Source organism: Rhizobium sp. PP-F2F-G48 (assembly GCF_004342335.1).
GTDB lineage: Bacteria > Pseudomonadota > Alphaproteobacteria > Rhizobiales > Rhizobiaceae > Ferranicluibacter.
Genome location: NZ_SLVH01000001.1, coordinates 170,282 through 226,976 on the forward strand (window position 1 = coordinate 170,282; position 56,695 = coordinate 226,976).

Annotated in this window: 52 protein-coding genes (1 of these 52 only partly in view); 32 read left to right on the top strand and 20 right to left on the bottom strand. The window is 64.5% G+C overall.

Annotated features, from left to right (window positions below; genetic code table 11):
• The 7 genes from C8J36_RS00780 to C8J36_RS00810 form a co-directional block, all read right to left on the bottom strand.
• Positions 1-1,049: the 5' portion of a glycosyltransferase family 4 protein gene (locus C8J36_RS00780; protein WP_132531576.1), read on the bottom strand. The gene continues 196 nt to the left of window position 1, outside the view; only the first 1,049 of its 1,245 coding nucleotides appear in the window; it begins with the start codon at positions 1,047-1,049; its stop codon lies beyond the left edge, outside the window.
• Positions 1,050-1,055: 6 nt separating this feature from the next.
• Entirely contained in the window at positions 1,056-2,264 is a 1,209-nt protein-coding gene (locus C8J36_RS00785) for a glycosyltransferase family protein (protein WP_062591899.1), read from the bottom strand.
• A gap of 45 nt (positions 2,265-2,309) precedes the next feature.
• On the bottom strand, positions 2,310-3,530 hold the full coding sequence (locus C8J36_RS00790; protein ID WP_062591900.1) for an ABC transporter permease: 1,221 nt from the start codon (positions 3,528-3,530) through the stop codon (positions 2,310-2,312).
• Complete coding sequence (locus tag C8J36_RS00795) at positions 3,527-4,525, bottom strand: ABC transporter permease (RefSeq protein ID WP_132531579.1); 999 nt, start codon at positions 4,523-4,525, stop codon at positions 3,527-3,529. The genes C8J36_RS00790 and C8J36_RS00795 overlap by 4 nt, the downstream gene beginning before the upstream one ends.
• Before the next feature lie 3 nt (positions 4,526-4,528).
• A complete protein-coding gene (locus tag C8J36_RS00800) occupies positions 4,529-6,451 on the bottom strand; it encodes an ABC transporter substrate-binding protein (protein ID WP_132531582.1) in 1,923 nt (640 codons plus the stop codon).
• A complete protein-coding gene (locus C8J36_RS00805) occupies positions 6,448-8,382 on the bottom strand; it encodes an ABC transporter ATP-binding protein (protein WP_132531585.1) in 1,935 nt (644 codons plus the stop codon). Before C8J36_RS00805 ends, C8J36_RS00800 begins: the two co-directional genes overlap by 4 nt.
• Before the next feature lie 208 nt (positions 8,383-8,590).
• The gene (locus C8J36_RS00810) at positions 8,591-9,931 is read right to left on the bottom strand and encodes an adenylate/guanylate cyclase domain-containing protein (RefSeq protein WP_132531588.1); all 1,341 of its coding nucleotides are present in this window, start codon (positions 9,929-9,931) and stop codon (positions 8,591-8,593) included.
• Positions 9,932-10,219: 288 nt separating this feature from the next.
• Here C8J36_RS00810 and C8J36_RS00815 point away from each other — a divergent pair, with 288 nt between their 5' ends.
• Positions 10,220-11,551, top strand: a complete 1,332-nt coding sequence (locus C8J36_RS00815; RefSeq protein ID WP_132531591.1) for a nucleotide sugar dehydrogenase — start codon at positions 10,220-10,222, stop codon at positions 11,549-11,551.
• 32 nt (positions 11,552-11,583) lie between these two features.
• Here C8J36_RS00815 and C8J36_RS00820 read toward each other — a convergent pair whose 3' ends face one another.
• Positions 11,584-12,750, bottom strand: coding sequence for a DUF3095 domain-containing protein (locus tag C8J36_RS00820; RefSeq protein ID WP_132531594.1), 1,167 nt, complete (start codon positions 12,748-12,750; stop codon positions 11,584-11,586).
• A 167-nt stretch (positions 12,751-12,917) separates the two neighbouring features.
• Between C8J36_RS00820 and C8J36_RS00825 the strand changes: the two genes are divergently transcribed.
• The gene (locus C8J36_RS00825) at positions 12,918-13,400 is read left to right on the top strand and encodes a class I SAM-dependent methyltransferase (RefSeq protein ID WP_132531597.1); all 483 of its coding nucleotides are present in this window, start codon (positions 12,918-12,920) and stop codon (positions 13,398-13,400) included.
• On the opposite strand, the gene C8J36_RS00830 is transcribed toward C8J36_RS00825, so the two are convergent.
• The gene (locus tag C8J36_RS00830) at positions 13,397-14,284 is read right to left on the bottom strand and encodes an FkbM family methyltransferase (RefSeq protein WP_245506415.1); all 888 of its coding nucleotides are present in this window, start codon (positions 14,282-14,284) and stop codon (positions 13,397-13,399) included. The two genes, C8J36_RS00825 and C8J36_RS00830, sit on opposite strands and share 4 nt — an antisense overlap.
• 246 nt (positions 14,285-14,530) lie before the next feature.
• On the opposite strand from C8J36_RS00830, the gene C8J36_RS00835 reads away from it, so the two are divergent.
• Positions 14,531-14,929 carry a response regulator gene (locus C8J36_RS00835; RefSeq protein WP_132531600.1) on the top strand — a complete coding sequence of 133 codons (399 nt, stop codon included), beginning with the start codon at positions 14,531-14,533 and terminating at the stop codon, positions 14,927-14,929.
• 35 nt (positions 14,930-14,964) lie between these two features.
• Here C8J36_RS00835 and C8J36_RS00840 read toward each other — a convergent pair whose 3' ends face one another.
• Positions 14,965-16,902, bottom strand: coding sequence for a PAS domain-containing protein (locus C8J36_RS00840; protein ID WP_165914912.1), 1,938 nt, complete (start codon positions 16,900-16,902; stop codon positions 14,965-14,967).
• Positions 16,903-17,358: 456 nt separating this feature from the next.
• Between C8J36_RS00840 and C8J36_RS24715 the strand changes: the two genes are divergently transcribed.
• Positions 17,359-17,529 (top strand): hypothetical protein, encoded by a 171-nt coding sequence (locus tag C8J36_RS24715; RefSeq protein WP_165914913.1) that lies wholly within the window; start codon positions 17,359-17,361, stop codon positions 17,527-17,529.
• A gap of 79 nt (positions 17,530-17,608) precedes the next feature.
• Here C8J36_RS24715 and C8J36_RS00845 read toward each other — a convergent pair whose 3' ends face one another.
• Positions 17,609-18,787, bottom strand: coding sequence for an aminotransferase (locus C8J36_RS00845; protein ID WP_132531606.1), 1,179 nt, complete (start codon positions 18,785-18,787; stop codon positions 17,609-17,611).
• A 281-nt stretch (positions 18,788-19,068) separates the two neighbouring features.
• Here C8J36_RS00845 and C8J36_RS00850 point away from each other — a divergent pair, with 281 nt between their 5' ends.
• Positions 19,069-19,608, top strand: a complete 540-nt coding sequence (locus C8J36_RS00850) for a DUF3833 family protein (protein WP_165914914.1) — start codon at positions 19,069-19,071, stop codon at positions 19,606-19,608.
• Between the two features lie 20 nt (positions 19,609-19,628).
• On the opposite strand, the gene C8J36_RS00855 is transcribed toward C8J36_RS00850, so the two are convergent.
• Together C8J36_RS00855 and C8J36_RS00860 are read right to left on the bottom strand one after the other, a co-directional pair.
• Positions 19,629-21,242 carry a VOC family protein gene (locus tag C8J36_RS00855; RefSeq protein ID WP_132531612.1) on the bottom strand — a complete coding sequence of 538 codons (1,614 nt, stop codon included), beginning with the start codon at positions 21,240-21,242 and terminating at the stop codon, positions 19,629-19,631.
• A 10-nt stretch (positions 21,243-21,252) separates the two neighbouring features.
• Positions 21,253-22,116, bottom strand: coding sequence for an SDR family NAD(P)-dependent oxidoreductase (locus C8J36_RS00860; RefSeq protein ID WP_132531615.1), 864 nt, complete (start codon positions 22,114-22,116; stop codon positions 21,253-21,255).
• Between the two features lie 199 nt (positions 22,117-22,315).
• Here C8J36_RS00860 and C8J36_RS00865 point away from each other — a divergent pair, with 199 nt between their 5' ends.
• Complete coding sequence (locus tag C8J36_RS00865) at positions 22,316-23,071, top strand: Crp/Fnr family transcriptional regulator (protein ID WP_132531618.1); 756 nt, start codon at positions 22,316-22,318, stop codon at positions 23,069-23,071.
• A 20-nt stretch (positions 23,072-23,091) separates the two neighbouring features.
• On the opposite strand, the gene C8J36_RS24720 is transcribed toward C8J36_RS00865, so the two are convergent.
• On the bottom strand, positions 23,092-23,259 hold the full coding sequence (locus tag C8J36_RS24720) for a hypothetical protein (protein WP_165914915.1): 168 nt from the start codon (positions 23,257-23,259) through the stop codon (positions 23,092-23,094).
• A 315-nt stretch (positions 23,260-23,574) separates the two neighbouring features.
• Here C8J36_RS24720 and C8J36_RS00870 point away from each other — a divergent pair, with 315 nt between their 5' ends.
• Complete coding sequence (locus tag C8J36_RS00870; protein WP_281029215.1) at positions 23,575-24,000, top strand: response regulator; 426 nt, start codon at positions 23,575-23,577, stop codon at positions 23,998-24,000.
• On the opposite strand, the gene C8J36_RS00875 is transcribed toward C8J36_RS00870, so the two are convergent.
• Positions 23,984-25,030, bottom strand: a complete 1,047-nt coding sequence (locus C8J36_RS00875; RefSeq protein WP_132531621.1) for a DUF2793 domain-containing protein — start codon at positions 25,028-25,030, stop codon at positions 23,984-23,986. The genes C8J36_RS00870 and C8J36_RS00875 overlap by 17 nt on opposite strands.
• Positions 25,031-25,188: 158 nt before the next feature.
• Complete coding sequence (cysQ, locus tag C8J36_RS00880; protein ID WP_132531624.1) at positions 25,189-25,965, bottom strand: 3'(2'),5'-bisphosphate nucleotidase CysQ; 777 nt, start codon at positions 25,963-25,965, stop codon at positions 25,189-25,191.
• A gap of 475 nt (positions 25,966-26,440) precedes the next feature.
• Between cysQ and C8J36_RS00885 the strand changes: the two genes are divergently transcribed.
• The 6 genes from C8J36_RS00885 (at position 26,441) to C8J36_RS00910 (ending at position 32,004) form a co-directional block, all read left to right on the top strand.
• Positions 26,441-27,343 carry a branched-chain amino acid ABC transporter permease gene (locus tag C8J36_RS00885; RefSeq protein WP_062591930.1) on the top strand — a complete coding sequence of 301 codons (903 nt, stop codon included), beginning with the start codon at positions 26,441-26,443 and terminating at the stop codon, positions 27,341-27,343.
• Between the two features lie 70 nt (positions 27,344-27,413).
• Positions 27,414-28,766 carry a high-affinity branched-chain amino acid ABC transporter permease LivM gene (livM, locus tag C8J36_RS00890; RefSeq protein WP_200943854.1) on the top strand — a complete coding sequence of 451 codons (1,353 nt, stop codon included), beginning with the start codon at positions 27,414-27,416 and terminating at the stop codon, positions 28,764-28,766.
• Positions 28,766-29,674: an ABC transporter ATP-binding protein gene (locus C8J36_RS00895; protein ID WP_132531627.1), complete on the top strand. Its 909-nt coding sequence runs from the start codon at positions 28,766-28,768 to the stop codon at positions 29,672-29,674. Before livM ends, C8J36_RS00895 begins: the two co-directional genes overlap by 1 nt.
• Entirely contained in the window at positions 29,671-30,393 is a 723-nt protein-coding gene (locus tag C8J36_RS00900; RefSeq protein ID WP_132531630.1) for an ABC transporter ATP-binding protein, read from the top strand. The genes C8J36_RS00895 and C8J36_RS00900 overlap by 4 nt, the downstream gene beginning before the upstream one ends.
• Positions 30,394-30,432: 39 nt before the next feature.
• Positions 30,433-30,777, top strand: coding sequence for a DUF6867 family protein (locus tag C8J36_RS00905; protein ID WP_062591938.1), 345 nt, complete (start codon positions 30,433-30,435; stop codon positions 30,775-30,777).
• A gap of 111 nt (positions 30,778-30,888) precedes the next feature.
• Positions 30,889-32,004, top strand: a complete 1,116-nt coding sequence (locus C8J36_RS00910; protein ID WP_062591940.1) for a branched-chain amino acid ABC transporter substrate-binding protein — start codon at positions 30,889-30,891, stop codon at positions 32,002-32,004.
• A 195-nt stretch (positions 32,005-32,199) separates the two neighbouring features.
• On the opposite strand, the gene C8J36_RS00915 is transcribed toward C8J36_RS00910, so the two are convergent.
• Positions 32,200-33,114, bottom strand: a complete 915-nt coding sequence (locus C8J36_RS00915; RefSeq protein WP_132531633.1) for a DNA-binding response regulator — start codon at positions 33,112-33,114, stop codon at positions 32,200-32,202.
• Positions 33,111-36,506, bottom strand: a complete 3,396-nt coding sequence (locus C8J36_RS00920; protein ID WP_132531636.1) for an ATP-binding protein — start codon at positions 36,504-36,506, stop codon at positions 33,111-33,113. Before C8J36_RS00920 ends, C8J36_RS00915 begins: the two co-directional genes overlap by 4 nt.
• A gap of 262 nt (positions 36,507-36,768) precedes the next feature.
• On the opposite strand from C8J36_RS00920, the gene urtA reads away from it, so the two are divergent.
• The 19 genes from urtA to C8J36_RS01015 all read left to right on the top strand — a co-directional run bounded on the left by urtA (position 36,769) and on the right by C8J36_RS01015 (position 51,760).
• Positions 36,769-38,058, top strand: coding sequence for an urea ABC transporter substrate-binding protein (gene urtA / locus C8J36_RS00925; RefSeq protein ID WP_062591944.1), 1,290 nt, complete (start codon positions 36,769-36,771; stop codon positions 38,056-38,058).
• A 355-nt stretch (positions 38,059-38,413) separates the two neighbouring features.
• Positions 38,414-40,021, top strand: coding sequence for an urea ABC transporter permease subunit UrtB (gene urtB, locus C8J36_RS00930; protein ID WP_132531639.1), 1,608 nt, complete (start codon positions 38,414-38,416; stop codon positions 40,019-40,021).
• Positions 40,021-41,199 (top strand): urea ABC transporter permease subunit UrtC, encoded by a 1,179-nt coding sequence (urtC, locus tag C8J36_RS00935; RefSeq protein WP_132531642.1) that lies wholly within the window; start codon positions 40,021-40,023, stop codon positions 41,197-41,199. The genes urtB and urtC overlap by 1 nt, the downstream gene beginning before the upstream one ends.
• Positions 41,200-41,204: 5 nt before the next feature.
• Complete coding sequence (urtD, locus tag C8J36_RS00940; protein ID WP_062591950.1) at positions 41,205-41,957, top strand: urea ABC transporter ATP-binding protein UrtD; 753 nt, start codon at positions 41,205-41,207, stop codon at positions 41,955-41,957.
• Positions 41,958-42,132: 175 nt separating this feature from the next.
• On the top strand, positions 42,133-42,828 hold the full coding sequence (gene urtE / locus C8J36_RS00945) for an urea ABC transporter ATP-binding subunit UrtE (protein ID WP_132531645.1): 696 nt from the start codon (positions 42,133-42,135) through the stop codon (positions 42,826-42,828).
• Between the two features lie 11 nt (positions 42,829-42,839).
• Entirely contained in the window at positions 42,840-43,694 is an 855-nt protein-coding gene (locus tag C8J36_RS00950; protein WP_132531648.1) for an urease accessory protein UreD, read from the top strand.
• 32 nt (positions 43,695-43,726) lie between these two features.
• Entirely contained in the window at positions 43,727-44,029 is a 303-nt protein-coding gene (locus C8J36_RS00955) for an urease subunit gamma (protein WP_062591957.1), read from the top strand.
• 7 nt (positions 44,030-44,036) lie between these two features.
• The gene (locus tag C8J36_RS00960; protein WP_062591959.1) at positions 44,037-44,285 is read left to right on the top strand and encodes a DUF1272 domain-containing protein; all 249 of its coding nucleotides are present in this window, start codon (positions 44,037-44,039) and stop codon (positions 44,283-44,285) included.
• 75 nt (positions 44,286-44,360) lie between these two features.
• Complete coding sequence (locus tag C8J36_RS00965; protein WP_132531651.1) at positions 44,361-44,666, top strand: urease subunit beta; 306 nt, start codon at positions 44,361-44,363, stop codon at positions 44,664-44,666.
• Between the two features lie 46 nt (positions 44,667-44,712).
• The gene (locus C8J36_RS00970; RefSeq protein ID WP_132532942.1) at positions 44,713-45,099 is read left to right on the top strand and encodes a lysozyme inhibitor LprI family protein; all 387 of its coding nucleotides are present in this window, start codon (positions 44,713-44,715) and stop codon (positions 45,097-45,099) included.
• Between the two features lie 139 nt (positions 45,100-45,238).
• Positions 45,239-45,895 carry a Urease operon accessory protein gene (locus tag C8J36_RS00975; RefSeq protein ID WP_132532943.1) on the top strand — a complete coding sequence of 219 codons (657 nt, stop codon included), beginning with the start codon at positions 45,239-45,241 and terminating at the stop codon, positions 45,893-45,895.
• Between the two features lie 9 nt (positions 45,896-45,904).
• Entirely contained in the window at positions 45,905-46,159 is a 255-nt protein-coding gene (locus tag C8J36_RS00980) for a hypothetical protein (RefSeq protein WP_062591966.1), read from the top strand.
• Complete coding sequence (locus C8J36_RS00985; protein WP_165914916.1) at positions 46,146-46,553, top strand: PIN domain-containing protein; 408 nt, start codon at positions 46,146-46,148, stop codon at positions 46,551-46,553. Before C8J36_RS00980 ends, C8J36_RS00985 begins: the two co-directional genes overlap by 14 nt.
• 4 nt (positions 46,554-46,557) lie before the next feature.
• Positions 46,558-48,270 (top strand): urease subunit alpha, encoded by a 1,713-nt coding sequence (gene ureC / locus C8J36_RS00990; RefSeq protein ID WP_062591970.1) that lies wholly within the window; start codon positions 46,558-46,560, stop codon positions 48,268-48,270.
• 76 nt (positions 48,271-48,346) lie between these two features.
• On the top strand, positions 48,347-49,027 hold the full coding sequence (locus C8J36_RS00995) for a TIGR02117 family protein (protein ID WP_132532945.1): 681 nt from the start codon (positions 48,347-48,349) through the stop codon (positions 49,025-49,027).
• An 11-nt stretch (positions 49,028-49,038) separates the two neighbouring features.
• Positions 49,039-49,563, top strand: a complete 525-nt coding sequence (ureE, locus tag C8J36_RS01000) for an urease accessory protein UreE (RefSeq protein ID WP_132531656.1) — start codon at positions 49,039-49,041, stop codon at positions 49,561-49,563.
• Positions 49,564-49,591: 28 nt separating this feature from the next.
• Complete coding sequence (locus C8J36_RS01005; protein ID WP_132532947.1) at positions 49,592-50,272, top strand: urease accessory protein UreF; 681 nt, start codon at positions 49,592-49,594, stop codon at positions 50,270-50,272.
• Positions 50,273-50,404: 132 nt separating this feature from the next.
• Complete coding sequence (gene ureG, locus C8J36_RS01010) at positions 50,405-51,016, top strand: urease accessory protein UreG (protein ID WP_132531659.1); 612 nt, start codon at positions 50,405-50,407, stop codon at positions 51,014-51,016.
• A gap of 105 nt (positions 51,017-51,121) precedes the next feature.
• A complete protein-coding gene (locus C8J36_RS01015; protein WP_132531662.1) occupies positions 51,122-51,760 on the top strand; it encodes a LysE family translocator in 639 nt (212 codons plus the stop codon).
• A gap of 48 nt (positions 51,761-51,808) precedes the next feature.
• On the opposite strand, the gene C8J36_RS01020 is transcribed toward C8J36_RS01015, so the two are convergent.
• Positions 51,809-55,132, bottom strand: a complete 3,324-nt coding sequence (locus C8J36_RS01020) for an efflux RND transporter permease subunit (RefSeq protein WP_132531665.1) — start codon at positions 55,130-55,132, stop codon at positions 51,809-51,811.
• A gap of 13 nt (positions 55,133-55,145) precedes the next feature.
• A complete protein-coding gene (locus C8J36_RS01025) occupies positions 55,146-56,417 on the bottom strand; it encodes an efflux RND transporter periplasmic adaptor subunit (protein WP_245506416.1) in 1,272 nt (423 codons plus the stop codon).
• Positions 56,418-56,695: the final 278 nt, after the last annotated feature.

The window sequence follows — 56,695 nt, forward strand, 5'->3', positions numbered from 1 at the left end:
CCGTTCGACAGGAGTTCGGGCACGCCGGAAATCGTGGTGGAGACGCAGACGAGCTTCTGGCTCGACGCCTCGACGATCACGTTCGGCAGGCCGTCCCGGTCGCCGTCGGCGCCGATGCGGCAGGCGAGCGCGAAGATGTCGGATGCCCGATAGCGGGCGAGCACGTCTTCCTGCGCCATCGCGCCGAGCCAGTCGATGCGGTCGGCGATGCCGAGATCGGTCGCCATGGCCTTCAGCGACTTGGCCAGCGTGCCGCCGCCGATATGCACGAAGCGCCAGGCGAGATTTGCAGGCAGGCGCGCGAGTGCCGTCAACAGGAGGTCGTAGCCCTTCTTTTCCACGGCCCGGCCGACGCTGAGAATGATCAAGGGATCGGCAGGGTCGCTGCCGTCACGCAGAGGGCGCTCCGCATCGAAGGGCGAGAATCGGGCAAGGTCGAGGCCGTGATAGCTCAGATGCACGCTTGTCTTGTCGGTCGCGAGCGTGCGGAGATGCTGGAAGCCGGTTTCGGTGCAGGTCACGGTCCAGCGGTTGGAGGCGAGCTTGTCGGTCAGCTCCCAGTCGGGCGAGGTCCAGATGTCCTTGGCATGGGCCGAGCATGTCCAGGGAATATCGGTCAGGAGGCTCGCATAAGCGGCGACGGAAGCCGGCGTGTGGATGAAATGGGCATGCAGCCAAGCGCCGCCCTCCGGCCATTCCGCGGCAAGCACGGCGGCCTGGCCGAAGCGGCGGACCCTGTTGCGCGAGATGTCGCGGGCAAGGTCGCGTCTGAACGCTGCGAAGGCCTTGCGGAAGCCCGCGCGCCGGGTGGCGGCCCAAAGCCCGCGCAGCACGCGCAACGGTTCGTGATGGAGATATTCCGGCAGATAGAGCACCGGCGCGCGGATCTCGTCGTGAACGGGATGGCGCTTCTTGTCGGTGGGGTGGCGCATCGAGATCAGCGACAATTCGAGCCCCGCCTGTTCGAGGCCGAGCAGTTCCTGCGCGATGAAGGTTTCCGACAGGCGTGGATAGCCCTTCAGGATGACGACGATCTTGCGGCTTTGCATGACGTTTCAGGCCTTCACGACGCTCAGATGGTCGCGGTCCCGCCCATCGAGCATGTCGCCGACGATCCGGGAAATATTGCTCAGCCCATCCAGATGCATGTTGGCGGCGTGATGGGAGGGCGGAGCGCGGTGCGGCAGGGCATGCAGCGCGGCGGCGAGCCGCTTGGGGTCGGCGGCTTCCTGCGGCAGCAGCATATCGACCAGACCGAGTTCGCTGGCGCGGCGGGCGCGGATCAGCTGTTCCTCGCGCGGCACGACGCGCGGAACGATCAGGGCCGGCTTGTCGAAGGAGAGGATCTCGCAATAGGTGTTGTAGCCGCCCATGGCGACGACGCCGCTCGCATTGGCAATCAGTTCCTCCATGCGGTTGTCGAACTCGATCACCTGCAGATGCGGCGTCAGCGCGCATTTGGAGAGCAGCTTGTGGCGCTGCTTTGCCGGCATGTAGGGGCCAAGCACCACGAAGGAAGGATGCGTCAATGTCGGGTCGGCCCGGTAGGCGTCCACGACATCGTGGACGAGGTCCGATCCATCGCCGCCGCCGCCGGTGGTGATCAGGATGTACTCGCCCTTCGGCTTGTGCTCGGAGCTGACGTCGAGCGAGACGCTGCGCTGGAGGAAGCCGACGAAATTCATGCGCGCGCGCACCGACGCCGGCACGTCGAGACCGACGAGCGGATCGTAGAAATCGGGCGGGCCGTAGACCCAGACGGTATCGTAGAACTGTCCGATCTTGCGCATCACGTCGTTGCGCTTCCATTCGGCTTCCAGGAGATGCGGCGCGTCCATGACCTCGCGCAGGCCGAGCACCAGGGCCGTGCCCTGGTGCTTGAGGTAGGAGAGCGTGTCCTCCACCTCGCCGCGAAGGCCCATGGGCTCCTTGTCGACGATGAAGATGTCGGGCTTGAAGGTCTCGGCCGTGTGCCGGATGATCGAACGGCGCATCTTCAACGTCTCGTTCAGATCGATGTGCCGGTCCATCGAGGTGTATTCGCCGTTGCGCAACTTGATCACGCTCGGGATCTTCACGAAATCGACGCGGGCGCGGTAATCATAGGCGCCGGCGATGGTCGCGCCCGAAATGATCAGCACCTGCAGGCCGCGGTAATCCTCGACCAGGGCATGGGCGATCGCCCGGCATCGGCGCAGATGGCCGAGACCGAACGTATCGTGGCTGTACATCAGAATGCGGGCATTTTCGATGCGGCGCGTCATCGGCACGGCTCTTCGTGCTGGGCAAGCTTGATCAGCATTGGAAACTCACTTGTACGGATCAGCCGCATCTCTAAGTCCGTCACCCAGAAAGTTGAAGGCCAGAATGACGAGAATGACCGGGATGGTTGGATAGAGCAACCACGGATAAAAAGCGATGGTGCTGACGCTGCGCGCTTCCGTCAGGAGAATGCCCCAGCTGGTGATCGGCGGACGCAGGCCGAGACCGAGGAAACTCAAAGCGGTTTCGCCGAGAATCATCGCCGGGATCGACATGGTCGCGCTGGCGATCAGGTGCGACATGAAGCCGGGCACGAGGTGGCGGCCGATGATGCGGCTGGTGCGCGCGCCCATCAGCTGTGCCGCGAGCACATAGTCCTCCTCGCGCAGCGCCAGCAGCTTGGAGCGCACCGCACGGGCAAGGCCCGTCCAGTCGAGAAGACCGAGGATCGCGGTGATGCCAAGATAGATGACGAGGGGGCTCCACGTCACCGGCATGATGGCGGCCAGCGCCATCCAGAGCGGAATGCTCGGGATCGATTGCAGCACCTCGATGATCCGCTGGACGATCAGATCGAAGACGCCGCCCTTGTAGCCGGCGAGACCGCCGATGACGATGCCGAGGACGAAGCTCATCGTCACGCCGAGAAGGCCGATCGTCAACGAGATGCGGGCGCCGTAGAGAATGCGCGACAGCACGTCGCGGCCGAGGCGGTCGCTGCCGAGCATGAAGAACTGTCCGCCCTCCGCCGGGCAGACGAGATGCAGCGACGCCGGGACGAGGCCCCAGAAGTCGTAGGCATCGCCGCGGCAGAAGAAGCGCAGCTTTTCGACCCGCTCCGGATCTTCCGTATAGACGCGGCGCAGCGTATCCATGTCGAGGTTCATCGTGCGGCCGTAGACGAACGGGCCGACGAACTGCCCGTCATCGAACAGGTGCACCTGCTGCGGCGGCGCGTGGATGAAATCGACATTTCGGGTGTGCAGGTTATAGGGCGCCAGGAACTCGACGATCGTGATCATCGCGTAGAGCAGAGCGAGGAAGACGAGCGACACGACGGCCACCCGGTGACGCTTGAACTTCCACCACATCAGCTGAAGCTGTGAAGCCTCGTAGACGTGCTTCTGCTTCTGGCTCATCGCTTCCACGGCCATCGGATCGAAGGGCGCGGTGGAGACGAAATGCTTCAGCGGCTGGCCGGGCTCCGGCAGGCAGGCGGGCGGCGTGGCAGGGAAGGGAGCGGTGGACGGCGGATGCGGTGCGTTCACTTCGTGCTGCCCCCCTGGAGCCGGATGCGCGGGTCGAGGAACGCCAGCGCGATGTCGGAGACGAGCACGCCGATGACGGTGAGGAAGGCGAGGAACATCAGGAAGGAGCCGGCCAGATACATGTCCTGGCTCTGCAGCGCCCGGATCAGCATCGGCCCCGTGGTTTCCAGCGACAGCACGATGGCGGTGATTTCGGCGCCCGAAATGATCGCCGGCAGGATCGAGCCGATGTCGGCGATGAAGAAGTTGAGCGCCATGCGCAGCGGGTACTTCACCAGCGCGCGAAAGGGATGAAGCCCCTTGGCCTTCGCCGTCACCACATATTGCTTCTGGAGTTCATCGAGCAGGTTGGCCCGCAGCCGCCGGATCATGCCGGCGGTGCCGGCCGTGCCGATGATGATGACCGGGATCCACAGGTGCTCCAGGATCGACAGGAACTTGTCCCAGCTCATCGGCTGCGAGAGATATTTCTGGTCCATCAAATGCCCGATGGAGGTCCCGAACCACATGTTGGCGAAATACATGAGGATCAGCGCGAACATGAAATTGGGGATCGCAAGACCCAGGAGACCGAGGAAGGTGAGGCCGTAATCGCCCCAGCTATATTGGTGCGTGGCCGAGTAGATGCCGATCGGAAAGGCGATGATCCAGGTGAAGAAGATCGTCACGAACGAGACCATGACCGTCAGCCAGAGGCGATCGCCGACGACGTCGGACACAGGCAGCTGGTACTCGAACGAATAGCCGAAATCGCCCTGCAGCATGCCGGCGACCCAGTGGAAATAGCGCATGACCGGCGGGCGGTCGAAGCCGTATTCGGCCCGCAGCGCCTCGATCTCGGCCATATCGACGCCTTCGCCCTGCGCGCGCATCTCCGAGATATAGCTCTCGAAATAGTCGCCCGGGGGAAGTTCGATGATGGTGAAGACGAGGGCCGAGATGATGACGAGCGTCGGGATCATGACGCCGACGCGCCAGAGAATGTATCGCAGCATCGATCAGCTCACCTTGTCGCCGAGCCAGAACGTATCCGGCATGTAGACCCCGAAGAAGCAGGTCGGATCGAAGCCGTAGAGGCCGTGTTCCGGAACGTTCTGCATGCGCGCCGTGTGCAGGATCGGCTGGAGCGTCGCATTGACCATGCCGATGGAATAGACCTGGTCGGTGTAGATCGACAGCATCTCGTGCCAGATGCGCGTGCGCCCGGCCGTGTCCGCCGAGCGGCGCCACTCTTTCAGGAGGTCCACCAGCTTCTGCGCCTCGGGCAGTTCCGGCGCGTGGCCGAACTGGCCGAGCGAGAGATAGTGCATGCCCCAGACCGGCCATTGCAGCTGGTCGTCCGCGCTCGGCGCCAGCTGGCCCGGGCTCATATCGGCCGTCGGCACGCCATTGGGAAGGCCGAGCCACATGGACATCATGATCTCGCCGCCCATGGTGCGGTTGCGGAAGACTTCGCGCTGCGATGTCTTGATGAAGAGGGGGATGCCGATCTTCGCCCAGTGATCGGTGATGAGTTCGAGCACGTCGGTTTCCAGCGTGCTCTCGCCGGCGGTTTCCACCACAATCTGCGCGACGCGGCCATCCGGCAGCAGGCGCATGCCGTCTTCGTCGCGGTTGGTCAGTCCCGCCGCGTCCAGCAGGAGGTTCGCCTGCGCGGTGTCGTGCTGCGACCAGGCGGCGGCATATTCCGGCTTGAAGAGCGGGCTTTCCGGCAGCACGGTATCGGCGCTTTCCTTGCCGAGACCGTAAAAGGCGACCATGTTGATCTCGCGCCGATCGATCGCCAGCGACAGCGCCCGGCGAACGCGGACATCGCGCAGCAGGCCCTGCCAGACGGGGTCGCCGTAATTGAGGTTGGGCAGCAGCGCCACGCGCGAGCCCTGCACGCGCTTCCACAGCTTGACCTTCACCGGATAGCGCTTCTCGCTGTCCTTGATGAAGGCATAGTCCACGAAGTCGATGTTCTGCGCCTGCAGATCCGCTTCGCCGCCGCCGGTCTTTGCCGCGATGATGCCGGGCGACGACACGTTGAGGACGACGCGGTCGATATAGGGAAGCTGAACCCCGTTCTCGTCGACACGGTGGAAGTAGGGATTGCGATCGAAGAGGAACTGCTCGGCCGGCGATGCGGTCGTGTTCATCCAGGGGTCGAGGGTCGGAAGCTCCGGATTGTCGGGCCGGCTCTGGCGGGACATCTTGATGTGCAGGTCCACCCACTTCTTGACCCGGTACTGCTTCATGAAGGCCTTGAGCTGGTCTTCGGTCTGATACTTCTTGTGGAACTGCTTCATGTAGGCAGCCGGCAGCAGCAGCGTCAGCGGCAGAGCGGAGGCGAGATTCGGCAGGAAATCCGGGTTCGGGGCGTCCCAGCTGTAGCGCACGGTGCGCGCGTCGATGACCTCGAACCGCGGCGGCTTGCCGTCCGCCAGCAGCTCCTGCTGCACGCCGCCCTTGCGCAGGTCCGGGTCGAGGACCACGTCCTCCCAGGTATAGCGGAAGTCTTCGGAGGTTACCGGGCTGCCGTCCGACCAGCGATGGCCTTCGCGAATGCGGAAGGTAAAGACCTTTTCGCCCTCGACCTCGCAGGCTTCCAGGATATCCGGCTGGAAGGCGAGCTTCTCGTCGTAACCGACGAGACGGGCATAGCCATTGATATACATCACGCGGATGTCTTTCTGGCTGCCGATCAGGATGCGGATGGCACCGCTATAGCTGCCGGGCGTCCGGCCGATGGCGCCAAGGTTGATGACGCGCGGCGTTTTCGGAAGCCGCTCGGCCATCGGCGGCAGGGAGCCGGCCGCGATCTTTTCGAGCAGGATCTGCGGCTCCGTGCCCGCCGCCATGGCGTTTTTCGGCAGCATGAGCCGGGGCAGGGCGATGGCGGAGGCGAGGAGGCCGAGCGTTGTGCGGCGCTTGATCACGGCTGAAGCTCCTTCACGTCGGCATTGCGGCTCGCCAGCACCCAGTGACCGTTACCGAGGTCGGCCGGCGCGAGGCCGGTATCGCTTTCGCCGGGGCGGAAGGCGGCGTTCCAGCGAGCCTTGTCGGAGGCGCCGCTCGCGCCGAGCGCGACGAAGTCCAGCGGCCGATCGAGATCCGGGAAGGGGACGGCGGCCAGAAGCGCCTTGGTGTAGGGGTGGACCGGCGCGCGCATCAGCGTTTCGCGCGGCGCCAGTTCCACGATCCGGCCGGCGCACATCACGGCGATGCGGTCCGCCATGTAATCGACGACTGCGAGATTGTGGGAGATGAAGAGGTAGGTAAGGCCGAGTTCCGCCTGCAGGTCCTTGAGGAGGTTGAGGATCTGCGCCTGCACGGACACGTCGAGCGCGGAGACGGGCTCGTCGCAGATCAGCAGCTCCGGCCCGAGCGCGAGCGCGCGCGCAATGCCGATGCGCTGGCGCTGGCCGCCGGAAAAGCTGTGGGGATAGCGGTTCATGTGCCGCTCGCTGAGGCCGATGGCCTTCAAGAGCGCCTTGACCGTCTGCTGCCGGCTCTTCGGATCGCCGCGATGGTGAATTTCCAGCGGTTCGCTCAGAATGTTCTGCACCGTCATGCGCGGCGAGAGCGAGGAGACCGGATCCTGGAAGATCATCTGCATGCGCGTGCGCAGCGTGTCGAGCGAGGAGCCCTGCGCCTTGAGAATGTCGATCGGGCCATCGGCGGCGTTCAGCATGATCGAGCCGGTATCGGGCGACAGCGCCCGCATCAGGATCTTGCTGAGCGTGGTCTTGCCGCATCCGCTTTCGCCGACGAGCCCGAGACATTCTCCGCGGCGAATGTCGAAGCTGACATCGTCGACGGCGCGGTGTTCGTTCTTCTCGCCTTTCTTCCACCAGCCGGTCTTGCGGCTGGTAAAGGTCTTGCCGATGTGGCTAACGGAGAGGAGAACGTCCGCGGTCGGTGCCGGAAGCGTGTCCTCGACCCGCGGCAGCGGACGCTTCGGCGCGCTTTCGCCTTTGCGCCGGACGATCAGGCTCTCGACGTTGACAGGCACGTCGCGCAGCGCCTTCAGCCGCTCGCCGGGCTTCATGTCGAAATGCGGCACGGCGGCCATCAGCCCCTGCAGGTAGGGGTGGGACGGGTTGCGGAAGATATCCTCGACGGAGCCGGCTTCCATGATCTCGCCGTGATAGATCACGACGACCTCGTCGGCCATGTTGGCGACGACGCCGAGATCGTGGGTGATCAGCAGCACGGCCATGCCGAAGGTTGCCTGCAGGTCCTTGAGCAGTTGCAGGATCTGCGCCTGGATGGTGACGTCGAGCGCCGTCGTCGGCTCGTCCGCGATCAGCAGCGACGGCCGGCAGATCAGCGCCATGGCGATCATCGCGCGCTGGCGCATGCCGCCGGAGAGCTCAAAGGGATACATGCCGAAGGCGCGCTTCGGATCGGGGAAGCCGACGAGCCGCAGCATTTCCTCGGTCTGCGTCCGCTGCCCGGCCTTGTCGACGTCCCGGTGGATGCGCAGGCTTTCGCTGATCTGGTCGCCGATGGTGTGCAGCGGCGAGAGCGACGTCATCGGCTCCTGAAAGATCATGCCGATGCGATTGCCGCGGAAGGCACGCATATCCGCACCGTCGGGCGCAAGTGCCGCGAGATCGACCACGCCGCCCGGCGCGGTGTCATCCTTGAAGAGAATCTTGCCGCCGATTTCGGCCGACTTCGGCAGGATGCCCATGATGGCCTGGCTGATCACCGATTTGCCGGAGCCGGATTCGCCCACCAGCGCTGTGACCTTGCCTGGCAGCACGCGCAGGCTTGCCTTGCGCACTGCATCGATCCGACCGCCGAACATGGCGAAAGAAACGCTCAGGTCTTCGATCCGCAACAGGTCTCCGCCTGATGTCATGCCTGCCATTCCCCACTTATTCTCTCCATCCGGTGCGGATGGTGGCCGGCTTTTCGCCAAAACCTTGAAGGGAAGACTATCGCAGGCATTTCGGCCTGTCCATGACCGCTCTGCAAAGCGCAAGGTCACGCCTTCCCGGCGTCGGCTGCGGGTCTAGCGTCATGATGTATCGGTTATTTGAAGATCTGCTCCCGCGAGCAGACAATTGCTACTGCAGCAGTTTGTTCCAGATATCGCGCTGTGGCATGTTGCGGTTGCGGTAGAGCAGCATGACCTGCTCCGCCTCGGAGCTGCTTTCCTGCGTGCGGTGGCGGATGGCTTCCGCCTGGTCGATCTTCAGGAGCTTTTCGCTCGGCACGAGAACCGTGAGTTTCTGGCGGACGCCGCGCAGTTTTTCCTCGCCGAGCGTTTCCCATTCGCCGCCGGCATAGGCGGTGAAGGCCTGGCTTGCGACGATATGGGTCGAGTGCTTTTTCGTCAGGCCCTGCAGGCGGGAAACCTCGTTGACGGCGGTGCCGAAGGCGGAGAACGTCAGGCGATCGCGCAGGCCGACATTGCCGAACATGACGTTGCCGATATGCAGGCCGATGCCGTAGCCGACCTCGCTCAGCCCGTTTTCCCGGCGCTCCCGGTTCATGTCCGCCATGCGGGCGGTCGCCTGTCGCACGGCCTCCATAGCGGCAAGGGCTGCGGCCTGGGACGGCTCGCGATGGCGGCCGCAGGGATAGACCGCGAGGAAACCATCGCCGAGGAAGCTGAGGATTTCGCCGCCGCCGCGATTGAACGGGGTCGCGATGGCGTCGAAGAACTGGTTCAGCGTGTCGATATAGGCCTGGCGGCCCTCGCGTTCGGCCAGCACGGTCGACTGGCGCATGTCCGCCATGACGAGCACAGCGCGGATGGTTTCGCCATCGCCGCGACGGATCTGGCCGGAGAGCACGCGCTTGCCGGCGTTTTCCCCCAGATAGGTCGTGAGCATATTGTCGGCGAGCTTGCCGAGCACCGCCATCTTGGCGGCAACGGCGAGACTGCTCTGCAGACGCAGCATGGCCTCGATCAGCTGGTCGGAAAAGCCTTCCGGCGCATCCGTGGTCCAAGACCCGACCATGCCCTGGCCGTGGCTCTCGCTGAACGACTGGACGAAGGCAAAATAGTCGGTCGCGCCATCGCGCTTCAGCTCCTCGAAGATCGGGAACTCGATCGACGTTTCCGGCGTGATGCGGCGGCGGAGATGGTCGAGGTCATGGGAAAACAGGTAATAATAGGGGCTGCGCAGGAAGCGTTCCGCATCCGTCTCGCTCTGTCCGGCGCGAAAGCCCTCGACGGTGACGCCCTTGCCGCGCTGCCAGGTAAAGCCGAGCGCGTCGTAGAGCGGGTGGAGCATGGCAAAGCTCAGATGCACGCGCGAGAGCGGCACGCCGGCCGCCGCGAGCCGTTCGCAGAAGCCGGTGACCAGCGTTTCGAGCGAGCCGCCATTCAGCGCCGTCTGCTTGAGCCACAAAGACACGCGATCGAGCAGATGCGTGGAAACCTGCTGTGTCTGGGTCATGGCAATCTTCCCGCTGTCTGGTCCGAACGATCGATGCGGGGCAATGTCCCCCGGCACCGCAAGCGCTGGATGGAAATATAATCACGGAGAATGGCAGAAACCAGAATGACCCGCGAGAAAAGTTGACGAAACCGGTCGGCTTGGATCTTGACCATCGGTGCCGAAGCTGTCGCAGCCCGCCCCGGCCTTGATGGCTGGCCTTCAGACCCGACCTTGACAGCGGCATCCCAAGTCCGCATCTGCCATGGCTCCGGCGTGCGCGGCACGTCCCAACCGGCAAGGCAACCGATGAGCATGTCCCCCCACGCGGTCCTTTTGTCGCGGATCGCCGATCGCACGGCGCATGCGGGCGTCATCGGTCTCGGCTATGTCGGCCTGCCGCTGGCGATCGCCATTGCCCGAAAGGGTTTCACCGTGACGGGTTTCGACATCGATCCCGGCAAGATCGTCGCCATCGAGGCGGGCCGGTCCTATATCGAGGCGGTCGGCGACGCGGTGCTTGCGGCGGAACGGGACGCCGGCCGGTTTTCCGCAACCGTCGATTTCGACGGTCTGGCGGCCTGCGACGTCATCGTCATCTGCGTGCCGACGCCGCTGACGCGGCACCGCGATCCCGACCTGACCTATATCGTCAAGACCTGTGAGGACATTGCCCGGCGGCTGCGGCCGGGGCAACTCGTGGTGCTGGAATCCACCACCTATCCCGGCACGACGACGGATGTCGTGCGGCCGATCCTGGCGGCCACCGGGCTCGATATCGGGGGCGAGGTGTTCCTCGGCTTTTCGCCCGAGCGGGAAGATCCCGGCAATCGCGATTTCTCGACCACCAGCATTCCGAAGATCGTTGCCGGCGACGGCGATGCGGCGGCCGAGGTGATGGAAGCCTTCTATTCGGCCGTGGTGGAGCGTGTCGTGCCCGTTTCGACGACCGCGACGGCCGAGGCGGTGAAGCTGACGGAGAATATCTTTCGCGCCGTCAATATCGCGCTCGTCAACGAGTTGAAAACCGTGTTCGAGGCCATGGGCATCGACGTCTGGGAGGTGATCGACGCAGCGAAGACCAAGCCTTTCGGCTATATGCCGTTCTATCCGGGGCCCGGCCTCGGCGGGCACTGCATCCCGATCGACCCGTTCTATCTGACCTGGAAATCTCGCGAATATGAAATGCCGACCCGGTTCATCGAACTCGCGGGCGAGATCAATTCGGCCATGCCCAAGCACATCGTCGGTCGGCTGGCCGAGGCGCTGGACGTCCATCTCGGCAAGGCGCTCAGCCGCTCGCGCGTTCTGGTGCTTGGCCTTGCCTACAAGAAGAACGTGCCTGACATCCGCGAAAGTCCGTCGCTCAAACTGATCGAGCTGATCGAGGAGCGCGGCGGGCGTGCCGCCTTCCATGATCCGCATGTGGACGAGATCCCGAAGACACGCGAATATCTCGCGCTGAAGGGCCGGCGCTCCGTGCCGCTGAGCGAACTTGCCGATTTCGATGCCGTGCTGGTCGCCACGGATCACGACGATGTAGATTATGCGCTGGTCGCGCGGCAGGCGCCGCTCGTCATCGATACCCGCAACGTCTTTGCCCGCCGCGGCATTGCGGGTGGCCTGATCATCAAAGCCTGATCGAAAAGGCCTGATCGTAAAGGCCTGGTCGCTCAGGCTGCGGGCGCTGCCTGCATCGGTGCCTTCAGGTGGCTTGCCGCCATGGCATAGCCGCCATTGGCGCCATCGATGAAGTGCATATGATCGCGGCTGAGCGCCGTGGGGACGATGCAGGTCATCAGCGCCTCGTCCTGGCGATGCAGCCCATAGCGGCAGACGCCGTCCGCCGCGGCGCGCTCCAGCCGGGCCTCGATGCTGGCAAGCCGCCCTGAATCGATGTCGATCGTCATTTTCAGACCATCGTCGAACTTGCGAAAGTCCGAATTGCTGGCGACGTCCTGGCGGTAGATTTTTGGATCGAAGCGGCCGAGCGTCAGTCCGAGGCGCGCCAGACCATAGGTCAGTGCCGCCTCGAGGAGAACGCGGCCGCGCTTGCGCAGGCGGCTCTGCGTTTCCACCGTTCGCACTTCGGTTTCCAACCCTTCGCGGGAGAGGCCGATCGTCGGCCCCTCGGCCGGCACCGGATGGCCCTCGCGCTCCTCGCCCGCGGCAAGCGCGACGATATCGGCGACCAGCCGGGCGAAGGGGCCGGCCTCCTTGCCGGGACAGGGCACGGCGATGATCGAGACGATGGCGCCATGACGGGAAGCGATGGGGTTCCAGCGACAGGACAGCCCAGTGAGATCGGGGCGGGCGCCCGCAGGCGCCGGCGCGACGAGATAGCGCCCGGCCTTCATTTCCGTTTCCGCCCAGGCGCCGCCGCCGCCGGCGAACATGGCATAGGACACGTCGGTGCTGACCTGAAACCGTGCGACCCGAACATCGAAGCCGGCGAGCCGGATGTCGGAGACGGGGATGAGGGCTGCCCGCAGGTCGAGATCGAGTTCCTCACGGGTGTAGAGTTGCACCGAGGCAAGGGCGGATGTGGCCGCCACCAGCGCCGAGGGCGGCAGGGCCACCAGCGCGCCATCGCCGCCGAAGACGAAGGGAAGGTCGAAATGGCCGACCGCATTCAGGACCGATGAGATGACGCTGGCGCCGGCCATGTTCACGGCCTTGTAGCGTCCGGCCTCGATGGCGCCGGTGGAATCGACGATGTCGGCGCTGGCGATCCACCAGTCGATCGGCAGCGGGCGATAGTTCTGCGCATCCGCCACGCCCTCGAACGCCGTGAAAACGGGCAGTGTGGAAAAGAAAAGATCGCTCTGCACCTGTGCCATGGAGGCAAGGTAGCACAGCCGGAAGCTTGCGGAAGGGCCGGGCCGGATGACTTTTGCGTGGGCGGACCGGTTGTGGCGGGCCGTTCTCCGCGCGAAAGGGTCGGCCTGTTGCCTGCGATGGGGTCGGGACCCTATAGAGGGCCTCCCGATCACCGGAAACTGCCTGCATGAGTCGTCTCGACAGCTTCATCGCCCGCCTGCTGGCGCAGCGCGCCATCCTCAACCATGTCCGGGATGACATGGCGCTTCCGGGTGATGGCGCGGTGTTGGAAATCGGGCTTGGAAACGGTCGGACCTATGATCATATCCGAGAGATCTTTCCCGATCGCCGGATCATCGCCTTCGATCGCGCCGTCGGGTCACACCCCAGATCGACGCCGGACGAAGGCGACCTCGTGCTCGGTGAAATTTCGGAGACGCTGAAGACCGTGGCCGGCATCGGCGCGGCCTTTGCCCATGCCGATATCGGCACGGCCTATCCCGAGGTGGATGCGGAGACGAAACGCTGGTTGCCGCCAGCGCTTGCCGATGCGCTCGCCTCCGGCGGGATCGTCGCCAGCGGCCTGCCGCTCGCGCATGGCGATCTGGTCCCGCTGCCGGTGCCGGAGGGAATCGATCCGAAGCGCTATTATCTCTACCGGCGCCGCTAGGCGCTGTCGGGCAGAAGCAGCAGGTCGAACTGGTCTTGGTCGAGCGGAATGTCGGCGAGCGCCATCTCCGTCATCGCGTCTTCGGTGAAGACCATGCAGCGCGAATAGAATGTGCCGAGCCACTCTGCGAAAGCGCGTGCCTCGGCGTGGCCGTAGAAGACCGGCGAGAATTCGAGATAGAACGGCGTCCGGCGTTCCAGAAGCGGGATCATCGAGCGGGCGGCGACCGGCTCGTATCCTTCGATATCCATGAAGATCAGCGATACGCCGTCGGCCGCGATGTTCTCACCGGCAAGGATGTCCATGACCGGGCGCACGGGCACGCTGATCTGCCGGTCGCGCGGGCTCTGCCGCGTGGTGCTGCTCTTGCCGTGATTGTCGGGATGCTGGAAAAAGTCGATCGTGCCCATGGTTTCGCCCGCAGCGCAGGCAACGGCGGTGATCCGATCCTCCAAACGGTTCTGGCGAATGTTCTGGGTGAGGAGCGCGTAGTTTCGCGGGTCCGCCTCGACCGTCACGATGCGCGGAATGTCGCTGCCAAGCGCGAAGTAGATCGTCTGCGTGCCGATATTGCCGCCGACTTCCAGGAGGGCTCCCGACAGGCTTATCCGACGCTCCCGCAGGACGGTGAGCAGGCGGACGACGTGGTCGCGCTCGAACTGGCCCTTCCGGTAGACCTTGCGGCCGATATAGTCGTGCGGCGAGAAGGTCATGACGTGATCGCCGCAATCGGCGGTCATGGAGAGCACGCGCGGACTGATGCACTGGATCAGGAGTTCCCGACCGTAGCGCGTGGCAAAGGCCCGGCGTGCCCATCGGTTGCGCAGCTTGCGCAGCCGGCGTTTCCACCGCTTTAAAACCGGCATGTCATTGACGAGGGGCATGCGCCACCTTTCCCGGTCGATCGCGTTGCGCGGGTTACACCACAGGAGGTCTGCGAAAAAAAGGCCGTTGTGACGTGTTTTTGCAGCACGCCCGATCTTGCTGAAGCCGATGCGCGATGCCGCGGGAACTTTTTTCGTCGTTCCGCATTATGCCCGCGTCATGGTCCTGTTCCCGGGGCGGTCGTGCCTTGTTTCCGGTGCGATCTGCGGAACGGCCGTTTCGATGTCTGAGGTGGAAGTGTCGTCATGAGTTGCAATATCATGGTGGTCGAAGACGAGATTTTCGTTGCGACCGAGATCGAATATGTTGTCGAGGAACTCGGCTACCGTCCCGTCGGGATCGCGGCCGATACCGCATCGGCGATCAAGCTTGGGCCGCTTGCCGATGTCGCGCTCGTCGATCTGAACCTGCGCGATGGCGCCACCGGCCGTGACATCGGCCGTCTTCTGGCCGAACGTCACGGCATGACCGTGCTGTTCATGACGGCCAATCCGTCGCAGGTGGGCGACGCCTTTCCGGGTGCCGTTGGCGTGCTGCCGAAGCCTGTGGCCGAGGAGGAGCTGAAGGCTGCCGTTCGCTACACCGTCGCGCTGCGGGAAGCGCGCGAGGCGACAGCGCCGCCCCGGCTTCGCGTGTTCGCCTGAGCCAAGACCTGCTGTTTCAAGCAAGAGATGCCATTTCAGGAGAGGCGCCCGAGGTGCCCGCTGCGGCTCAGGGCTCTCAAGGGGATCGCTGCTTCGAGCCGCAGGCCATCCGGTTCCCAGATGCGTTCGAGCTGACCTTCGAGCTGGCCTTCCGTGCTGATCGTCATCAAGCGTGAGCCGAAACCGTTCCGCGCCGGGGCTGTTATCACAACGCCCGGGACCTTTTCCTTCCACGTCAGGTGATAGGTCTCGCCGTCGATCCGCCCGGTGATCTCGACGCGGCCGTCGGCCGCGGACAGGGCGCCGTATTTCGCCGAATTCGTGCCGAGTTCGTGCAGCAGCAGCGCCACGGGCGTGGCCGCGCTGTCGGCAATGACGGTGTCGTCGCCCGACAGCGTGATCGCGCCCGTTCCCGCTTCGCCCCAATAGGGTTCCAGCAGCCGTGTCAGCAGGTTGAACAGGGTCGTATCCGGCATGGTCGGGCGCGACATCTCGCTGTGCGGGCGCACGAAATCATGCGCGCGGCCCATGGCGTCGATGCGCTTGCGCAGCAGCTCGGCAAAGTTGCGGGCCTGCGGCTCGGAGCGGGCGGACAGGCTGATGATGCCGCTCAGCACCGAGAAGATGTTCTTTATCCGGTGGCTCAGCTCATGCGCGACCACTTCACGTTCCGCCTGCGCCATCTTGGCATCGTGAATGTCGGTGCAGGTTCCGTACCAGCGGGTGATCCGGCCTTCGGCATCGCGCGTCGGAAGGGCGCGTCCCAGCACCCAGCGATAGGCGCCGCTGCGGTGACGGAGGCGATATTCGATCTGGTAGGGCTCGCCGGTTTCCAGGCTGTGGCGCCAGAGCGCCCAGGCGCGGTCCTGGTCGTCCGCGTGGAAAAGGCCGTTCCAGCCTTCGCCGTCGGTTGAACCCGGCTGCACGCCCGTGAACTCGTACCAGCGGGCATTGTAATAGTTGTGAAAACCGTCCGGCTGCGTCGCCCATACCATTTGCGGCATCGTATCGGCCAGTGTGCGGAACCCGGCCTCCGACTGCGCATAGGCCTCGGCCACTTCCTTCTGCGCCGTGATATCGACGGCGATCCCGGGAAACCGGATGCAGACGCCGTTTTCGAGAAGCGGCTGCCCCTCGGCAACGACCCAGCGCACCGATCCGTCCGATTGCACCAGCCTGTATTCGATCGAGAATTTTTCCCCGCTCGCCATGACGGACTGCATGACCTCGCCCACACGCTCGGCATCGTCGGGATGGATGGAGGCGGTGAAGCCGGAAATCGGCACCCCCTCCGTCGCCGCGGCCTTGGGATCGACGTTATAGAGAGAGGCGAACTTGTCGTCGGAGTAGACACGGTCGGCGACGACATCCCAGTCCCAGATGCCGACCACGCCGGACGCCTGCAGGGCGAGCGACAGCTTTTCGCGGTTGCGCGACAGTGCCAGTTCCGCCTCAACCGTCTTCGTGGTTTCCACCACGACCGCCAGTGCGCCGATGATCTCGCCGTTATCGTCGAACACGGGACTATAGTCGAGGTCGAACCAGACGTGCTCGTCGGCGCCATTTCGGTTTACCGTCATGTCCAGATCGGCATAGGAGAAGCAGGCGCCTCCCAGCACGCCATCGATGATAGTGCGGTTGAAGTCGGCGATCTCGGGCCAGGCGGTCAGCGCCGACACGCCGAAGCAGCCGGGATGGCGCCCCGCGGCAATCGTGGCATAGCCGGCATTGTAGATCATGATGCCGTCGCGGCCGAGAAGCAGCGTCATGGCGACCGGCGAGGACAGGACGACGCGGACGAGGCCGGTCAGCGAGGCCGGCCAGCGTTCGCGCGGACCGAGCGGCGTCCGGCTCCAGTCCCGGCTTTCCAGAAGGCCTGCGATCTCGCTTCGGGAAACCGCACCGGTCGTCCATCGGCTGGCCGAAACGGGGGGCGTCTCGATTGTGTTCCGGCTGGTCTCTGGGCTGGTCACTGACTTGATATCTGGCATGGACTCTGGTGGGGGAGAACTCTGCATGGCGCATCTCGGATCGGCTTCGGTCGCTCCACGCGCCTTGGGAAAGCATATAGGCAGGACCGGTCGAAAGTCATCTTCTTCCTGATGCTAACACCGCGCCCTGCCGCCTCTGTCCGCGCATGGACATCGTGAACCACCCGGCTGCGCACTGGGCGCAGGGGTCTGGGCGCAACGGCGTTTGGGCCTGGCTTTGGATCAGGCATGAAGAAAGAATGAAGACGGAGGAACCATGCGATCAGACCGACGTTTCAGGTGCGAGGGTCCCCGGGAGAAGTAGGAATTTTTAAAAACCGACCGGGACTTGGAATAGATTGTCTATGAAATCGGTGGAAATCCAAGAATGTAGACGCAGAGCCGATCACGGTCGATTTTGCGAAATGTGAACACGGCTCGCTAGTTCTGGAGGATATGATGCGAACGTCGAAACAGGTCCTGCACGTACCCCAAGCCCGGTATTCCCACGCCCGCTACTCCGAGGCTGCATCGACTGCGGTCATGCCCGGCGTCCATGCCGTGTTGCGCACGCTGACGCTGGTCGCCGCCTTTGCGTTTATCGGAGCCTGCGTTTTCGGCGCCATCTGAGCGCCCCGCTTTCCGTCTGACCATTCGAAAACCGGATTGCGGCACCACGTCGCGGTCCGGTTTTCACGTTTGGCGGCCGTCAGATGCCGGGCAGCTTGAACGTTTCGAGGCGCTGCCGCAGGAGGCCGATGGTTTCGACGTCGGCATTGGCAAAGGCGAACCGCAGGAAACCTTCCTGGATCTCGCCGAAATAATCGCCCGGAAGGCAGACGACGCCGGCGAGGGCTGCAAGCTTGGCCGCGACGAATTCGGCGCTGATGTCGGGGTAGGGGTGGCGAACATAGGCGAAATAGGCGCCGATCGATTCGATCTTCCAGCCCTGAAGGCCTTCCATCACCGCCCGCATGGCCGCACTTCGGCGACCGATCTCGCGGCGGTTCTCCGCGCGCCATTCGGCAAGGGAGGGGATGGCTTTCACCAGGGCGATCTGGCCGGCGCGGGGCGCGCAGATCTGCAGGTTGTCCATGATCTTGGCGATCTGCTGGATCATCTGAACGCCGCCGGTGATGGCGCCGAGGCGGTGGCCCGGAATGCAGTAGGATTTCGAGAAGCTGTAGAGGCTGACGAAATGGCTCTGCCAGCCTTCCCGCGAGAAGATATCGTGTGGCGGTGCGGCGATGTCGTCGAGGAAGTCGCGATAGGTCTCATCGAGGATCAACCAGATGCCTTTGGTGCGGCAGAGGTCGAAAATCTCCGCAAGGCGATCCGCGGGATAGACGGCACCTGTCGGGTTGTTCGGCGAGACCAGCGCGAGCGCCCGCACGCGCGGGTGCAGCGACGCCTCGATGGACTCGATGTCCGGCACGAACTGGCCGGCGGCATCGCAGGGCACGAGATCGACGTTGATGCCGAGCATCGACAGCGTGGTCTCATGGTTGAAATAATAAGGGTTGGTCATCAGAATCGTGTCGCCGGCCTCGGCCAGTGCGATCACGGACGCGACGAAGGCCTGGTTGCAGCCCGCGGTGATCTGGACATGGCGGGACGTCAGCGGCGCGCCATAGAGGTCCGCGACATGCGCCGCATAGGCGGTGCGGAGCGGCATCTCCCCTTCGATCGGACCATAGCCGGCTGCCTGCGTGGACGATGCGGCTTCGCCGAGCCATGTCAGCATGTCGGCGTGCGGCGGATAGCCGGGCACGGCCTGGCTGAGGTCGAGCAGCGGGCCGAGCCCGCCATCATAGCCCTGAGCCCAGGCGGCGACCGAGGGGATGGGCGGTGGCGACAGCCGGGCGACCAGCGGGTTGAATTTCGGCATGGGTTCGTTCCTGTATGTGCTGGTCGGCCGGTCGGGAGGTGGTCGTGGATCAGCATCGAGACATATTGTGCACGGAGCGTTCGGGGAGAATGGTGGCTGATTTGAGCCGGAAGCAGGTCCGGGTGCGTGTGGGGCGATTTGTCGCACAATTCCAGAAGCCGGAGCCGAAGCCAAGGGCAAAAGGCGCCGGACGGTCCCGAGCCTCCCCGATGTTTTGCGACGCGGAGGAAACCGTTCCGCCGGGAGATCCGTATCGACACCAGAACTGAATGGAGATGATCATGACGATCGCATCGACAACCGTTTTTGCCGCCACCCTCGCAGCGGCGCTCCTCTCCGCATCGGGCGGGGCCTTTGCCCAGACGCCGAGCCGCACGGGTCCCCTGCGCGAGACCGTGATGGAGCGGTTTTTCCGGGGTCAGACGCAGGCCGAGGGCACGTTTCGCGCCATCAACGGTACCCGGCGGGAGCTCGATATCGCGCTGCGCGGCACGGTGACGAAGACCGGGCTGACCCTGCGCGAGGACATCCGTTATGCGGACGGCGCCAAGGAGCGAAAGACCTGGCACTTCGTGCGCACCGGACCTGCAACCTATAGCGGGACGCGCGAAGACGTCATCGGCGGCACGACGGTGCGCGTGGATGGCAATGTGGTGCGGTTCAACTATCTCGTGGATCTCGATCCCGGCCCGAAGCAGGACCTCTATCGCTTCTTCGATACGCTGACCTTCGCGCGCGACGGCAAGACCATGACGAACACGGCCGTGGTGTGGAAGACGATCCTGCCCGTCGCACGGGTCAAGATCGATTTCCGCAAATAACCGAAGTCGGCGCGCTTGGCCTACGGCGCCGGCCGTCCGGAAAGACCGTCCAACCAGCCGGCGATCGTGCCGGCGTCGTCCGGCGACAGTTCGTGGCCGGCGGGAAGCGTGACCACGGTCGTGTGCGCGCCGGCCTCCGACAACGCCTTGACCTGGGCCGGCCGATAGGCGTCGAAGCTGTCGGTCGCGCCGGAGACGACGAGCACGTCGCTGCCGGAGAGGTCTGCGGCCGGCACCGTTTCGAGCGGCATCATGCTGCGCAGAAGGATGGCGCGGCGGATGAGCCCCGGCTGCAGGAACATCGTCGCCGCGATCATGTTGGCGCCGTTGGAATAGCCGAGGAACGCGGCGCGCGCGAGATCGATGCCGTAGCCGGACGCCGCACCCTCGACGAAGGCCGCGAGCGCTTCAGCCTCGCTGGCGATATCCGCCTGATCGAATGTCATCTCGCCCAGCCGCCGGTAGAAGCGCGGTGCTCCTTCCTCGAGGCTGCGCCCGCGCAGGGCGACCAGCAGCGCATGCGGCGCCGCCTTGCGGGCGAGCGGCAGGAGGCTCAACTCGTTGGCGCCGCTGCCGTGCAGCAGGAACAGCGTGGTGCCGTCCGGCGCGTCCGCCTGATGCAGGCGATGGATGAACGGCAGCTCTCGCGCCGCAAACCGCTCCTCGCCGGGAAGGCCGAACTGCGGCAGGAGGACGGTGATGTCCTCGTCGGGTCCGTCTTTCGTCTGTCCCGGCACGAACAGCCGGGTTCCGAGCGTGGCTTCGTCCTCGTCGATCATCATTCCCGGCCCGTCGGTCGCGATCTCGATCAGGCTGCCGCCGGGTTCGCGAACGTAGAGCGAGAAGAAATAGGTGCGGTCATGCACCGGCGTCGGGCCGGCATGCTCCGCGCCCAGGCGGTCCCGCGACGCCTTCACGGCGGCGCGATCGGGTGCCCGCACCGCGATGTGGTCGATCGTGCCGGTGCCGGGTGCGGACGTCCAGAAGCCGGTGGCGTCGCGCACGTCGATGACGTCGCCCGCATCCGAGCGCAGACGCTCGATCGTCTCGGTCCGCTCGCTCGACCGGAACCCGGTATGGCGCTGCAGGAAGGCGGATGTTTCCGCGGCATGGCTCGTGAGGATGGTCGCGCCGCGCAGGGCGCGGATGGCGTCTTCGGGCGGGATGCCGGGCGTATAGGCCGGATGTCCGCCCGGAACCGCCGTCGTTCCCACGAGCTTGACGATGACGCCGTCCGGATCCTTCAGACGCAGAACGGGTTCGCCGAATTCCGGTGCCGGGCCGGATACCGGCACGAGGTAGCGGAGCGCACGCTGCAGCCAGAAGCCGATCGATGCCGGCGCGATGGCAAGGGCGATCTCGCTCGGCTGGCCTTCGCCGACGCGGCCGGGTCCGCCGTCCTCCCAGACGAGAAAGGTTACGAGAGAGCCGGGCGAACCGGCGCTGTCGCCATATAAGAGGTGCAATTGTGCCGTGTCCTCGAAGCCGGCGGTGCGCTTGACGAGGCGCAGGCCGAGGAAGCCGGCGTAGAAATCGACATTCGCCTGCACCTTGCGGGTAATGAGCGTGATGTGGTGCAGGCCGCTGGTGCCGTGCGGGGCCTCGCGGCCGGGTTCCGTGGGGGTCTCTGTCATGGTCGGTCTCCTACTGCCGCGCGCGGTCTTGCGTCAGATAGGTGCGGAACGCCTCGGCATGGTCGGGATGCCAGCGGGAGAGGGGCGGGCGGTTCTCGACGATGTCGCCGGCCGCCCAGAAAATGCGCTTTTCATCGAGTTCACGGCTGACGTCGTTGTCGGGGCAGAGAATGTAGAAATCGCCGCGCGCGATGCTGTCCATCATGAAGTCCACCGTCTGCTCCGGCGTCCAGGCCGCTTCCGGCTTCTCTGTGCGCCCGTTCGCGGTGAGCCCGGTATGGACGAAGCCCGGGATGAGCAGATGCGCCGCGATGCGGCACGCCGGCGTGTTGCGCAACTCATGTTCGAGCGCTTCGGAGAAGGCTTTGACGGCGGCTTTCGCGACATTGTAGGCGGGGTCTCCGGGCGGGGTGGTGATGCCCTGCTTGGAGCCGGTATTGATGATGAGGCCGGGTTCGCCATGCGCGATCATCGCGGGGCCGAAGACGCGCGTCCCGTTGATGACGCCGCCGAGATTGACGGCCATCACGCGCTCCCAGTTTTCAAGCGGGCCGAACAGCGCGCTGCCGGGCTGGATGCCGGCATTGTTCATCAGCACGTGGACCTTGCCGAATCGCTCGATCACCTCTTCCTGCAGGGCTTCCAACGCTTCCAGCTCGGAGACGTCCGTTGCGCAGGCGAGCACGCCTTCGGCGCCGTTCGGAGAGGTTTCGCCGACGGCCCGGGCGGCCTCTGCCAGACGCTCGCCTTTGCGGTCGGCGAGGACGACCTTCATGCCGAGGGAGGCAAAACGGTGCGCCGCGGCAAGGCCGATGCCCGAGGCGGCTCCCGTGACGACGGCGACGGCGTTGGCGGCGAAGGCGGCATGTGTCATGTTCGGTCCGAAATCTGCGCCGCTATTAAAGACGGCGCGGTTAGCAAATTTAATAGTGTCGCCCGCGAAAGTAGGTAAGGAGGAGGCTCAAGTCCATCCTCTTGCTTCTGCCTGCCTTTTCCTGTTCCTTCAGCGCCAGACCGTCTTTCCGAGCCGACATCCTCTCCCGCCATCCATCCGTCTCTCTCTTCGAGTCCCAATGTATCCCCCGAGAACGCGCAATAGCCGGCAGACGCCGTGCGACCAATGCCCCCTGCGTCATTTGCCGACGTTCCGCGAATTTCAGCCCGAGGAACTCGCGTTCGTCTCACATTTCAAGACGGGCGAACTTTCGGTCGATGCGGGAACCACCGTGCTGGTCGAGGGCAGCCACAGCGCGCACCTGTTTACGGTGCTGTCCGGCTGGGGCTTTCGCTACAAGATGATGGGGGACGGCCGACGGCAGATTCTCAATTACATCATGCCGGGCGACCTCGTCGGTCTGCAGGGCAGCCTGATGGGGGAGATGAAGCATTCGGTGGAAGCGTTGTCGGCCCTGACGCTGTGCGTGTTCGAGCGCGAACGGCTCGGTCAGGTCTACCGCAATCATCCGGATCTCGCCTTCGACGTGACCTGGATCGCTTCGCAGGAGGAGCGGATCCTGGACGAGCATCTACTCAGCATCGGACGCCGCACGGCGCTGGAACGCGCGGCCTATCTGCTCTCGTTCCTCTCGCAGAGGGCGAATGCGTCCAATCTGTTCAAGGGGGAGCGCGTGTCGATCCCGCTGACGCAGCAGCATGTGGCCGACACTCTGGGGCTCTCAATCGTTCACACGAACAAGACGCTGAAGAAACTTGCGGAGCGCAATTTGATCCGCTGGGCGGATCGCGGTTGCGATGTCCTAGATGCCGAGGGCTTGATGCGCGTGGCCGACTGGGACGGGATCGAGGTCGTCCGGCGGCCGTTTATCTGACGGTTTTTCGAAGCCTCGGTTCAGACGCCCGGAAGCGACGGAGTACGAGGTGCAATACGCTTCAGGATGAAGGCGCGAATTCTTTCGCCAAAACTTTGTTTTTCCTCGGCAATCACCGTATCGCCTTCATCGTGGCCGAACACGCTTCTGGCCGCTTGTTCCAGTCTTTCAATCTCGCTGGTCGTCATGATTTCCTCCCATGTGCTCCCACTCACCAGAATGCGCCTGAAGGGTTAAAAGTTCCAGTCCAGCGTAAGAACTTTCGAAAACACGCCGGTCACGTTCCGGTGTTTCAGAGACGTCTCGCTGCGGCTATAAGACCAGTCATTCGAGCGGGATTTCGATAGGTGGCTGGAGCCGGCTGCTTACGGTATGTCTTATTTAAATGTGACCGGCGGCACTTGCCTTTACTGTTGAATTCGGGGACGTCGAATCATATTTGTGGATTGGGCAAGGGCGACAGCCTGTCAACGCCTGAACTGCCTCGCAACGAATGGATCTTGGTGCTGCGTTTGGAAACACTTTCGTCAATCAAACGCGTTCTCGTGCTGGAAGACAACTTCATCATCGCGATGGAGGCCGAGGATATCCTGCGGACGCTGGGCGTCGAGACGGTCGATATCGCCACGAATGTCACCCAGGCCAGGCAGCTCGTCGAGGAGCACGCTTTCGACTTCGCGCTTCTCGACGTCAATCTCGGCAGCGAGACCAGCTTCGACTTCGCCAATATTCTCGTGGCCCGCGACACCCCGTTCGGCTTCGTCAGCGGCTATGGCGAAAGCGCGATGTTTCCCGGCAGCCACCGTGACCGGCCCCGCATCACCAAGCCGTTCAACGAGACATCGATGAGCCAGTTGCTCGCGTCCGTGTCCGGCGCGGATGGCGCGAGCGAGGCTTCCACCGAAGCCACCTCTAAAGCATCGCGATAAGCACCTCCGTCCGGTCGCTGCCATAGGTGATCGTGGCGCTGCCCGTATAGGCCAGCCGCACCGTGTCGCCGTCCGTCAGGGCGGCAAGAGCGGTAACCGTCGCCGAATGACGGGACGAGGCACTCGAAAACTCCCGCAGTGTCGCGATGGTCTGTGCGCCCGCCTTCACCGCAAGGGAGAACGTGCCGGCCGGCTGCACTTCCGCCTTCAGGATGACGAGATAGATGCCGGTTGCCGGCACGACGAGGCTTTGACCGCCACCTGCGACCGAGGCGCCAAGCGCAAAGCCGCCCTGGGACACAGGCAGGGTCGCAAATCCGCTTTCGCTGCCGTCGGCCGGGGTGGATGTGCCGGTCGCCGTCGCCGCGCGGGCGATCGGCCTTTGCGGCAGTTGGACGCGACCGGCTCCGTCCACGCGCAGAGCCTCCTGCCAGACCGTGCCGTCGGCACTGGTCTTTATCGCGAACGTGTCCGCTCCGCTCAAGCCCATTTCCGCCCTTCCGGACCAGCCGCTCTGGAAGAGCAGGCTGGCGGTGTCGGCGGTCGTCGCCTTGTTGATCTTGAGCTGGTGGCCGTGGCCGGCATGGCTGAGCAGGGTCGCGTCTCCCGAGACGGCGAGGCGATTGACCTCGTCCGGCGTTGCGTTGACGCCGAGCCTCTGCAGATCCGAAACGGCATCATAGGGCCGGAAGCCGGTGCCGTCATGGATGTGGAGGCGGGCGTCGCCGGCAAAGACGGCCCGCCAGCCGGGGCGGGGGGTGACGAACGTCCAGGCCGCATCCTGCCACACGGCGATCGTCCCGGCCTGTCCTGTCCAGGCGTCGGCCGATGCTGGCGTTGGCGCTGGCGTTGGTGCGACCTCGTAGCAGGCGCCTTCGACAGGGCTTGCCGGAGGGTGCGACAGCCTTGCCGTTATCACCAGCTGCGTTACGGCATCCAGCCGCTGCAGCGCCTCATTGTGGGTGACGTGCTTCTGGGCCTGCGACGGCAGGATATAGGGCATTTCGAGGTTGGGGGTCGTCTCGCTCATCGGCATCTCCTGTCGGGGGTGCCGCCAGTGTGCGCGGACGCGCGGCCGCGGGGAGGATCGGGAGGTGCTTGCGCTGATTCCAAACGGTTTTTGGCGTTCTTTCTCCCCGCGGTTCCAAGGTGTGAGACGCGGTGCGCATGCTCGGAGCGTGGGCGGCGTCAGCCCCGGCCGCGGGAGACGAAGTAGGGATTTGCGAAATCCACGTCGTAGACCTGGTTGCGCTTGCCGTAGAAAAGGGGATTGCCGTCCATGGTCAGGGTTTCCCCGCCGGCTGCGCGCAGGACGGCATCGCCGGCCGCCGTGTCCCACTCCATCGTGCGGCTAAGGCGCGGATAGATGTCGGCGAGCCCTTCGGCGAGCAGGCAGAATTTCAGCGAGGAGCCGACCGATTCGTAATCGGTGACGCCGTGTTCCGCGAGATAGGCGATGGTTTCCGCGCTGTTGTGCGACCGGCTGGCCAGCGCCACGATCCTGTCGCCGCGCTGGCGACAGCCGATGATGGTGGGGGCGCCGATATCCGTCTGGCCGGAGACGACGGATTTGCGTGCCCGGTTTCGTTCCGCGGCGTAGAGAATGCCGAGCGCGGGCGCATAGACGACGCCGAAAGTCGGCGCGCCGTCCTCGATGAGGGCGATGTTGACCGTAAAATCGTGATTGCGACCGACGAATTCCTTGGTGCCGTCCAAGGGATCGACGAGGAAGAAGGCGCGTCCGTCGATATCGGGAACGAGGCCTGCCGACGCGGCTTCCTCCGCGACCACGGGAATGTCCGGATAGGCACCCTTGAGATGCCGCAGGATGATGCGTTCCGCGCTTTCGTCCGCATCCGTGACCGGCGACGCATCCGCCTTGTAACGGACATCGCCGCCGACATTATAGACGTCGATGACCGCCCGCCCAGCCTCGACCGCCGCCCTCTCCAACACGTGCAACATAGCGCCTGCCGCGCTCCTTCTCCGCCCTGCGATGACGGGCGTCCCAGCGCCCATCGCGTTTCCCCACAACCATACAGGGTTTTGCCTCATTCGTCAGGCAAATCCCTGTGAACGGTCGTTACATTTCGTGGCGTCGCTGGCCTTGGTTTCACGCGCGTTAACGGCTTGCCGCATCTCGCGCCAAGCGTGTTTCCTGAAGAATTACAGCCGGATGCGCTCGGCGCGGATGGGCGCGTGTGTTGCAGCGCAAGTCACTGATATGCTTAAAATGTAACCTGCTGCTGCATCCATCCCGGCCCTTTGCCGCGGAAACCGCCAGATTTTGTCCTGCTGGAAAAGAATCTGTTGGGTGCCTTCTTTTTGTGCTTTTCTTTTCGAGCGAAAACAGTATGGAATCCCCGCAAACGTCGGGTCCTCAATGGACTGCAGAACAAGAGGCCGGACCCGCCAAGGGATCTGGTCCAGGGGAAAATAGATGGTGTATTTCGTCCAGCAGCTCGTCAACGGGCTGACTCTCGGATCTATCTACGGCATGATCGCCATCGGCTATACGATGGTCTACGGCATTATCGGCATGATCAACTTCGCCCATGGCGATATCTTCATGCTGGGCAGCTTCGCGGCCCTCATCGTCTTCCTGATCCTCACGACCCTCTTTGCCGGCATCCCCGTCGTCCTCGCCCTGTTGGTGATGATGATCGTGGCCATGCTGCTGGCGGGCCTGTGGAACTGGACGATCGAGCGGATTGCCTACCGGCCGTTGCGCGGTTCGTTCCGGCTTGCGCCGCTGATCACGGCCATCGGCATGTCGATCGCGCTGTCCAACTTCATCCAGGTGGTGCAGGGCCCCCGCAACAAGCCGATCCCGCCGCTGATCAATTCCAACTATCAGGTGCTCGGCATCTCGATCTCGCTGAAGCAGATCGTGATCATCGTCGTCACCGCCGTCCTGCTCACCATCTTCTGGTACATCGTCAACAAGACGCCGCTCGGCCGCGCCCAGCGCGCCACCGAGCAGGACCGCAAGATGGCCGCGCTGCTCGGCATCGACGTCGACCGCACGATTTCCATCACCTTCATCATGGGCGCCGCACTCGCCGCGGTCGCGGGTACGATGTACCTGATGTATTACGGTGTTTCCGTCTTCACCGACGGCTTCATCCCCGGCGTCAAGGCCTTCACGGCGGCCGTTCTCGGCGGCATCGGCTCGCTGCCGGGTGCCGTTCTCGGCGGCATCCTCATTGGCCTCATCGAGAGCCTGTGGTCGGCCTATTTCTCCATCGCCTACAAGGACGTCGCAACCTTCGTCATCCTCGCGGTCGTTCTGATTTTCAAGCCGACCGGCATTCTCGGCCGGCCCGAAGTGGAGAAGGTATAAGTCCATGGCGAACATTTCCTCTCCCGTTTCCCCGCCGCCCGCATCGAAGCCGCATGCAGAACCCAGCATCATGGCGCGCGCGTTCAAGGAAGCCTTCTTCGCAGGCCTCGTCTCGCTCGGCCTCTTCTGCCTCTTCGTGGGCGTCGAGACCTATCAGAACATCAACAACGAGCTTGTCTGGCGCATGCGCTGGGGCCTGCTGGCGGTCTTCGTTCTCGTCGCCGCCGTCGGCCGCTTCGTCAACGTCGCCTTCATCCGGCCGGCGCTCGACAAGCGAAAGTTGGAAAAGGCCAAGAGCGGCATCCTCGAGGTTTCCGAGGACAAGGGTTTCTTCCATCGCCACTTCCTGAAGATCGCGCTCATCGCGCTTCTGATCTACCCGCCGGTGTCGGTGATGCTGCGCGGCGTTCAGGGCTCGCTGCTTCTGGTCGACAATTTCGGCATCCAGATCCTGATCTACGTGATGCTGGCCTGGGGCCTGAACATCGTGGTCGGCCTTGCCGGCCTGCTCGACCTCGGCTACGTCGCCTTCTACGCGGTCGGCGCCTATTCCTACGCGCTGCTCTCCACCCATTTCGGTCTGTCCTTCTGGGTTCTCCTGCCGCTCGCCGGCATTTTCGCCGCACTCTGGGGCATCATCCTCGGCTTCCCGGTTCTGCGTCTGCGCGGCGACTATCTCGCCATCGTCACGCTTGCCTTCGGTGAAATCATCCGGCTTGTGCTGATCAACTGGACGGAAGTGACCAAGGGAACCTTCGGGATCTCCGGCATCGCCAAGGCATCGATCTTCGGCATCTGGTCGTTCGACGTCGGCTCGCCGTCGAACTTCGCCAAGTCCTTCGGCCTGCCGATGTCGTCGGCCTATTACAAGATCTTCCTGTTCTACGTGATCCTGCTCCTCTGCATGCTCACGGCCTATGTGACGATCCGCCTGCGCCGCATGCCGATCGGCCGGGCCTGGGAAGCGCTGCGGGAAGACGAGATCGCCTGCCGCTCGCTCGGCATCAACACGGTCACGACCAAGCTGACGGCCTTTGCGACCGGCGCCATGTTCGGCGGTTTCGCCGGCTCGTTCTTCGCCGCGCGCCAGGGCTTCGTCTCGCCGGAAAGCTTCGTGTTCATCGAGTCGGCCGTCATCCTCGCCATCGTCGTTCTCGGCGGCATGGGGTCGCTGACCGGCATCGCCATCGCCGCGGTCGTCATGGTCGGGGGAACGGAACTGCTGCGTGAAATGAACTTCCTCAAGGTCGTGTTCGGCCCCGAGTTTACGCCGGAACTCTATCGCATGCTGATCTTCGGTCTCGCCATGGTGGTCGTGATGCTGTTCAAGCCGCGCGGCTTCGTCGGATCGCGTGCGCCGTCGGCCTTCCTTCACACCCGAAAGAACGTGTCCGGAAGCTTTACCAAGGAAGGGCACGGCTGATGGTTACGGGAACGGCGACGACAATGTCCAAGGATCCAATCCTCAAGGTCGAACATCTCTCCATGCGCTTCGGCGGCCTGATGGCCATCAACGATTTCTCGTTCGAAGCCACGCGCGGCGAGATCACCGCCCTCATCGGCCCGAACGGGGCCGGCAAGACCACCGTGTTCAACTGCATCACCGGCTTCTACAAGCCGACCATGGGCATGATCACGATGCGCCAGAAGAGCGGCACGGAGTTCCTGCTGGAGCGCCTGCCGGACTTCGAAATCACCAAGCGGGCGAAGGTCGCCCGGACGTTCCAGAACATCCGCCTGTTCTCGGGCCTGACGGTGCTGGAAAACCTGCTGGTCGCGCAGCACAATGCGCTGATGCGCGCGTCGGGCTACACCATTCTCGGCCTGCTCGGCTTTCCTGCCTACAAGAAGGCGTCGCTCGCCAGCATCGAGCTGGCGAAGTACTGGCTCGACAAGGCGTCGCTGACCGACCGTGCCGACGATCCGGCCGGCGACCTGCCCTACGGTGCCCAGCGTCGCCTGGAAATCGCGCGGGCGATGTGCACCGAACCGGAGCTTCTCTGCCTGGACGAACCGGCCGCCGGTCTCAACCCGCGCGAGTCGCTGGCGCTGAACACGCTGCTGCGCGACATCCGCACCGATACCGGCACCTCGATCCTGCTGATCGAGCACGACATGTCGGTGGTCATGGAAATCTCCGACCACGTCGTCGTGCTGGAATACGGACAGAAGATCTCGGATGGCAATCCGCAATTCGTACAGAACGACCCGAAGGTCATCGCGGCCTATCTCGGTGTCGAGGATGATGAGGTCGACGAGGTGATCGCGGAAGTGGAAGAGGTTGCGGCAACCGTCGGTCACGGAACCGGCCACACGGGAGAGCGCCCATGAGCCCGCTTCTTCACGTCAAGGGCGTCGAGACCTATTACGGCAACATCCGCGCACTCGGCGGCGTCGATGTCGTCGTGGAACCGGGCGAGATCGTCTGCATGATCGGCGCGAACGGGGCCGGCAAGTCGACGCTGATGATGACGATCTGCGGCAGCCCGCAGGCGCGCACCGGATCGGTCATTTTCGACGGCCAGGACATCACCCGGATGCCGACCCACGAGATCGCCCGGCTGCGCATCGCCCAGTCGCCCGAGGGGCGGCGCATCTTCCCGCGCATGACGGTCTACGAAAACCTGCAGATGGGCGCGAGCCTCGACAACCTCAAATATTTCAACGAGGACATCGAGAAGATCTTCACGCTGTTTCCGCGCTTGAAGGAGCGCCAGTCGCAGCGCGGCGGCACGCTTTCGGGCGGCGAGCAGCAGATGCTGTCGATCGGTCGCGCCCTGATGGCGCGTCCCAAGCTGCTGCTTCTCGACGAACCTTCGCTCGGTCTCGCGCCGCTGATCGTCAAGGGCATCTTCGCCGCGATCAAGAAGCTGAACGAGGAAGAGGGGCTCACCGTGTTCCTCGTCGAGCAGAACGCGTTTGCCGCGCTCAAGCTGTCGCATCGCGGCTATGTCATGGTCAACGGACAGGTGACGATGAGCGGCGCCGGCCGCGAGCTGCTGGCCAATCCGGAAGTGCGCGCCGCCTATCTCGAAGGCGGGCACCATTGAGCGCCGCTTTCTTCATCCCACCCACCGGGAGTTTCTGACATGCAGGGCATTCTTCACGAAGAGCCTTCGATCCTTCAGTTCATGCTGATCACCTGCGTGCTCGGCGGCTGGGCGGCGTGGCGCACGGGCAAGAGCGTCGCGGACGGCTGGCAGACCTACACGACCGTGCTGATCTATACGGCGCTGCTCGGCCTCGGCATCCGTTTCGTGCATCACGCACTGTTCAACGGCACGATGTTCAGCCTCCACTTTTACCTTGTGGACACGATCATTCTTTTGCTGTTTTCTACCGCTGGCTTCCGCTTCTACCGGACGCGCCAGATGGTCAACAGCTACTACTGGCTTTACGAAAAGGCGTCGCCTTTCTCGTGGAAGAACAAATAATAAGGGAACAGCCGCAGGCGCATCGCCTCGGCCACAACGAACACCGGCGCAGCAGAGTGGGAACTGCGTTGGCTATGGCAACAGACCCGCTTGAAAATTGGGAGTTACAGGATGAAGAAGTCACTTTTGTCGGCTGTTGCGCTGACGGCGATGGTCGCGTTCAGCGGCCAGGCCTGGGCGGACATCACGATCGCTGTTGCCGGTCCGCTGACCGGCCCGAACGCCGCTTTCGGCGCGCAGCTCCAGAAGGGTGCCGAGCAGGCAGCCGCTGACATCAACGCTGCCGGCGGCATCAACGGCGAGCAGATCAAGATCGTTCTCGGCGACGACGTGTCCGACCCGAAGCAGGGCATCTCGGTTGCCAACAAGTTCGTTGCCGACGGCGTGAAGTATGTCATCGGTCACTTCAACTCGGGCGTTTCGATCCCCGCGTCGGAAGTCTACGCCGAAAACGGCATCCTCGAAATCACCCCGGCTGCCACCAACCCTGTGTTCACCGAGCGCGGCCTGTGGAACACGTTCCGCACCTGCGGCCGTGACGACCAGCAGGGCGGCGTTGCCGGCGCCTACCTCGTCGAGAAGTTCAAGGACGCCAAGGTCGCCGTCATTCATGACAAGACGCCTTACGGCCAGGGCCTTGCCGACGAAACCAAGAAGGCGATGAACGCTGCCGGCATGACGGAAGTCATGTACGAAGGCGTCAACACCGGCGACAAGGATTTCTCGGCCCTCATCGCCAAGATGAAGGAAGCCGGCGTCTCGATCATCTACTGGGGCGGTCTCCACACGGAAGCCGGCCTGATCATCCGCCAGTCGGCAGACCAGGGCCTCAAGGCAACGCTCGTTTCGGGCGACGGTATCGTCTCGAACGAACTGGCCTCGATCGCGGGCGACGCGGTTGCCGGCACGCTCAACACCTTCGGCCCCGATCCGACGCTCCGCCCGGAGAACAAGGAACTGGTCGAGAAGTTCAAGGCCGCCGGCTTCAACCCGGAAGCCTACACGCTCTACTCCTACGCCGCCCTGCAGACGATCGCAGAAGCTGCCAAGATTGCCGGCTCCATCGATTCCGAGACCGTCGCCACCGCGATGAAGGAAAAGGGTCCGTTCAAGACCGTTCTCGGCGACATGTCCTTCGACGAAAAGGGCGACCCGAAGCTTCCCGGCTACATCATGTACGAGTGGAAGAAGGGCCCGGACGGCAAGTACAGCTACTTCCCGCAGTAATCACGGCCTCGCGGCTCCGGCCGCCATGTCCGAAACGAGGAAAGCCCGGCCCTGCGCCGGGCTTTTCCGTGTCTGCGGGTTCGCCGTTCTGTCAAGCTCGGTGTAGGGGCCGGGGTTCTTCTGACACAGGTGCTACGAGACGCTGCGGATGGGGTGACGTCCGATCATGCGGACGCGATCGGCTGTCACGCCGGCTCAGGTTTGGCTCAGCGCATTCGTCGCCTTCACGGCGGCGGAGGCCCGGTTTTCGACGCCGAGCTTCACATAGATCTGCTCGAGGTGCTTGTTGACCGTGCGGGCGGAGAGGCCGAGGATTTCGGCGATGTCGCGGTTGGCCTTGCCCTTGGCGATCCAGACGAGCACCTCGGCTTCGCGCATGGTCAGCGAAAAATGGCGGCGCAGCGCCTCCTCGTCGCTGGTCTGGCTGACGGCGGTCAGGCGAAACAGGTATTCGTCGCTGCCGATCGCGCCGAGGAAGGCCAGGTGCAGCACGGGCACGCCGTCGCTTTCGACGATGAGGGGGGCGTCCTTCGTGCCGGTCCGGTCGCGCAGAAACTGGGCGATCCGACCGGACATGGCGGCGAGGCCATCGTTCGAGCCGATGGCGGTCTCGACCAGCCGCGTCGCCTGGGGGGTCGACCAGTGCAGCGCGCCATCGCCGCGCACCGCCAGCAGGTGCCGGCCGGCAGCGTCGAGCGCGACGCGGGCGCTCTGCGCCGAGCGGGCGTTGCCGAGGTGGACACGGATGCGGGCGCGCAATTCGTCGATGTTGATCGGCTTGGAGAGATAGTCCACCCCACCGGATTCGAGCGCATGGACGATGTGCTCCGTCTCCGTCAGCCCGGTCATGAAGATCACCGGCACCGGGGCGATGTCGGCCAGCGCCTTCAACCGCCGGCAGGTGTCGAAGCCGTCCATATCCGGCATGACCGCATCCATCAGCACGATGTCGGGCGTGATCTTGTCCACGACCTTCAGCGCTGCCGGGCCGGAGGTGGCGATCAGCACCGAAAAGCCGGATTGCTCCAGCGCGTCGGTGAGAAAGCCGAGGGTCTCCGGGCTGTCATCGACGATCAGGACGATATCGCGGGGGCGGGGGGTCTCACTCACGGGCGATCTCCTTCCGCCAAGGGGTCGCTGCGCACGGCGGCGGTTTCGAGGAAGGTCGCATAGCCGGCCATGTCGAAGGCCTGGACATAGGCGCGCGCGGCGTCTGCGAAGGGTTGGTGCGCAGCGTCGCGCGCGAGTTCGGCGAGCTTTGCCTCGATGCCCCTGATATAGCCGATTTCGCCCAGCCGGATGAGTTCTTCGATGTGGGAGGCCTCCGGCACGAGGATCGTCTGCGGCGCGACGGGCTCCGGCTGCGTCGCGGGGTCGTCATGCGTCCAGGTCAGGCCGAGATGAAGGGCGATCTTGCCCTTGAGCTGACGGATGTCGAAGGGCTTGGCGAGTGTGTCGTTGTGGCCGATGTGCTGGCTGGCAAGGCTGCCGTCGCCGATATTGGCGGACAGCATGACGATGGGCGCCGCCTGTCCGTGTTCGCGCAGGCGCGAGACGAGTTGCCAGCCGCTCATGCCGGGCATGGAGATGTCCACGAGAAAGAGGTCGGGCTTGATGCCCTCGATCAGCGTCAGGCATTCGGCGCCGCCGATGGCGGTGAGGACCACGAAGTCGAGCGGGATCAGCACCTCGCGCATCAGTTCGCGGTGATCCTCGTTGTCATCGACCACGACGATGGTGCGGCGGGGGCCGGCATAGCCGGTGACGGCGCGCGACGGCGGCGGAACGGCGGCGGGGTGGGCGATGGCCGACAGCATCAGCCGCACGCGAAAGGTCGAGCCCTTGTCGCGCTCGCTCGTCACGAGGATTTCGCCGCCCAGCGTCTCGGTGAGGAGACGGGTGATCGTGAGGCCGAGCCCGAGACCGGGCATGGGCCGGATCGTCTCGGCTTCGCCGCGCTGGAACGGCTCGAAGATGCGCGGCCGGTCGGCCTCCGAAATGCCGCGGCCCGTATCGGTCACGGTGAAGGTCGCGACCTGGCTGCGATAGGTGACCTCGAAGCTCACGAGCCCGCGATCGGTGAACTTGATGGCGTTCGAGAGAAGGTTGACGAGGATCTGGCGCAGGCGCTTCTCGTCGGCGCGCACATGCGTCGGCAGGCCGGGCGCGCGCCGATGTTCGAAGGCGAGCCCCTTGGCCTGGGCCTGCGGGCGGAACATATCGACGATCTGATCGAGAAAATCCTGGATGTTGATCTCGTTGGAGAACACCTGCAGCCGTCCGGCCTCGATGCGGGAAATGTCGAGCAGGCCGTCGATCAGCCCGGAGAGGTGATCGGCGCTGCGCTTGATGACGCGGATGGCCGCCTGTCGGGGGGCGGGGATCGTCTCGTCGCGTTCGAGGATCTGGGCATAGCCCATAACGGCGTTGAGCGGCGTGCGCAGTTCGTGGCTGAGGCCGACGACGTAGCGGCTCTTGGCGCGGTTGGCGGCCTCGGCGGTTTCCTTGGCATATTGCAGGGCGGCGTCGGTCTTCTTGTGGGCCGCGATTTCCTTCAGCAGCAGCGTGTTCTGCCGCGAGGATTCCTCCTCGGCGACGAGGCGGCTGTCATGCGCGAGCACATAGAACCAGCAGACGACGCCGGTGACGACCGTGAACACGAAGAAGACGATGCCGATGGTGCGGTTGATCACCTCGGCGGCCATCGGCGAGGCCGATCCGGTCTGGTAGGCGATCATCGCGAGGATGGCGCCGATGGCGGAGACGGCGATGACGACGGCCGTGGCGTAGCGGCCGAGGCGGCTCGAAAGCGCCGCGACGATGCGCTCGGGCAGCAGCCTGCGGGCGACGGCTGCGGTCTGCGCGTTGACCCGCGCATGCGGCTTGCAGACATCGTGGCAGCGGCTGTCGAGCGAGCAGCAGAGCGAACAGATCGGCGCGGAATAGGCCGGGCAATAGGCCATGTCCTCCGGCTCGAACGGGTGCTGGCAGATGGAGCAGGTGATGGTGCTCAGGCTCTTCCAGTGTGCGCGCGGCTTTCGCGCGAGGTAGTAGCGCCCGCGCGTGGCATAGGCGATGGCCGGGGAAACGAGGAAGGCGACAAGGGTGACATAGGTCGATAGCGACGCCAGAATGGTGCCGAAGAGGCCGAAATGCGCGGCAAGCGCGACGCCGGCCGCGGTGAACATGGCGCCGAGACCGACCGGGTTGATGTCGTAGAGATGCGCGCGTTTGAACTCGATGCCCGGCGGGGAAAGGCCGAGCGGCTTGTTGATGAAGAGATCGGCCGACAGCGTGCAGAGCCAGGACATGGCGATGATCGAGAACACGCCGAGGGTCGCTTCGAGCAGCGTGTAGATGCCGAACTCCATCAGGAGCAGGGCGATGGCGACATTGAACACCAGCCAGACGACGCGGCCGGGATGGCTGTGCGTCAGGCGGGAGAAGAAGTTCGACCAGGCGAGCGAGCCCGCATAGGCGTTCATCACGTTGATCTTCAGCTGGGAGACCACGACGAAGGCGGCCATCAGCACCAGCGCCGCGGTGTCGTTCGGGATCATGTAGCCGAAGGCCGTGAGATACATGTGCGAGGGGTCCGCCGCCTGGCCGGCCGGCACGCCGGTCGAGAGCGTCAGCACGGCCAGGAACGAGCCGGCAAGCAGCTTCGGCACGCCCACCACCACCCAGCCGGGACCGGCCAGGAAGACGGCAAAGCGATGCCGCCACTTCTTCATGCCTTCCGGCGGCAGGAAGCGCAGAAAATCCACCTGCTCGCCGATCTGCGGCATGAGGGCAAGGATGACGGCGGACGCCGCGCCGAACTCGATGAGATCGAACGGCGCTGCGCCCCCCACCTCGGCGTTGGAATGGGCGATGCCGGCAAAGGCGCGCCAGAGGTCGAACTTTTCCCAGTCCGAAAAGGCGATGAAGACGAAGGGCAGGATGTTGAGCACGATCCAGAAGGGCTGCGTGACGAGCTGGAAGCGGGAGATGAGCTGGACGCCGTAGATGACGAGCGGAATGACGACGACCGCGCTGATGATGTAGCCGATCCAGAGCGGTATGCCGAAGGCGAGGTTCAGCGCCCCGGTCATGATCGACGCCTCGATGGCAAACAGCATGAAGGTGAAGCTGGCATAGATCAGCGAGGTGATGGTGGAGCCGATATAGCCGAAACTCGCGCCGCGCGTCAGCAGGTCGATATCGACCCCGTGGCGGATGGCGTAGCGGCTGATCGGCATGCCGATGACGAGCATGGCGACGGCGGCGGCGATGATGGCGTAAAAGGCGTTGGTGGTGCCGTAGGAGAGGGTGATCGTGCCGCCGATCGCCTCCAGCGCCAGGAAGGAGATCGCACCGATGGCGGTCTGCGAGATGCGGCTTGCCGAAAACCTGCGGGCGCTCTTGGCGGTGAAGCGCAGGGCATAGTCTTCCAGCGTCTGGTCGGCGACCCAGCGATTGTATTCGCGCCGGACCGGAATGATGCGCTGCCGGGCTGTCATCTCGAAATTTTCATGGTGCGAAGCAACATCCTTGCCGATCACGCGACGATGGTGAAAGGCGCGCGGGTCGGGCGATCTTGAAGACAACGCGGGCACCTGTCCAGACAGACCGCATGTTTCGTGCAGAAAGGCACGCGTCCTCTGCGCCCGCCACCTACGTCAATTAACGTATGTGCATTGCACAAGGCCTGTCGGATAGTCCCGTTGCGACCCGTTAACCCTCCCTTAGGAAACGGCGCCAACGAACGAGAGGGGCTCTCTTATGTCATTCAAATCCCATATCCTCAGTGCATTCCTGGCGGGTGCCTTGGCAACCACGGCATTCTCCGCCGTCAACGCGGCTGACGACACCATCAAGGTCGGCGTTCTGCACTCGCTGTCCGGCACGATGGCCATTTCCGAGACGACGCTGAAAGACGCCATGCTGATGCTCATCGAGGAGCAGAACAAGAAGGGCGGCGTTCTCGGCAAGAAGCTCGAAGCCGTCGTCGTCGATCCCGCATCCGACTGGCCGCTGTTTGCCGAAAAGGCCCGCGAGCTGATCTCCGTCGACAAGGTCGCGGCCGTGTTCGGCTGCTGGACGTCCTCGTCGCGCAAGTCGGTCCTGCCGGTGTTCGAAGAGCTGAACTCGATCCTCTTCTACCCCGTCCAGTATGAAGGCGAAGAGTCCTCGCGCAACATCTTCTACACGGGTGCCGCGCCGAACCAGCAGGCCATCCCGGCCGTCGACTACCTGATGGCCAACGAAGGCGTCGAGCGCTTCGTGCTCGAAGGCACCGACTACGTCTATCCGCGCACGACCAACAAGATCCTGGAAGCCTATCTGATCTCCAAGGGCGTGGCCAAGGAAGACATCATCGTCAACTACACGCCGTTCGGCTTCTCGGACTGGCAGACGGAAGTCGCCAAGATCAAGGAATTCGGCTCGGCCGGCAAGAAAACCGCCGTCGTCTCCACCATCAACGGCGATGCCAACGTGCCCTTCTACAAGGAACTCGGCAACCAGGGCATCAAGGCCACCGACATTCCGGTCGTCGCCTTCTCGGTCGGTGAGGAAGAACTCGCCGGTCTCGACACCAAGCCGCTCGTCGGCCATCTCGCCGCCTGGAACTACTTCCAGTCCGTCGATGCGCCGGCCAATGCCGACTTCATCAAGCAGTGGCACGCCTATACCAAGAACGACAAGCGCGTGACGAACGACCCGATGGAAGCCGCCTATATCGGCTTCTCCGCCTGGGTAAAGGCCGTCGAGGCTGCCGGCACGACCGACACGGATGCCGTCCTCGATACGATCATCGGCACCTCCGTTCCGAACCTCTCGGGCGGCTACTCCACGGTCATGCCGAACCACCACATCACCAAGCCGGTGCTGATCGGTGAGATCCAGGCCGACGGCCAGTTCGAAATCGTCCAGCAGACCCCCCAGGTCGTCGGCGACGAGTGGTCGGACTTCCTGCCGGACAGCAAGGACCTGATCTCCGACTGGCGCAAGCCGATGTCCTGCGGCAACTTCAACGTCGCAACGGGCAAGTGCGGCGGCAAGGGCTCCTGATCGCTTCCTCGTAAAGCCGATGGTGCACAACTGATTTTCATGACGAATGCATTTTTGGTGCGGCCTCCGGGCCGCACCGCCAAGGTCTTCATGCCGATGATTTGAAATGTTCGCCTCCGTCCGGCTTCGTGCCGGGCGGAGACGTCTTCCTCGGGGGAGGGATCGCTCGTCGCATTCACGGCCGTTCGCGCATGGCACGGATCATGCATCGAAATGACCGGACAGGGCGAATGATCGCCTTTCCCACCACTGTCGTACCCGCTTTAGTGCAACCCCCAAGGGAAGCCTGCGGAATTCCTGGGCAGATGCGCGCGGCTCGCCGCCGCCCTGCCGGATGAAGGGGCTTTGAACAGACATGCAGCTGACCTCGCGCACGGTTCGGACCATTCTTCTCCTGCTCGGCCTTTGCCTTGCCTTTGCAGCCGGTGCGCGGGCGCAGGAGGCGCTGAAGCCTCTGGTCGACGGCCTCGGCGCGACGGCGTTTCCGCAGAAGGTGGAAGCGGTCAAGCGGCTGGCCGCGACAGGCGACCCCAAGGTGCCCGAGATCCTGGAAAAATTGAGTGCCGGCGCCCTGTTCGCGCCGAAGGCGGGCGGCGCGGTCTATCTCGTCGAGGGCGACGTCGTGTCCGATCCGGTCACCGGCGCGTCTGTCGAGGGTGTGGCTGCCGGCAGCCTGCAGAAGATCCGGCTGAACAATATGCTGCGCGGGGCGATCGGCGATGCCATGAGCCAGCTGACCTTGCTCAGCCCCGATCGCAATGCCCGCCTTTCCGCCGCGCAGGCGCTGCTGGCCAGCGGCGACACCGCCAATCTCGCGCTGCTCGACGGCGCGCTGGCGAAGGAAAGCGATCCCGAGGTCAAGGCGGCGATGGACTCCGCCCGCGCCGTGCTGATCCTGAAGACGGATGCCAGCGCCGAGGACAAGAAGGCGGCGATCGAGAATGTCGCGGCGCGCGGCGATCGCGGTGCGCTCAACATTCTCTCCGCAGCGCTTGCCACCGCGCCGCCGGATCTCGTGCCGGTCATTCAGGGCCGCATCGACGGCATTACCAGCAGCCTTGCGGTGTGGGATGTGTTGCAGAACGTCTGGTACGGGCTATCGCTCGGCTCGGTGCTGCTGCTCGCCGCCATTGGCCTTGCCATCACCTTCGGCGTCATGGGCGTCATCAACATGGCGCATGGCGAGATGGTGATGCTCGGGGCCTATACGACCTATGTCGTGCAGCAGACGGTCGCGTTGCTGGCGCCGGGGCTCGCCACCTTTTCGCTCGCCTTCGCGGTGCCGATCGCCTTTCTCTTCACCGGCCTTGTCGGCGTCGCCATCGAGCGCGGCATCATCCGTTTTCTCTATGGCCGGCCGCTCGAGACGCTGCTCGCCACCTGGGGCCTGTCGCTGATCCTGCAACAGACCATCCGCACCATTTTCGGGCCGACCAACCGGCAGGTGGACAATCCGAGCTGGATGTCGGGCACCTTCGATTTCGGCGGTCTCGCGATCACCTGGAATCGCATGTGGATCATCGTCTTCTCGCTAGCCGTCTTCCTGGCGCTGCTGACGCTGCTCAAACGGTCGCGGCTCGGCCTGCAGATGCGCGCCGTCACGCAGAACCGACGCATGGCCTCCTCCATGGGCATCCGCACGCCGATGGTGGACGCGATGACCTTCGGCCTCGGCTCGGGCATTGCCGGCATCGCCGGCGTGGCGCTCAGCCAGATCGATAACGTCTCGCCCAATCTCGGGCAGAACTACATCATCGACAGCTTCATGGTCGTGGTGTTCGGCGGGGTCGGCAATCTCTGGGGCACCTTCGTCGGCGCCATGACGCTCGGGATCGCCAACAAGTTCCTGGAGCCCTATGCGGGTGCCGTGCTCGGCAAGATCCTGATCCTCGTCCTCATCATCCTGTTCATCCAGCGGCGGCCGCGCGGCCTGTTCGCCCTCAAGGGGAGGTCGATCGAATAATGTTCACGACCCGGCTCATCCAAGCGCATGAAAAGAAGGTGCTGGCGCTTGCCGCCCTGATCCTCTTCATCGCCATCGCGGTTCCCGCGTCCAACCTGCTGCTCGATCCCGGCAACCCGCTGCACGTGCCGTCGCATGTCGTGCCGCTGTTCGGAAAATATCTCTGCTACGCGCTGCTCGCGCTCGCGCTCGATCTGGTCTGGGGCTATTGCGGCATTCTCTCGCTCGGCCATGGCGCCTTCTTCGCGCTCGGCGGCTATGCGATGGGCATGTATCTGATGCGCCAGATCGGCGCGCGCGGCGTCTATGCGAACCCGGTCCTGCCCGATTTCATGGTGTTTCTGAACTGGAAGGACCTGCCCTGGTACTGGACGGGTTTCGACAGCTTCCCCTTCGCAGCCCTCATGGTGATCCTGGTGCCGGGCGCGCTCGCCTTCGTCTTCGGCTGGCTCGCCTTCCGCTCGCGGGTCACCGGCGTCTACCTCTCCATCATCACCCAGGCGATGACCTATGCGCTGCTGCTCGCCTTCTTCCGCAACGAGATGGGCTTCGGCGGCAATAACGGCCTGACCGATTTCAAGGATATCCTCGGCTTCAACATCCAGGCGCCGGAAACCCGCGCCACGCTCTTTGCCATCACCGGCATCGTTCTCGCTGTCGTGCTGCTGCTCTCTTCGGCCATCGTGCAATCCAAGTACGGCAAAGTGCTGATCGGGGTGCGGGATGCGGAAAGCCGGACGCGCTTTCTCGGCTATCGCGTCGAGAACATGAAGCTCTTCATCTTCACCGTCTCCGCCATGATCGCGGGCATCGCCGGTGCGCTCTACGTGCCGCAGGTGGGCATCATCAATCCGGGCGAGTTTGCGCCCGCCAACTCGATCGAGGTCGTCATCTGGACGGCGGTCGGCGGACGCGGCACGCTGATCGGGCCGATCATCGGGGCGGTGCTGGTCAATTTCGGCAAATCCGTCTTCACGGCGGCCTTCCCGGAATTCTGGCTGTTTGCGCTGGGCGCGCTCTTCGTCGCCACCACGCTGTTCCTGCCCAAGGGCATCGTCGGCACCATCCAGCAGGGCTTTTCCTCCCGCCGCGACTACAAGGCGGCCGCCGAGGCCGAAAAGGGCCGCACCGTTTCGGCCAGCGCGCCGGCCGACGCCCAACCTCAAGCCGCGGAGTGAGCGCCATGGACCAGAAGATCACCAACAGTCTCCTCTATCTCGACGGCGTTTCCGTTTCCTTCGACGGCTTCAAGGCTTTGAATGCGCTGTCGTTCGTGGTCGCGCCCGGCGAGTTGCGGGCGATCATCGGCCCGAACGGGGCCGGCAAGACGACGATGATGGACATCATCACCGGCAAGACGCGGCCGGACAGCGGCACGGTCTATTTCGACGGCAAGGTCGATCTGACGAAGAAGGACGAGGCCGATATCGCGCAGCTCGGTATCGGCCGGAAGTTCCAGAAGCCGACCGTGTTCGAGAGCCAGACGGTCTGGGACAATATCGAGCTCGCGCTCAACCGCAAACGCGGCGTCTTCGCGACGCTGTTCTACACGCTGACGCCGGCCGACAAGGCGCGGATCGAGGAGATCCTCGAAACGGTGCGCATGACCGCCCGCAAGGACCATCTCGCCGGCAGCCTGTCGCACGGCCAGAAGCAATGGCTGGAGATCGGCATGCTGCTTGCGCAGGAGCCGAAGCTGCTGCTGGTGGACGAGCCCGTCGCCGGCATGACCGACGCCGAGACCGCGGAGACCGCGATCCTGCTGAAAGAGATCGCCAAGACCCGCTCGGTCGTGGTGGTCGAGCACGACATGGGCTTCATTCGCGACCTGGGCGTCAAGGTCACCTGCCTTGCCGAGGGATCGGTGCTTGCCGAGGGCACGATCGACTTCGTGTCGAACGATCCCAAAGTCATCGAAAACTATCTGGGGCGGTGATCTCAATGCATTACAATGTCTCGATGTTCGCGGTTCAACACTTCGGTGGACCGACTTTGCCACCTCGCTCTCGGGCGGATGTCTTCTCCCTTCCTGTGAGGGAGATGTCGGGTCGGGCTGCGGGACACCCTGAAAACGCCGAGGCACCGACCCCATCCATGACACGAGGTGCAGCATGCTGACCGTCGACAACATCAACCTCCATTACGGTGCGGCACAGGCGCTGCGCGGCGTCTCCATCACGGCGCCGATGGGCAAGATCACCTGCGTGCTCGGCCGCAACGGCGTCGGCAAGACCAGCCTTCTGCGCGCGGTAACGGGCCAGCATGCGACCAGCGCCGGCAAGGTGGCCTTCAACGAGACCCTCATGAACGGCATGGCGCCCTATCATCGGGCGCGCCTCGGCGTCGGTTTCGTGCCGCAGGGACGGGAGGTGTTTCCGCTCCTGACCGTCAAGGAGAACCTGGAGTCCGGTTACGCGCCTGTCGCCCGCAAGGACCGTTTCGTGCCGGACGAGATCTTCCAGCTGTTTCCGATCCTGAAATCCATGCTCGGCCGTCGCGGCGGGGATCTCTCCGGTGGGCAGCAGCAGCAGCTCGCCATCGGCCGGGCGCTCGTCACGCGTCCGAAGATCCTCGTGCTGGACGAGCCGACGGAGGGCATCCAGCCGTCGATCATCAAGGATATCGGCCGGGCGATCCAGTATTTGCGGGATTCCACCGGCATGGCAATTCTGCTTGTGGAACAATATCTTGACTTCTGCCGCGAGCTTGCAGACCATGTCTACATCATGGATCGCGGAGAGATTGTACATGAAGGCCCGGCCGAAACGCTCGACACGCCGGAAGCCCGACGGCACCTCACGGTTTGATCGCGCAAGCGATGTCTGAGCTCGGACGGGAGAAGGCGCCGGCCGCCCCTCAGCGCGCCTTCGGGCGCGGACGGCTGGTCGCGAAATCGGCCGGCGGGCGCACGCGGCTGGCGGAATTCTACCAGGAGGGCTGTGCCAAGCTGCGCCTTCCCACCATGTTCGACGGCAGCATGGAGGCCGTGCTGATCAACAGTTCCGGCGGGCTGACCGGTGGCGACGTGATGGACTGGCGATTTGCCGCGGGCGCGGGGACCGAGCTGACGCTGACGACGCAGGCCTGCGAGAAGATCTATAAGGCGAGCGCCGGCACGACCGCGGTGACGACGACCATTCGGGCGGAGGCGGGCTCCCGCGTCCACTGGTTGCCGCAGGAGACGATCCTGTTCGATCGGGCCTCGATGACGCGGTCGCTCGATGTCGATCTTGCCGCGAATGCCGAGTTCCTGGCCGTCGAGGCCGTGCTGCTGGGACGCGCCGCCATGGGTGAGCGCATGCGCAGCGGGCTCTTTCGCGACCGGTGGCGCATCGTGAGGGGCGGCACGCTGCTGCATGCCGAAAACATGCGGCTGTCCGGCGATATCGACGCGCTGACGCGACGGGCTTTTTCGCTCAGCGGTCACGTGGCTTTCGCCACGCTGCTGTTTACCTCTGCCGATTGCGAGCGGTCTCTGAAACCCCTGCGCGAGCGGCTGGACGACGGTGCCGCCAACGGGTCGGGCGGCGTCAGCCATGTCGTGGTCGGCGGGCAGGGAAAGCTCGTCGCGCGGATCGTTGCGACGGACGGATTCGCCTTGCGAAAAATCCTCGTGCCGATGATTTCGCACTTGCGCAGGAGCGCGTCTGTGCCGAAAGTCTGGAGCCTGTAGAGAATGTCGAAGATGATGATGGGTCGCACCGCATGAACCTCACTCCCCGGGAAAAAGACAAGCTGCTGATCTCGATGGCCGCCATGGTGGCGCGTCGCCGGCTGGAGCGCGGCGTCAAGCTGAACCATCCGGAAGCCATCGCGCTGATCACGGATTTCGTGGTCGAGGGCGCGCGCGACGGGCGTTCCGTGCCAGACCTCATGGAGGCTGGCGCCCATGTCATCACGCGCGAGCAGGTGATGGAGGGCATCCCGGAAATGATCCACGACATCCAGATCGAGGCGACCTTCCCGGACGGCACGAAGCTCGTCACCGTTCACGAACCCATTCGCTGAGGTTTCCATGCTGGCGCTTCGACCCAATTGCGAATGCTGCGACACGGACCTGCCGGCCGACAGCCGCGCGGCAATGATCTGCAGCTTCGAGTGCACCTTCTGCGCCAGCTGCGCGACGGATGTGCTGCACGGACGTTGCCCGAACTGCACCGGCGAACTCGTCCGCCGCCCCGTTCGCCCTGCCGAAAAGCTGGTCAAGAACCCGGCGTCCACCGACCGCATTCTGAAAGCGCAAGGCTGTGCCGCGGCGGCGTGATGCCGCGCCGCCCGCATCTTCCGCCCGCCACGATCGCCGTGCAACATGCCTATCGAGACCTTGAGGAGAGACAAGATGATCCCCGGTGAAATCCTTGCGGCAGAGGGCGAGATCGAGCTGAATGTGGGGCTCGAGACCGTGACGATCCAGGTGTCGAACACCGGCGACCGGCCGGTGCAGGTCGGCAGCCATTATCATTTCGCCGAAACCAATGCGGGGCTCACCTTCGATCGTGCGGCGGCCCATGGAAGGCGGCTCGATATCCCGGCCGGCACGGCCGTCCGCTTCGAGCCGGGGCAGACGCGCGAGGTGACGCTCATCCCCTTTGCCGGCAAGCGGGAAGTCTACGGTTTCCGCCAGAAGGTCATGGGAGCGCTCTGACATGGCAAGGATACGGTTCATTTCGGGCGCTGCCCTGGTCTCCTGGATGTTTCTTGCCGCGGCGTCAGCCTCTGCGGCCGGTCCGGACGAGCCCGACTGCAACAATGCGACGACGCAGACCGATCTGACGCTGTGCGCGCAGATAGAGTTCGACACGGCGGACGAGGCGTTGAACGCAAGCTATCGCAAGACGATGGCGCGCGCGCAGGCCACGGACAAGGATCTCGCCGATCTCGGCGACAACATGGTCGGCGCCGTCGAGGCGTTGAAGTCGGCGCAGCGGGCCTGGATCGGTTATCGTGACGGGCAGTGCGAGCTTGCCGGCTTCGAGGCGCGGGGCGGGACCATGGAGCCGATGCTGGTGGCCGGCTGCCTTGCCGAGCTGACCATCAAGCGGACGGCAGAATTGGACGCGGCGCTGGTCGATCCTTGATCGACGCATCCGCGGGACCTCAAGGGTCTCAACGTGACGCGGGCTGCGGGTTCCGATCGATGGTTTCCGATGCGGCACCCGACAAAAAGGCGGGCAGGAACAGGGGCATGAGAAGGCTGTGAAGACCGGTGCACGCATCGTGATCGTTGGCAATGGGCCGGTGCCGGACAGCGCTGCCGCCGAGATCGCGTGTGCCGATTGCGTCATCCGCTTCAACGATTGCCGCTCCTCCCAGGCCGGCGAGCGGACAGACATCGTCGCTGTGTGCAACACCGGTCGTCCGGCCAGGATGATGCTGGGGCGTGCGGTTTCCGCTGATGCACCCACCGGCCTCCAATCGTCGGCCTGGGCAGATCATCCCGCAGTGGTGGGGGCGACAGGCCTCTGGTGCGTTCGCAATCCTGTTCTCTTTGCCGCCCTTCGGGCACCGCTTGCCATCACGCATCCCGAACTGGACGACTTCTGCGACGATGAGACGGAGGCGTTCGAAGCCTTCGCGCGGGCGTCCGGCAAGACCTTCCGGGTGCTCGACGGGCAAACCCAGCGGTTTGTCGAACAGATTCTCACCGGGTTTTCGCCTGCACCCTACATCGTGCCGAGCAGTGGCATCGTCGTGATCGCCGATGTGCTGGGCGCTCATCCCGCCGCGGATATCGCGCTTGCCGGCTTCACCCATGTCGGCTGGGACGGGCATCCCTTTGCCGCGGAGGCGCAACTGGTCGAGCGCTGGGTCGCCGAGGGCCGGCTTCGCCGGCTCGGTGCGGCGCCGGCAGTGTCTCTCGCGGTCGGGAGCTAGGAGAGCGCTATGGGCGAAACGGTCAGGATCACGGCGGGCACGATCAAGGTTCCGGAATCGGTGCTGACGACGCTCGGGCTGAAGGATGGCGACGCGGTCGAGATCGTCGCGAACGAAGCCGGGGGGTTCGAGATCCGCAAGCCGGGAAAGAGTTTTGAGGATCTGCGCGGGATCGTGAAGTTCGACCGGCCCGTGACCACCGACGAGATCATCGGATGGGTTCGCGAGATGCGCGGTGGCGGAGACGATGATGAACGGGATTGATACGAACGTTCTTCTCCGCTGGCTTTTCGGGGACATGCTCGGCGAGGATGTCGAGGCCGAGATGGCTGCGATCCGCAATCTCGTTCGATCGTCCGAAGGACCTCTGCATGTCAATCACGTCGTGATTGCCGAGACGATCTGGGTGTTGGCGCGGCGGACGAAGCGGAGCCGCGCGGCGATCGTCACGATCATCGACCGGATCCTCGATGCGCCTGAAATCCGCGTTCAGGACGAGGATGCCGTTCGGGCCGCCGCACGCGCCTTTGCGCACTCCACCGGTGATTTTTCCGACCACCTGATCGGCGAGATCAACAGCCGCAGTGGCTGCCGCACCACCTATACGTTCGATCGCGCTGCGGCCCGGTCGCCCCTTTTCTCCGAGCTATCGAGGTAGTCCCATGTCCTACAAGATGTCCCGAGCCGCCTATGCCAACATGTTCGGCCCGACCACGGGCGACAGGGTTCGGCTGGCGGATACGGAGCTGTTCATCGAGGTGGAGAAGGATTTCACCACCTATGGCGACGAGGTGAAGTTCGGCGGCGGCAAGGTCATTCGCGACGGCATGGGGCAGAGCCAGGTGACGCGGGCGGAGGGCGCGGTGGATACCGTCATCACCAATGCGCTGATCGTCGATCACTGGGGGATCGTCAAGGCCGATATCGGGCTGAAGGACGGGCTGATCGTCGCCATCGGCAAGGCCGGCAATCCGGATACGCAGCCGAATGTCGATATCATCGTCGGGCCGGGCACGGAGGCGATCGCCGCCGAAGGCAAGATCATCACGGCCGGCGGCATGGACAGCCACATCCATTTCATCTGCCCGCAGCAGATCGAGGAGGCGCTGATGTCGGGCCTCACCACCATGCTCGGCGGTGGCACGGGCCCGGCACACGGCACGCTGGCGACGACCTGCACGCCCGGTCCATGGCATCTGGCGCGGATGATCGAGGCGGCCGATGCCTTTCCGATGAACCTTGCGTTTGCCGGCAAGGGCAATGCCTCGCTGCCGGGCGCGCTCGTCGAAATGGTGCTCGGCGGGGCCACGTCGCTGAAGCTGCACGAAGACTGGGGCACGACGCCGGCCGCCATCGACTGCTGCCTGTCGGTGGCCGACGAGTACGACGTGCAGGTGATGATCCACACGGACACGCTGAACGAAAGCGGCTTCGTGGAAGATTCCATCGCCGCCCTGAAGGGCCGCACCATCCACGCCTTCCACACCGAAGGGGCAGGCGGCGGACATGCGCCGGATATCATCAAGATCTGCGGCCAGCCGAACGTCATCCCGTCCTCCACCAATCCGACGCGGCCCTACACGATCAATACGCTGGCCGAGCATCTGGACATGCTGATGGTCTGCCATCACCTGTCGCCGTCGATCCCCGAAGATATCGCCTTCGCCGAAAGCCGCATCCGCAAGGAGACGATCGCCGCCGAGGATATCCTGCACGATATCGGCGCCTTCTCGATCATCTCCTCCGACAGCCAGGCGATGGGCCGCGTCGGCGAGGTGGCGATCCGCACCTGGCAGACGGCCGACAAGATGAAGCGCCAGCGCGGGCGTCTGCCGAGCGAGACCGGCGACAACGACAATATGCGGGTGAAGCGCTATATCGCGAAGTACACGATCAACCCCGCCATCGCGCACGGGCTGTCCCATGCGATCGGATCGGTGGAGGTCGGCAAGCGGGCGGATCTCGTGATGTGGAACCCGGCCTTCTTCGGGGTGAAGCCGGACATGGTGCTGCTCGGCGGCATGATCGCGGCCGCGCCTATGGGCGACCCGAACGCCTCCATCCCGACGCCGCAGCCGGTGCATTACCGGCCGATGTTCGGCTCCTACGGCAAGGCGCGCACCAACTCGTCGGTCACCTTCGTGTCGCAGGCGTCGCTCGATGCCGGGCTTGCCGCCAGGCTTGGCGTGGCGAAGACGCTGATGGCGGTGAAGAACACGCGCGGCGGCATCGGCAAGGCCTCGATGATCCACAACAGCCTGACGCCCGTGATCGAGGTGGACCCGGAAACCTACGAGGTGCGGGCGGACGGCGAACTGCTGACCTGCGAACCCGCGACGGTGCTGCCGATGGCGCAGCGCTATTTCCTGTTCTAGATGCGCGTGACCGCGATGACCACGCGCGGCGGCGGATTCGGCGGATGACGGCCATGATGTGGACGACATGAGACAGTTGTGCACGGGTCTGCGACGACTGCTGATCGGTCTGCCGGTGCTGGTGCTCCTTCTGGCCATGGCCGCGGGGCTCGGCACCATCATGCCGCAGCCGTTCTTCGCGCCGTCGGAGGCGGGCGGAGAAGTTGCGAGACGGATTCTCGTGCTCTCCAACCCGATCCACACCGATATCGCCATTCCCGTGGATGCGGAAAGCCTGGCGCGGTTTCCGTTTCTCGCGGCGAGCGGCGTGCCGGTCGATGACCCCGCGGCGCGATGGATGGTTTTCGGCCGGGGCGGTCGCACCTTCTATCTGGAGACGCCGACCTGGGCGGATCTGAAGCCGCTGCCCTTGCTGCGCGGCCTGACGCTCGATCGCGCCGTGCTGCATGTGGATGTCCTCGGCGCGCTTGCCGAACCCTCGCCCACCGTGCAAGGCTTCGACATCGGGCCGGCGGCCTATGCGCGGCTGCTCGAGGAGATCGCGGCGGGCTTTGCAACGCGGGAAGGTCAGGTCTTGCCGGTGCCGGATGTGCGCTACGGGCAGACCGACCGGTTCTTCGAGGCGACCGGCTGGTTTACCGCGCTTGCCGGCTGCAACACCTGGACGGCGCGCGTGTTGCGGGCGGCGGGGCTTCGCACCGGGTTCTGGAACCCGTTGCCGGTGTCGCTCGCTTTTTCTCTCAAGCATTTCAACTGATCGAGGACATCATGCCCTATCGCTCGACATCCATCGCTTCCCCTGCACCGGCCGATATCACGCCGGTCGCCCTGTTGCGCCTGCCGCACGACCAGCGGCATCTCCGGCGCAAGCTTCTGCATCTGCCGGATGACGACGTCGTCATGCTGGATCTGAAGCAGGCCGTGATGCTGGCCGACGGCGATGCACTGGTGCTGGAAGGCGGCGGCTATATCCTGATCGCCGCGGTGGAGGAGCCGCTCTACGAGATCGTGCCGCGCGACCGTCTTCACCTGATCGAACTCGCCTGGCATCTGGGCAACCGGCATCTGCAAGCCGAAATCCGCGAGGACCGCATCGTCATCCTGCGCGATCCCGTCATCCGCTCCATGCTGATCGGCCTCGGTGCAACGGTCAACGAGGTGACGGCGCAGTTCCAGCCGATGCGGGGCGCCTATCACAGCGGCCATGATCATGCCGGGCATGACCATCACGACCACGACCACGACCACGGCCATGATCATGGGGGAAAAGGGCATCGCCATTCCCATGACTGATATCCTTGCGAGCGCGCGCGTGGAGAAGATGGAAAAACCGCCGGCGTCGGGAGGCACACAGGCGCTGCTTCGGCTGATGAGCTGGCTGTCGCCGGCGTTTCCCATCGGCGCTTTCTCCTATTCGAGCGGGCTGGAGCAGGCGGTGGCGGACGGCGGCGTTGCGGATGCGGCCTCGCTCCAGGATTGGCTCTCGGGCGCTCTCGCGCAGGGAGCCGGCTGGAACGATGCGGTGCTGCTGGCGGAAAGCTATCGTGCGGCCGGCGAGGTCGAGAGGCTTCACGCCGTCGCCGCCCTGGCGGAGGCCATGGCCGGGAGCCAGGAGCGGCAGATGGAAACCATGCTGCAGGGAGAGGCCTTTCTCGCCGCGGCGTCGGCTTGGCCGACCGGGAACGAGGATCGGCTGCCGGAGCGGGTGGCCTATCCGGTTGCCGTCGGCACTGTGGCCGGCCTTCATGGCGCGGGGCTCGAACCCGCGATTGCGGCCTATCTGCATGCGAGCGCGTCCAACCAGATCTCGGTGGCGATCCGCTGCGGCGTTCTCGGCCAGCGGGCGGGGGTGGCGGTGCTGGCGGCGCTGGAAACGGAGATCGCCGTGACGGCCGCGCGCGCGGCGGCAAGCTCGCTCGACGATCTCGGCTCCGCCGGCATCCTCGCTGATATCGCAGGTGTGCGGCACGAGACGCTGGCCTCTCGCCTGTTCCGCTCGTAAGGATCGGGGCCCATTGTCGGATCGATTTTCGGTGACGCCCCGGTGCAGGGGCCTCACCTCGTCATGACCCAGCCTCGTCCGGGGCACAACGAACAGCTTCACCCGGACTGGCGCACTTGAAAGGACACTCTCATGGCTTCTTCCAACGGACCCCTGCGCGTCGGCATCGGCGGGCCGGTCGGCTCGGGCAAGACGGCGCTGACGGACAAGCTCTGCAAGGCCATGCGCGACAGGTGGTCGGTCGCCGTCGTCACCAACGACATCTATACGCAGGAAGATGCCGAGGCGCTGGTGCGCATGCAGGCGCTGCCTTCCGACAGGATCGTCGGCGTCGAGACAGGCGGTTGCCCGCACACGGCCATCCGCGAGGATGCGACGATCAACCTGCAGGCCATTGCCGATCTCCATCGCCGCATTCCCGATCTCGACATCGTCTTCATCGAGTCCGGCGGCGACAATCTCGCGGCGACCTTTTCGCCCGATCTCGCGGATATCACGCTCTATGTCATCTCCGTTTGCCAGGGTGAGGAAATTCCCCGCAAGGGCGGGCCCGGCATTACGCGGTCCGATCTTCTCGTCATCAACAAGACGGATCTCGCGCCTTATGTCGGCGCCGATCTCGACGTCATGCAGCGCGACGCCGACCGCATGCGCCAGTCCCGCCCGTTCGTGTTTTCGGACATGAAGCGGGGCGAGGGCGTGGAGCGGATCGTGGAGTTTCTGCGGGTCGAAGGCGGGCTGTAATGCGTTCCGGGACCTCGTTGCGAAACCTGCATCAGGCGTTTTAGGAAGGTCTTGCAAAAGGGCGTCGCCTGTGGATTGTTGATCGGCCAACAAGGGAGTTGCAACATGTCCTGGGAACATTGGTTCGCCTTCGTGGCCGCATCGGCCATCCTTCTGGCCATACCCGGGCCGACGATCCTTCTCGTCATTTCCTACGCGCTCAGCCATGGTCGCAAGGTGGCTGCGGCGACGGTTGCAGGCGTCGCGCTGGGCGATTTCACGGCGATGACCGCGTCGATGCTCGGCCTCGGCGCGCTGCTGGCGACCTCGTCCGCCATCTTCACCGCGCTGAAATGGATCGGTGCCGCCTATCTCATCTATCTCGGCATCAAGCTCTGGCGGGCGCCGGTCTCCGGCGGCGCGTCGGAGACGGGAGACGCGGCGCCGGCCAGGGACCGGCCGATCCGCATCTTCCTGCACACCTATGTGGTGACGGCGCTCAACCCGAAGAGCATCATCTTCTTCATCGCCTTCCTGCCGCAGTTCATCGATGCATCGCGGCCGATCGCGTTCCAGATGGTCGTGTTCGAAGCCACCTTCCTCGTGCTCGCCACGGCGAATGCGGCGGCCTACGGCCTGATGGCCTCGATGGCGCGCAATTCGATCGGCAAACCGCGCGTCCAGCGCATCGTCAACCGGACGGGCGGCTCGCTGATGATCGGAGCCGGCCTGCTCGCGGCCGGATGGAAGAAGGCCGCGGCGTAGCGCCTATCCGGAACCGGCGGCGCGCCGGTCCAGCGCGTGCCCCTGCGTCTACTCCGCAGCCAGGGCCGGATGCGTCACCACTGTGCCGCCGACGGCGCGCAGCGTGCCGGGGGCCGTGCGGCTTTCCAGGCGGGCGAGGCGCTCCTGCAGCGTTTCGATCGTCTCGGCCTGAGCGGCGAGCTTTTCCGTGAGTTCCGTGTTTTCGAGCGGAATGGTCTCGATTTCCTTGCGGCCGACCAGACGGCCGAAGGACCAGCCGAGCAGGCGGGACAGATCGTCCATGATCAGGAAGAACGAGGGCACGACGACCAGCGACAGCACGGTGGAGACGATGATCCCGCCGATGACGGCGATGGCCATGGGCGCGCGGAACGAGCCGCCTTCGCCGACCCCGAGCGCCGAGGGCAGCATGCCGGCCGACATCGCGATGGAGGTCATGATGATCGGCCGGGCGCGTTTGCGACCCGCTTCCACCATGGCATCCACACGCTCCATGCCCTGCCGCTTCATCTCGATGGCGAAATCGACCAGCAGGATGGCGTTCTTGGTGACGATGCCCATCAGCATGAGAATGCCGATGAGAACGGGCATGGAGAGCGCGTTGTTGGTGACGATGAGGCCGAGCGCCACGCCGCCGATGGCGAGCGGCAGCGAGAAGAGGATGGTGAAGGGCTGGATCACATCCTTGAAGAGGAGGATGAGCACCACGAGCACCAACAGAAGACCGAGCAGCATGGCATGGACGAAGCCGGACTGCATTTCCGCCTGGACCTCGGCATCGCCGCTTTCCAGGAAGCGGACGCCCTCCGGCAGGCTGACTTCGCTCGCGGCTTTCTTGAAGCGGTCGGAGGCGGTGTCCAGCGCAACGCCCACCGGCAGATCGGCACCCATGGTGACGACACGGAAGCGGTCGTAGCGCTTGATCGAGCTCGGACCTTCCGAATAGGCGATGTCGGCCACGCTCGAAATGGGCACGAGCGCGCCCGATGCCGTCTGGATCTTGAGGTTGCGGATGGCGGCGAGATCGGTGCGCATATCGGTGTCGATCTGCACGCGGATGGGGATCTGCCGGTCGTCGAGCGAGATCTTCGTCAGAGCCGCGTCGATGTCGCCGATGGTCGCGACGCGGAGGACATCGGAGAGTTGGGACGTGGTGATGCCTAGGCGCGACATGCGTTCGGTCAGCGGGCGCAGCTGCAGCTCCGGGCGCGGCAGCGCGCCGTCCGGGCTGACATTGGCAAGCGCCGGCTCGTCCCGCAGCTTGGCCTGCAGCAGGCCGACGGCCTCGTTCAGCGCCGCTTCGTCGTTGGAGAGGAGGTTGAACGCAAGGTCACGCTCGCCCCGGTCGTTCAGCTTCAGCACACGCACATCCGGAATCGAATGGATGGCGGCGAAGATCTGGGCCTCGATCCGCGACTGCGGAATGATACGGCCGGCCGGCGGCAGCTTCGGCATGTATTGCCCGACCAGGGGAAGGCTGCCGAGGAGATTGTTGACCAGCTTGTTGACGAGCGAATGGTCGAGCTTTTCCAGCATGACCGTAATGGTCGCGCGGCGCAGCTCCAGATCGCCCTTGGGCGAGGCTCCGCCCAGCACGAAGATGCCTTCGACGCCGGGGAAATCCTTGATCCGGTCGTAGATTTCCGCGCTCGTGCGGTCGGTGTCTTCCAGCATGGCATCCGGCGGAAGTTCGACGGACAGCACGATGCGCGAAGCATCTTCCGGCGGCAGGAAGCTGCCGGGAACGGTGAGCAGCAGCTGCACCGAGCCGACGAGGAAGGCGATGGCGACGGCGAGCGTCAGGTAGCGCATGTACCAGCGGCGCGTCGTGGCCGAGACCAGCCAGCTATAGCCCCGCATCATGATGCCGTCGCGCGCCTCGCCGTGCCCGTCGCCATCGCCGGAGCGCATGAGATAGGCCGCCATGACCGGCGTGATCAAGCGCGCCACCATGAGCGAGAAGAACACGGAGACGGCGACCGTCAGGCCGAACTGGATGAAGTACTGTCCGGGAATGCCCGGCATGAACGACACCGGCACGAAGACGGCGATGATGGTGAAGGTGGTGGCGATGACCGCAAGGCCGATCTCGTCCGCCGCCTCGATCGACGCCCGATAGGGCGATTTCCCCATCTTGATATGCCGGGCGATGTTCTCGATCTCGACGATCGCATCGTCCACGAGAATGCCGGTCGCCAGCGTCAGGGCGAGGAACGAGACGAGGTTCAGCGAGAAGCCGAGCAGGTCCATGATCCAGAAGGTGGGGATGGCCGACAGCGGCAGAGCGAGGGCCGAAATCAACGTCGCGCGCCAGTTTCGCAGGAACAGCAGCACGACGGCCACGGCCAGCAGCGCGCCTTCGATCAGCGTGTCCAAGGCGGCTTCGTAATTGCCGTAGGTGAAGTAGACGCTGTCGTTGATGAGCTGGATCGAGACGCCGGGATTGGCGGCGCGTACGGCCTCCAGAGACTTCGCCACGGTCTCTGCAACGCTGACCTCGCTCGCACCCTTGGAGCGGAAGACGGCGAAGGTGACGACGGGCGTGCCGTCGAAGCGCGAAAAGCTCTTCGGCTCCTCATAGGTATCGGTGACGGTGCCGAGTTCCGACAGGCGGACGAAACGGCCGTTCGGCATGGCGATCATGGTATCGGCAAGTGCCGTGACGGAGCGGGCGTCGCCGAGCGTGCGGATCGCCTGTTCGCTGCCGCCGATCTGTCCGCGGCCGGAGCCGAGGTCGGTGTTCATCTTGCGCAGCTGCGCGTTCACGTCGGTCGCGGTGATGCCGTAGGAATTGAGGCGGCTGTCGCTGAGTTCCACCCGCACCTCGCGGTCGGCGCCGCCGTAGCGGTCGATCCGGCCGATGCCGGTCTGGCCCTGCAGCGCACGCTTCACCGTGTCGTCCACGAACCAGCTGATCTCTTCCAGCGTCATGTCCGGTGCGGAGACGGCAAAGGTCTGGATCGCCTGTCCCTCGACATCGATCTTCGCGACGATCGGCTCCTCGATGCCGGCCGGCAGGTCGCCGCGGATGCGGTCGATCGCGTCCTTGGTGTCCTGCACCGCCTGGTTCGTCGGAATCTCGATCTCGAACTCGACGCCGGTCGTGGAAATGCCGTCGGTGATGGTCGAGGTGACGTGCTTGACCCCGGCGATGCCGGCCACGGCATCCTCGATCTCCTTGGTGACCTGCGTTTCCAGCTCGGCCGGGGCGGCCCCGCTCTGCGCGACGGAGATGGAGACGATGGGCACGTCGATGTTGGGGAAGCGGGTGATCGGCAGCGCGTTGAACGACTGATAGCCGAGGAACATCAGCAGCACGAAGGTGAGGATCGGTGCGATCGGATTGCGAATGGCCCAGGCCGAGAAGTTCATGGCGGGTCGATCCTCAGTTGGTGGCCGTCTTGCCGGTGGATGCCGCGGCCTTGACCGGCGTGATCCGGTCGCCGTCGCGAACATAGGCGCCGGCCTTCGCGACGACCTCGTCGCCCTCGCTCAGGCCCGAGACGATCTCGATGTAACGACCGTCCTGGATGCCCGTCTCGATCCGCGCCATCTCCACCACGCCGTCGCGCACCTTGCGCACCACGGTTTCGGTCTTGCCGCTGGTCACGGCCGTCAGCGGCAGGGCCAGGGCCTGTTTTTCCTCGACCGTGATGTCGGCATTGGCATACATGCCGACGCGCGCCTTTTCGGGATCGAGGATGCTGATGAAAACGGTTCCGAGCCGCGTGTCGGCATCGACCGTCGGCGAAATCAGGCGGATCTTGCCGTCGAGCGTGACGCTGCTGTCGGCGAGCTTCAGGCTGGCCTTCTGGCCGACGGCGAGTTTCAGAAGATCGCCTTCCGAGACGTCGGCGCGCATTTCCACGGCGCCGTCGCGGATGATGGTGAACAATGGCTGCCCGGAGCCGGCGGCGATGGCGCCGACCTTGGCCGTGCGAGCGGAGACGGTGCCGGCGACCGGCGCCTTGATGACGGTGCGCGCGAGCCGCAGATCCACGTCGGACATCTGGGCTTCGACCACCTTGATGTCGGACTGCGCGACCGCGATCAGTTGCTCGGCCGAGGTGACGCGCGCTAGGGCTGCGGCGGCGGCAGCCTCCGTCTGGTCGGCGAGGGCCGTGGAAACGGTGCCTGCGTCCTTGAGTTTCGCGTTGCGCTCGGAGACGCGGACGGCTTCCTTCGCATTGGCCTGCGCCTCCACGAGCTGTGCCTGATACTGGGCGAGCGAGGCGCGGGCCTTGGCAAGGCTTGCCTCGTTCTGGCTGCGCGTCAGCAGCAGGGCGTCCTCGTTCAGCGTCGCCATGGTGGCGTCGGCCTCGACCTTGTCGCCGATATCCACCGCGAGGCTGCGGATCGACAGACCTTCGACAAGCGGCTGCACGAAGGTTTCCTCGACGGCCTGGATCGTCCCGGTCGCGATCACCCGGTCGATGATCGCGCGCGTTTCGGCCCTGGTGACCACGATGGAGGGATAGGCCGTCTCGGGCTTGGCCTGCGTCTTCGCCTCGTGCGTTGCGGCCTCCTGCGCAAGGGCGGCAGGTGTCAGGGAAGGAGCGACCGACAGGGCGAGGACGGTGAGAAACACGGAAACCGGCAACGGGGCCGAAACCGGCCTGGCGCGCATGCCACCTGCAAAGGGTCTTCCAGCCGCCATCGGCGTGTCCTCATTGTCGAATTGTGCTGAAAGACGACGATTGCCGCCTGTCCGCCCCATGATCTGAAGGCACGCGCCACGCCCCCGCGGCACTGCACCCGGCAATCTCTTTACCATCATCCCAGGTTTCGCGCGCGCAGAATCATGGACACGATCTGCGTCAAAAAGCGCGAAAACCGCGCTTGGGACGAGGTTTTTACGGTATATGGCGTCGGGATCAGGCAATTTTCAGGCAGAACGGAAACGCGCGACCGAGGCCGCGCGTTGCTTTCTGTCGA

Excerpts from the sequence above, each read along its gene's own strand:
- C8J36_RS00785 (WP_062591899.1), bottom strand. The coding sequence starts at position 2,264 with ATGACGCGCCGCATCGAAAATGCCCGCATTCTGATGTACAGCCACGAT.
- C8J36_RS00795 (WP_132531579.1), bottom strand. The coding sequence starts at position 4,525 with ATGCTGCGATACATTCTCTGGCGCGTCGGCGTCATGATCCCGACGCTC.
- C8J36_RS00805 (WP_132531585.1), bottom strand. The coding sequence starts at position 8,382 with ATGACATCAGGCGGAGACCTGTTGCGGATCGAAGACCTGAGCGTTTCT.
- C8J36_RS00810 (WP_132531588.1), bottom strand. The coding sequence starts at position 9,931 with ATGACCCAGACACAGCAGGTTTCCACGCATCTGCTCGATCGCGTGTCT.
- C8J36_RS00815 (WP_132531591.1), top strand. The coding sequence starts at position 10,220 with ATGAGCATGTCCCCCCACGCGGTCCTTTTGTCGCGGATCGCCGATCGC.
- C8J36_RS00820 (WP_132531594.1), bottom strand. The coding sequence starts at position 12,750 with ATGGCACAGGTGCAGAGCGATCTTTTCTTTTCCACACTGCCCGTTTTC.
- C8J36_RS00825 (WP_132531597.1), top strand. The coding sequence starts at position 12,918 with ATGAGTCGTCTCGACAGCTTCATCGCCCGCCTGCTGGCGCAGCGCGCC.
- C8J36_RS00830 (WP_245506415.1), bottom strand. The coding sequence starts at position 14,284 with ATGCCCCTCGTCAATGACATGCCGGTTTTAAAGCGGTGGAAACGCCGG.
- C8J36_RS00835 (WP_132531600.1), top strand. The coding sequence starts at position 14,531 with ATGAGTTGCAATATCATGGTGGTCGAAGACGAGATTTTCGTTGCGACC.
- C8J36_RS24715 (WP_165914913.1), top strand. The coding sequence starts at position 17,359 with ATGCGAACGTCGAAACAGGTCCTGCACGTACCCCAAGCCCGGTATTCC.
- C8J36_RS00845 (WP_132531606.1), bottom strand. The coding sequence starts at position 18,787 with ATGCCGAAATTCAACCCGCTGGTCGCCCGGCTGTCGCCACCGCCCATC.
- C8J36_RS00850 (WP_165914914.1), top strand. The coding sequence starts at position 19,069 with ATGACGATCGCATCGACAACCGTTTTTGCCGCCACCCTCGCAGCGGCG.
- C8J36_RS00855 (WP_132531612.1), bottom strand. The coding sequence starts at position 21,242 with ATGACAGAGACCCCCACGGAACCCGGCCGCGAGGCCCCGCACGGCACC.
- C8J36_RS00860 (WP_132531615.1), bottom strand. The coding sequence starts at position 22,116 with ATGACACATGCCGCCTTCGCCGCCAACGCCGTCGCCGTCGTCACGGGA.
- C8J36_RS00865 (WP_132531618.1), top strand. The coding sequence starts at position 22,316 with ATGTATCCCCCGAGAACGCGCAATAGCCGGCAGACGCCGTGCGACCAA.
- C8J36_RS24720 (WP_165914915.1), bottom strand. The coding sequence starts at position 23,259 with ATGACGACCAGCGAGATTGAAAGACTGGAACAAGCGGCCAGAAGCGTG.
- C8J36_RS00875 (WP_132531621.1), bottom strand. The coding sequence starts at position 25,030 with ATGAGCGAGACGACCCCCAACCTCGAAATGCCCTATATCCTGCCGTCG.
- cysQ (WP_132531624.1), bottom strand. The coding sequence starts at position 25,965 with ATGTTGCACGTGTTGGAGAGGGCGGCGGTCGAGGCTGGGCGGGCGGTC.
- C8J36_RS00885 (WP_062591930.1), top strand. The coding sequence starts at position 26,441 with ATGGTGTATTTCGTCCAGCAGCTCGTCAACGGGCTGACTCTCGGATCT.
- livM (WP_200943854.1), top strand. The coding sequence starts at position 27,414 with ATGGCGCGCGCGTTCAAGGAAGCCTTCTTCGCAGGCCTCGTCTCGCTC.
- C8J36_RS00895 (WP_132531627.1), top strand. The coding sequence starts at position 28,766 with ATGGTTACGGGAACGGCGACGACAATGTCCAAGGATCCAATCCTCAAG.
- C8J36_RS00900 (WP_132531630.1), top strand. The coding sequence starts at position 29,671 with ATGAGCCCGCTTCTTCACGTCAAGGGCGTCGAGACCTATTACGGCAAC.
- C8J36_RS00905 (WP_062591938.1), top strand. The coding sequence starts at position 30,433 with ATGCAGGGCATTCTTCACGAAGAGCCTTCGATCCTTCAGTTCATGCTG.
- C8J36_RS00910 (WP_062591940.1), top strand. The coding sequence starts at position 30,889 with ATGAAGAAGTCACTTTTGTCGGCTGTTGCGCTGACGGCGATGGTCGCG.
- C8J36_RS00920 (WP_132531636.1), bottom strand. The coding sequence starts at position 36,506 with ATGACAGCCCGGCAGCGCATCATTCCGGTCCGGCGCGAATACAATCGC.
- urtA (WP_062591944.1), top strand. The coding sequence starts at position 36,769 with ATGTCATTCAAATCCCATATCCTCAGTGCATTCCTGGCGGGTGCCTTG.
- urtB (WP_132531639.1), top strand. The coding sequence starts at position 38,414 with ATGCAGCTGACCTCGCGCACGGTTCGGACCATTCTTCTCCTGCTCGGC.
- urtC (WP_132531642.1), top strand. The coding sequence starts at position 40,021 with ATGTTCACGACCCGGCTCATCCAAGCGCATGAAAAGAAGGTGCTGGCG.
- urtD (WP_062591950.1), top strand. The coding sequence starts at position 41,205 with ATGGACCAGAAGATCACCAACAGTCTCCTCTATCTCGACGGCGTTTCC.
- urtE (WP_132531645.1), top strand. The coding sequence starts at position 42,133 with ATGCTGACCGTCGACAACATCAACCTCCATTACGGTGCGGCACAGGCG.
- C8J36_RS00950 (WP_132531648.1), top strand. The coding sequence starts at position 42,840 with ATGTCTGAGCTCGGACGGGAGAAGGCGCCGGCCGCCCCTCAGCGCGCC.
- C8J36_RS00955 (WP_062591957.1), top strand. The coding sequence starts at position 43,727 with ATGAACCTCACTCCCCGGGAAAAAGACAAGCTGCTGATCTCGATGGCC.
- C8J36_RS00960 (WP_062591959.1), top strand. The coding sequence starts at position 44,037 with ATGCTGGCGCTTCGACCCAATTGCGAATGCTGCGACACGGACCTGCCG.
- C8J36_RS00965 (WP_132531651.1), top strand. The coding sequence starts at position 44,361 with ATGATCCCCGGTGAAATCCTTGCGGCAGAGGGCGAGATCGAGCTGAAT.
- C8J36_RS00970 (WP_132532942.1), top strand. The coding sequence starts at position 44,713 with ATGTTTCTTGCCGCGGCGTCAGCCTCTGCGGCCGGTCCGGACGAGCCC.
- C8J36_RS00980 (WP_062591966.1), top strand. The coding sequence starts at position 45,905 with ATGGGCGAAACGGTCAGGATCACGGCGGGCACGATCAAGGTTCCGGAA.
- C8J36_RS00985 (WP_165914916.1), top strand. The coding sequence starts at position 46,146 with ATGAACGGGATTGATACGAACGTTCTTCTCCGCTGGCTTTTCGGGGAC.
- ureC (WP_062591970.1), top strand. The coding sequence starts at position 46,558 with ATGTCCTACAAGATGTCCCGAGCCGCCTATGCCAACATGTTCGGCCCG.
- ureE (WP_132531656.1), top strand. The coding sequence starts at position 49,039 with ATGCCCTATCGCTCGACATCCATCGCTTCCCCTGCACCGGCCGATATC.
- C8J36_RS01005 (WP_132532947.1), top strand. The coding sequence starts at position 49,592 with ATGGAAAAACCGCCGGCGTCGGGAGGCACACAGGCGCTGCTTCGGCTG.
- ureG (WP_132531659.1), top strand. The coding sequence starts at position 50,405 with ATGGCTTCTTCCAACGGACCCCTGCGCGTCGGCATCGGCGGGCCGGTC.
- C8J36_RS01015 (WP_132531662.1), top strand. The coding sequence starts at position 51,122 with ATGTCCTGGGAACATTGGTTCGCCTTCGTGGCCGCATCGGCCATCCTT.
- C8J36_RS01020 (WP_132531665.1), bottom strand. The coding sequence starts at position 55,132 with ATGAACTTCTCGGCCTGGGCCATTCGCAATCCGATCGCACCGATCCTC.
- C8J36_RS01025 (WP_245506416.1), bottom strand. The coding sequence starts at position 56,417 with ATGGCGGCTGGAAGACCCTTTGCAGGTGGCATGCGCGCCAGGCCGGTT.